At 38.2% G+C, this 57,671-nt stretch carries 47 protein-coding genes, 4 tRNA genes, 1 other RNA gene and 4 pseudogenes (2 of these 56 cut by a window edge); 41 read left to right on the top strand and 15 right to left on the bottom strand.

All coding sequences use genetic code 11. The annotated features are described in order from the left end of the window. The 15 genes from CE557_RS04635 to CE557_RS04705 all read left to right on the top strand — a co-directional run. Positions 1–410, top strand: partial view of a hypothetical protein gene (locus CE557_RS04635; RefSeq protein WP_162790020.1) — the 3' end only. Its footprint begins 412 nt before the window's first position; the window shows 410 of its 822 coding nt (coding positions 413–822); its start codon lies off the left edge, out of view; the stop codon is at positions 408–410. A 167-nt stretch (positions 411–577) separates the two neighbouring features. Further along, positions 578–658: transfer RNA gene (locus CE557_RS04640), tRNA-Tyr, on the top strand. A gap of 32 nt (positions 659–690) precedes the next feature. Beyond that, positions 691–763: transfer RNA gene (locus CE557_RS04645), tRNA-Gly, on the top strand. 16 nt (positions 764–779) lie between these two features. Continuing rightward, positions 780–854, top strand: a tRNA-Thr gene (locus CE557_RS04650). Positions 855–949: 95 nt separating this feature from the next. Next, positions 950–2,137 (top strand): elongation factor Tu, encoded by a 1,188-nt coding sequence (gene tuf, locus CE557_RS04655; RefSeq protein ID WP_114910403.1) that lies wholly within the window; start codon positions 950–952, stop codon positions 2,135–2,137. Positions 2,138–2,219: 82 nt separating this feature from the next. Next, a tRNA-Trp gene (locus CE557_RS04660) sits at positions 2,220–2,292 on the top strand. Positions 2,293–2,303: 11 nt separating this feature from the next. Beyond that, a complete protein-coding gene (secE, locus tag CE557_RS04665) occupies positions 2,304–2,495 on the top strand; it encodes a preprotein translocase subunit SecE (protein WP_114910404.1) in 192 nt (63 codons plus the stop codon). A gap of 161 nt (positions 2,496–2,656) precedes the next feature. Continuing rightward, positions 2,657–3,211 carry a transcription termination/antitermination protein NusG gene (gene nusG, locus CE557_RS04670; protein WP_114910405.1) on the top strand — a complete coding sequence of 185 codons (555 nt, stop codon included), beginning with the start codon at positions 2,657–2,659 and terminating at the stop codon, positions 3,209–3,211. 195 nt (positions 3,212–3,406) lie between these two features. Further along, positions 3,407–3,850 (top strand): 50S ribosomal protein L11, encoded by a 444-nt coding sequence (gene rplK / locus CE557_RS04675; protein WP_114910406.1) that lies wholly within the window; start codon positions 3,407–3,409, stop codon positions 3,848–3,850. A gap of 11 nt (positions 3,851–3,861) precedes the next feature. After that, complete coding sequence (rplA, locus tag CE557_RS04680) at positions 3,862–4,548, top strand: 50S ribosomal protein L1 (protein WP_114910407.1); 687 nt, start codon at positions 3,862–3,864, stop codon at positions 4,546–4,548. A 4-nt stretch (positions 4,549–4,552) separates the two neighbouring features. Further along, the gene (rplJ, locus tag CE557_RS04685; protein WP_114910408.1) at positions 4,553–5,092 is read left to right on the top strand and encodes a 50S ribosomal protein L10; all 540 of its coding nucleotides are present in this window, start codon (positions 4,553–4,555) and stop codon (positions 5,090–5,092) included. A gap of 195 nt (positions 5,093–5,287) precedes the next feature. Beyond that, positions 5,288–5,665, top strand: a complete 378-nt coding sequence (gene rplL, locus CE557_RS04690) for a 50S ribosomal protein L7/L12 (protein ID WP_114910409.1) — start codon at positions 5,288–5,290, stop codon at positions 5,663–5,665. A 51-nt stretch (positions 5,666–5,716) separates the two neighbouring features. Next, a complete protein-coding gene (rpoB, locus tag CE557_RS04695; protein ID WP_114910410.1) occupies positions 5,717–9,556 on the top strand; it encodes a DNA-directed RNA polymerase subunit beta in 3,840 nt (1,279 codons plus the stop codon). 45 nt (positions 9,557–9,601) lie between these two features. Beyond that, positions 9,602–13,897 (top strand): DNA-directed RNA polymerase subunit beta', encoded by a 4,296-nt coding sequence (gene rpoC, locus CE557_RS04700; protein ID WP_114910411.1) that lies wholly within the window; start codon positions 9,602–9,604, stop codon positions 13,895–13,897. A 315-nt stretch (positions 13,898–14,212) separates the two neighbouring features. Beyond that, positions 14,213–14,866: a transposase gene (locus CE557_RS04705; protein WP_223245896.1), complete on the top strand. Its 654-nt coding sequence runs from the start codon at positions 14,213–14,215 to the stop codon at positions 14,864–14,866. 202 nt (positions 14,867–15,068) lie between these two features. On the opposite strand, the gene lipA is transcribed toward CE557_RS04705, so the two are convergent. Beyond that, complete coding sequence (gene lipA, locus CE557_RS04710; RefSeq protein WP_114910412.1) at positions 15,069–15,932, bottom strand: lipoyl synthase; 864 nt, start codon at positions 15,930–15,932, stop codon at positions 15,069–15,071. Between the two features lie 223 nt (positions 15,933–16,155). Here lipA and abc-f point away from each other — a divergent pair, with 223 nt between their 5' ends. The 3 genes from abc-f to CE557_RS04730 all read left to right on the top strand — a co-directional run bounded on the left by abc-f (position 16,156) and on the right by CE557_RS04730 (position 21,460). Beyond that, entirely contained in the window at positions 16,156–17,766 is a 1,611-nt protein-coding gene (gene abc-f, locus CE557_RS04715; RefSeq protein WP_114910413.1) for a ribosomal protection-like ABC-F family protein, read from the top strand. 1,016 nt (positions 17,767–18,782) lie between these two features. Then, a complete protein-coding gene (locus CE557_RS04725) occupies positions 18,783–20,285 on the top strand; it encodes an ankyrin repeat domain-containing protein (protein WP_114910415.1) in 1,503 nt (500 codons plus the stop codon). A gap of 383 nt (positions 20,286–20,668) precedes the next feature. Continuing rightward, positions 20,669–21,460, top strand: coding sequence for a porin family protein (locus CE557_RS04730; RefSeq protein WP_114910416.1), 792 nt, complete (start codon positions 20,669–20,671; stop codon positions 21,458–21,460). Positions 21,461–21,789: 329 nt separating this feature from the next. On the opposite strand, the gene CE557_RS04735 is transcribed toward CE557_RS04730, so the two are convergent. The 4 genes from CE557_RS04735 to lepB form a co-directional block, all read right to left on the bottom strand. Continuing rightward, a complete protein-coding gene (locus CE557_RS04735) occupies positions 21,790–23,022 on the bottom strand; it encodes an ABC transporter permease (protein WP_114910417.1) in 1,233 nt (410 codons plus the stop codon). After that, positions 23,022–24,494 (bottom strand): proline--tRNA ligase, encoded by a 1,473-nt coding sequence (proS, locus tag CE557_RS04740; protein ID WP_114910418.1) that lies wholly within the window; start codon positions 24,492–24,494, stop codon positions 23,022–23,024. Before proS ends, CE557_RS04735 begins: the two co-directional genes overlap by 1 nt. 24 nt (positions 24,495–24,518) lie before the next feature. Continuing rightward, positions 24,519–24,910, bottom strand: an RNA gene (gene rnpB / locus CE557_RS04745) — RNase P RNA component class A. Between the two features lie 8 nt (positions 24,911–24,918). Further along, on the bottom strand, positions 24,919–26,022 hold the full coding sequence (gene lepB / locus CE557_RS04750) for a signal peptidase I (protein WP_114910419.1): 1,104 nt from the start codon (positions 26,020–26,022) through the stop codon (positions 24,919–24,921). Between the two features lie 241 nt (positions 26,023–26,263). Between lepB and CE557_RS04755 the strand changes: the two genes are divergently transcribed. The 3 genes from CE557_RS04755 to tsaD all read left to right on the top strand — a co-directional run bounded on the left by CE557_RS04755 (position 26,264) and on the right by tsaD (position 28,172). Then, positions 26,264–26,644 (top strand): hypothetical protein, encoded by a 381-nt coding sequence (locus tag CE557_RS04755; RefSeq protein WP_162790021.1) that lies wholly within the window; start codon positions 26,264–26,266, stop codon positions 26,642–26,644. A 122-nt stretch (positions 26,645–26,766) separates the two neighbouring features. Further along, the gene (locus tag CE557_RS05300) at positions 26,767–26,961 is read left to right on the top strand and encodes a C2H2-type zinc finger protein (protein WP_420888370.1); all 195 of its coding nucleotides are present in this window, start codon (positions 26,767–26,769) and stop codon (positions 26,959–26,961) included. A 167-nt stretch (positions 26,962–27,128) separates the two neighbouring features. Continuing rightward, on the top strand, positions 27,129–28,172 hold the full coding sequence (gene tsaD, locus CE557_RS04765; protein WP_223245897.1) for a tRNA (adenosine(37)-N6)-threonylcarbamoyltransferase complex transferase subunit TsaD: 1,044 nt from the start codon (positions 27,129–27,131) through the stop codon (positions 28,170–28,172). Positions 28,173–28,286: 114 nt separating this feature from the next. On the opposite strand, the gene CE557_RS04770 is transcribed toward tsaD, so the two are convergent. Together CE557_RS04770 and CE557_RS04775 are read right to left on the bottom strand one after the other, a co-directional pair. Then, positions 28,287–30,689: an FtsK/SpoIIIE family DNA translocase gene (locus CE557_RS04770; RefSeq protein ID WP_114910421.1), complete on the bottom strand. Its 2,403-nt coding sequence runs from the start codon at positions 30,687–30,689 to the stop codon at positions 28,287–28,289. A 57-nt stretch (positions 30,690–30,746) separates the two neighbouring features. Beyond that, positions 30,747–31,049, bottom strand: coding sequence for an iron-sulfur cluster assembly protein (locus tag CE557_RS04775; protein ID WP_114910422.1), 303 nt, complete (start codon positions 31,047–31,049; stop codon positions 30,747–30,749). Positions 31,050–31,417: 368 nt separating this feature from the next. On the opposite strand from CE557_RS04775, the gene CE557_RS04780 reads away from it, so the two are divergent. The 13 genes and pseudogenes from CE557_RS04780 to CE557_RS04840 all read left to right on the top strand — a co-directional run bounded on the left by CE557_RS04780 (position 31,418) and on the right by CE557_RS04840 (position 42,126). Next, positions 31,418–31,759: a hypothetical protein gene (locus CE557_RS04780; protein WP_162790022.1), complete on the top strand. Its 342-nt coding sequence runs from the start codon at positions 31,418–31,420 to the stop codon at positions 31,757–31,759. Positions 31,760–31,990: 231 nt separating this feature from the next. Continuing rightward, positions 31,991–32,248 carry a hypothetical protein gene (locus tag CE557_RS04785; RefSeq protein ID WP_114910424.1) on the top strand — a complete coding sequence of 86 codons (258 nt, stop codon included), beginning with the start codon at positions 31,991–31,993 and terminating at the stop codon, positions 32,246–32,248. Between the two features lie 187 nt (positions 32,249–32,435). Then, positions 32,436–32,984, top strand: coding sequence for a PD-(D/E)XK nuclease domain-containing protein (locus CE557_RS04790; RefSeq protein ID WP_114910425.1), 549 nt, complete (start codon positions 32,436–32,438; stop codon positions 32,982–32,984). A 208-nt stretch (positions 32,985–33,192) separates the two neighbouring features. Beyond that, positions 33,193–34,418 (top strand): annotated as a pseudogene (locus CE557_RS04795) (IS256 family transposase). A 197-nt stretch (positions 34,419–34,615) separates the two neighbouring features. Continuing rightward, positions 34,616–34,855 (top strand): DUF4134 domain-containing protein, encoded by a 240-nt coding sequence (locus tag CE557_RS04800; protein ID WP_114910426.1) that lies wholly within the window; start codon positions 34,616–34,618, stop codon positions 34,853–34,855. A gap of 23 nt (positions 34,856–34,878) precedes the next feature. Continuing rightward, positions 34,879–35,202: a hypothetical protein gene (locus CE557_RS04805; RefSeq protein WP_114910427.1), complete on the top strand. Its 324-nt coding sequence runs from the start codon at positions 34,879–34,881 to the stop codon at positions 35,200–35,202. Further along, positions 35,180–37,633, top strand: a complete 2,454-nt coding sequence (locus CE557_RS04810) for a VirB4 family type IV secretion system protein (RefSeq protein ID WP_114910428.1) — start codon at positions 35,180–35,182, stop codon at positions 37,631–37,633. Before CE557_RS04805 ends, CE557_RS04810 begins: the two co-directional genes overlap by 23 nt. Further along, a complete protein-coding gene (locus CE557_RS04815; RefSeq protein WP_223245898.1) occupies positions 37,584–38,429 on the top strand; it encodes a hypothetical protein in 846 nt (281 codons plus the stop codon). The genes CE557_RS04810 and CE557_RS04815 overlap by 50 nt, the downstream gene beginning before the upstream one ends. Positions 38,430–38,512: 83 nt before the next feature. Beyond that, on the top strand, positions 38,513–39,175 hold the full coding sequence (locus tag CE557_RS04820) for a hypothetical protein (protein WP_191239811.1): 663 nt from the start codon (positions 38,513–38,515) through the stop codon (positions 39,173–39,175). Then, entirely contained in the window at positions 39,162–39,962 is an 801-nt protein-coding gene (locus CE557_RS04825; RefSeq protein ID WP_114910430.1) for a hypothetical protein, read from the top strand. Before CE557_RS04820 ends, CE557_RS04825 begins: the two co-directional genes overlap by 14 nt. Positions 39,963–39,967: 5 nt before the next feature. Further along, positions 39,968–40,843, top strand: coding sequence for a conjugative transposon protein TraM (traM, locus tag CE557_RS04830; RefSeq protein WP_114910431.1), 876 nt, complete (start codon positions 39,968–39,970; stop codon positions 40,841–40,843). Beyond that, entirely contained in the window at positions 40,840–41,754 is a 915-nt protein-coding gene (locus tag CE557_RS04835) for a hypothetical protein (protein ID WP_114910432.1), read from the top strand. Before traM ends, CE557_RS04835 begins: the two co-directional genes overlap by 4 nt. 6 nt (positions 41,755–41,760) lie before the next feature. Continuing rightward, entirely contained in the window at positions 41,761–42,126 is a 366-nt protein-coding gene (locus CE557_RS04840; protein WP_162790023.1) for a hypothetical protein, read from the top strand. A gap of 6 nt (positions 42,127–42,132) precedes the next feature. On the opposite strand, the gene CE557_RS04845 is transcribed toward CE557_RS04840, so the two are convergent. Next, entirely contained in the window at positions 42,133–43,020 is an 888-nt protein-coding gene (locus tag CE557_RS04845; RefSeq protein WP_223245899.1) for an Rpn family recombination-promoting nuclease/putative transposase, read from the bottom strand. 523 nt (positions 43,021–43,543) lie between these two features. Here CE557_RS04845 and CE557_RS04850 point away from each other — a divergent pair. From CE557_RS04850 to CE557_RS04860, 3 genes and pseudogenes are all read left to right on the top strand, one after another. Further along, complete coding sequence (locus CE557_RS04850) at positions 43,544–44,089, top strand: ParA family protein (protein ID WP_114910434.1); 546 nt, start codon at positions 43,544–43,546, stop codon at positions 44,087–44,089. A 55-nt stretch (positions 44,090–44,144) separates the two neighbouring features. Next, the gene (locus CE557_RS04855; protein WP_114910435.1) at positions 44,145–44,396 is read left to right on the top strand and encodes a hypothetical protein; all 252 of its coding nucleotides are present in this window, start codon (positions 44,145–44,147) and stop codon (positions 44,394–44,396) included. Positions 44,397–44,491: 95 nt separating this feature from the next. Further along, a pseudogene (locus tag CE557_RS04860) lies at positions 44,492–44,761 on the top strand (IS481 family transposase); the annotation flags it as partial. Here CE557_RS04860 and CE557_RS04865 read toward each other — a convergent pair. Continuing rightward, positions 44,744–47,737 (bottom strand): Tn3 family transposase, encoded by a 2,994-nt coding sequence (locus CE557_RS04865; RefSeq protein ID WP_114910436.1) that lies wholly within the window; start codon positions 47,735–47,737, stop codon positions 44,744–44,746. The pseudogene CE557_RS04860 and the gene CE557_RS04865 overlap by 18 nt on opposite strands. Positions 47,738–47,922: 185 nt before the next feature. On the opposite strand from CE557_RS04865, the gene CE557_RS04870 reads away from it, so the two are divergent. Beyond that, positions 47,923–48,285, top strand: coding sequence for a recombinase family protein (locus CE557_RS04870; RefSeq protein WP_255410642.1), 363 nt, complete (start codon positions 47,923–47,925; stop codon positions 48,283–48,285). Between the two features lie 872 nt (positions 48,286–49,157). Continuing rightward, a pseudogene (locus tag CE557_RS04880) lies at positions 49,158–49,679 on the top strand (integrase core domain-containing protein); the annotation flags it as partial. Between the two features lie 232 nt (positions 49,680–49,911). Here the strand turns inward: CE557_RS04880 and CE557_RS04885 are convergent. Continuing rightward, positions 49,912–50,853 (bottom strand): hypothetical protein, encoded by a 942-nt coding sequence (locus CE557_RS04885; RefSeq protein ID WP_114910437.1) that lies wholly within the window; start codon positions 50,851–50,853, stop codon positions 49,912–49,914. 71 nt (positions 50,854–50,924) lie between these two features. Beyond that, complete coding sequence (locus CE557_RS04890; RefSeq protein WP_162790024.1) at positions 50,925–51,620, bottom strand: SMI1/KNR4 family protein; 696 nt, start codon at positions 51,618–51,620, stop codon at positions 50,925–50,927. A gap of 403 nt (positions 51,621–52,023) precedes the next feature. Here CE557_RS04890 and CE557_RS04895 point away from each other — a divergent pair. After that, positions 52,024–53,249 (top strand): annotated as a pseudogene (locus CE557_RS04895) (IS256 family transposase). Here CE557_RS04895 and CE557_RS04900 read toward each other — a convergent pair. Continuing rightward, entirely contained in the window at positions 53,230–53,727 is a 498-nt protein-coding gene (locus CE557_RS04900; RefSeq protein WP_114910439.1) for an ABC transporter transmembrane domain-containing protein, read from the bottom strand. The pseudogene CE557_RS04895 and the gene CE557_RS04900 sit on opposite strands and share 20 nt — an antisense overlap. 349 nt (positions 53,728–54,076) lie before the next feature. Between CE557_RS04900 and CE557_RS04905 the strand changes: the two genes are divergently transcribed. Next, positions 54,077–54,481 (top strand): VOC family protein, encoded by a 405-nt coding sequence (locus CE557_RS04905; RefSeq protein ID WP_114910440.1) that lies wholly within the window; start codon positions 54,077–54,079, stop codon positions 54,479–54,481. A gap of 18 nt (positions 54,482–54,499) precedes the next feature. Here CE557_RS04905 and CE557_RS04910 read toward each other — a convergent pair whose 3' ends face one another. The 3 genes from CE557_RS04910 to bioA form a co-directional block, all read right to left on the bottom strand. Then, entirely contained in the window at positions 54,500–55,726 is a 1,227-nt protein-coding gene (locus CE557_RS04910) for an IS256 family transposase (RefSeq protein ID WP_162790027.1), read from the bottom strand. A gap of 299 nt (positions 55,727–56,025) precedes the next feature. Beyond that, a complete protein-coding gene (locus CE557_RS04915) occupies positions 56,026–56,571 on the bottom strand; it encodes an integrase core domain-containing protein (RefSeq protein WP_223245901.1) in 546 nt (181 codons plus the stop codon). Positions 56,572–56,930: 359 nt separating this feature from the next. Continuing rightward, positions 56,931–57,671, bottom strand: partial view of an adenosylmethionine--8-amino-7-oxononanoate transaminase gene (gene bioA / locus CE557_RS04920; RefSeq protein WP_114910441.1) — the 3' portion only. It continues 543 nt past the right edge of the window; only the last 741 of its 1,284 coding nucleotides appear in the window; its start codon lies off the right edge, out of view; the stop codon is at positions 56,931–56,933.

Genomic DNA, 57,671 nt, shown 5'->3' on the forward strand with positions numbered 1-57,671 from the left:
AATCGCGTACAGTGTGTGAAGCAATGGAGCATGAGCAAGGTAAGACTATATTGGGTGCTGCACTTAATATTCCTTTTATTGATTTGTTGTTGAGATTACGGTTTAATAGTGTTTTAGATGACCCTAAGGCAGGGTTTCATACTTGGTTGGGGGTTAAGCTTGGTTTGCGTCGACGTGCTTCGATGTTGATCGATTATAAAGAATATAGTGATTCAGGGACTTCTTCGGTTGAGCATGCTTATTTTAATTTAAAGCATTATGCTTGGGGTTTCCAAGCTGGCATTGGGTATAGCCGATTTGGCCTAACAGGTGGGTTTCACTTAACGCCTCTTTTTGAGAAAAATCAGGGTCCTGATCATGCCGATTCGCTTAGGCCTTTTTCTTTCGGTATCTATGTAGATCTCATATAGCCTAGCTTAGGCGTGGTGCTGTATGGGTTGCTTTATAATATTGAAAATAGAGTTTTTTGTGCCTAGAATTTATTTCTATTGTAGGAGAGGAATATTTTTTGTAGATTTGCTTGACCTGTTTGGTTGGTAACTATATTATATTTTCTCTATACTTTTTTACTGCAATTGGGGAGATGCCAGAGCGGCCAATTGGGGCGGACTGTAAATCCGTTGCGTAAGCTTCGAAGGTTCGAATCCTTCTCTCCCCACTAGTTAGCAGGGCGGGTACGGATATAATCAAGCGGGAGTAGCTCAGTTGGTAGAGCGGCAGCCTTCCAAGCTTCAGGTCGCGAGTTCGATCCTCGTCTCCCGCTCTTTGGTTTCTATAGGGCCGGTGTAGCTCAGTGGTAGAGTGCTTCCTTGGTAAGGAAGAGGTCACGGGTTCAAGTCCCGTCATTGGCTCCATTTTGGAATAGGGCTGAGGAGGTTGGTTTGTAGGTAGATCCAAAAAATATTGGATAAATGCGTTATTTTATTGAAAATCTAAAGAATTATAAACTATGGCAAAGGAGACATTTAATCGGTTAAAACCCCATGTGAACATTGGTACCATTGGGCACGTTGACCATGGCAAAACCACCCTGACGGCTGCTATTACTACTGTTTTATCTAAAGAAGGGTTGGCAGAAAAAAAAGATTTTTCAGCTATTGATGCGGCTCCAGAGGAAAAAGAACGGGGTATTACCATTAATACTGCGCACGTAGAATACCAAACTAAAAATAGGCATTATGCCCATGTGGATTGTCCAGGCCATAAGGATTATGTTAAAAATATGATTACGGGTGCTGCGCAAATGGATGGTGCTGTTCTCTTAGTAGCGGCTACAGATGGTGCGATGCCTCAAACCAGGGAGCATATTCTTTTGGCTAGTCAAATTGGCGTGCCGCGTATTGTCGTATTTTTGAATAAAGTGGATCTGGTAGAAGATCCTGAAATGCTGGAATTGGTAGAGTTAGAGATTAGAGAGCTCTTGAATACCTATAAATTTGATGGCGATAATACCCCTATTATTCGTGGTTCTGCGTTGGGTGCGTTGAATGGAGAGCCGGAGTGGGAAGCTAAAGTAGGGGAGTTGATGGAGGCAGTAGATACGTATATTCCGCTTCCGGTGCGTTTGGTAGATCAAGATTTCTTAATGCCTGTAGAAGGGGTATGTACCATTACAGGTCGTGGAACCGTTGTAACTGGTAGAATTGAAAAAGGTGTGATTACAACAAGTAGTCCTGTTGAAATTATTGGTATGGGGGCAGAAAAGTTGACTTCTACAGTTACGGGCGTTGAAATGTTCCGCAAAAACTTGGATAGGGGCGAGGCTGGTGACAATGTTGGGCTGCTGTTGCGTGGGGTTGATAAGTCTTCTATTCAACGTGGTATGGTGATTTGCAAGCCAGGCAGCGTGAAACCGCATAGTAGGTTTAAAGCTGAGGTATATGTATTAACCAAACAAGAAGGAGGGCGTCATACTCCATTCTTTAACAAGTATAGGCCTCAGTGTTACTTTAGGACAACAGATGTTACGGGTGAAGTAAAACTGCCTGAAGGCGTTGAAATGGTTATGCCAGGTGATAATGTGAACCTAGAAATTACACTTATCCATAGCATTGCTATGGAAGTAGGGTTGCGGTTTGCAATTCGTGAAGGCGGTAGGACGGTTGGTGCTGGAAGGGTGACTGGGATTATTGAATAATTCATTTGCCTGGTTGCTAGTTGCCTGTTTAGCCTAGTAAGAGCTGGTTTCGTTTTGCTTGTAATTTCATGGTATAAACAATACGGGTGTAGCTCAACTGGTAGAGTGGTGGTCTCCAAAACCATAGGCTGGGAGTTCGAGTCTCTCCACCCGTGCATCAAATAATATGTCAAAAGCAAAGATATTTATACAGAATCTGATACAGGAAGTAAGGTATAAGATTACTTGGCCTCCCTACCATAGGTTGCAAAATAGTGCGGTGCTTGTACTTGTAGCCTCCTTTATATTTGCGCTTCTTATTGGGCTCATGGATTGGTCTTTAAAAAAAGCTTTTGTCTGGTTTTATAATGCTTTTTAAACAATGGACCTCTTTCATAGCCTATTTGTGATGCGCAATTTTTGGGAGCAGCGTAGTCGCGAACCGGAGAATGCTACATGTATTTGAGGAGTATAGATCAGCTTCGGCACCAAAATTGCCATTAGAAATAGATTATGAAAGGGATCAAATGGACGAGTTGAATGAATGCGTTAGAATGGTATGTGCTTAAAGTAGTTGCTAAGCAAGAAGAAAAAATAAAGGCTAATCTGCACGCAGAGCTTGTAAAAAATAATTTACAGTCTGTTGTTGGTGAGCTATTCATACCTTATGAAAAGGTATATGAAATACGTGCTGGGAAAAAATATGTAAAAAATAGACATTTGTTTCCTGGATATATTTTCTTGCAAGCAGATTTATCCAATGGGCTTCTGGTACAGTTGCTAAAAAGTATAACAGGTGCTTTAGGTTTCTTAGGGGTTAGAGGGTGGCGTGGTACACCTGTTCCATTGAATCAGGCGGAAGTAGACCGTATTATAGGTAAAACCAAGAATCTTGAGCCTAGCGATCTAAAGTTGCATGCTATTTTTGCGCTAGGGGAGGTAGTTGAAATCATAGATGGCCCTTTTTCCGGTTTTTCCGGCAAGGTGCAAGAGATTTTTGAAGAAAAGAAAACGCTCAATGTGGTGGTTAAAATTTTTGATGAGCGGAGTACGCCTGTAGAGTTAAGTTACACGCAGGTTAAAAAGACTTTTTAATAGACTATGTTGGCAATGCGCCTTCTGTTGGTCATTTGTACGTTGATCCGGTGCTTATATCCTCACGTATAGCGCTTACGTTATGGTTTTGTGCATCGTTTTGTCTGCAAGTCCTTCCGCATAAGCGCGTTGCGCAAGCAATCTAGTCGCGGGGGGCGCATCTGCGCCAATGATTTTTATAAAATGCATATAGTTATGTCTAAGCCAGTTTTAGGTTATGTAAGGTTACGGGTTAAGGGCGGTTCAGCCAATCCATCTCCACCAGTAGGTCCAGCATTGGGTAGTAAGGGTATCAATATCATGGAGTTCTGTAAGCAGTTTAATGCTAGAACAAAGGATCAACAAGGAGAAATTGTACCGGTCATCATTACCGTTTATCAAGATAAGTCTTTTGACTTCATTATTAAAACATCCCCTGCTGTTGTTTCTATTATGAAACTTGCGGGCATCACAAAAGGTTCCCCTGAATCCAATAGGCGTAAGGTGGCCACGATTAACTGGGAGCAGATTAAGCAAATTGCAATGGATAAACTTCCAGATTTAAATACCTTAAATGTAGATGCCGCCATGCGCATGATCGCTGGAACAGCAAGAAGTATGGGTGTTACGATACAAGGTGCTGCCCCTTGGGTTAAATAAAAGATAGGAAAATGGCCATTCAAAAAAGAGATAAACGTACGGTTGCTTCCAAAGAAGCCTATAATTTAAACGAGGCTGTTCAGCTGGTGCAAAAAAATACTTTTACAAAGTTTGATGCCTCCATGGATGTTGCCGTTCGTTTGGGTGTGGATCCTAAAAAATCTGATCAAATGGTCAGAGGAACGGTATTGCTGCCACATGGAACGGGTAAATCTTGCAGAATTTTAGTGCTCTGTACAGCTGATAAAGAGCAGGAAGCCAAACAGGCTGGCGCTGACTATGTAGGGTTAGATGACTATATAGAAAAGATAGCCGCGGGGTGGACGGATGTAGATGTGATTATTACTATGCCAACCGTTATGATTAAACTGGGCAAGTTGGGTAAAATATTAGGCCCGCGTGGTCTAATGCCTAATCCTAAAGTTGGTACCGTAACCATGGATGTGGCTAAGATGGTCCAAGAGGTTAAGAGCGGAAAGGTCAGCTTTAAGGTGGATAAGTATGGCATTGTACATAGTAGTGTAGGTCGTGTATCTTTCTCCCAAGAAAAGATCGTCGAGAATGTGATGGAGCTGTTACGAGCAATTGTTAAGTTAAAGCCTGCTTCCTCAAAAGGGCTTTATGTAAATAGTATTAGCCTTTCTAGCACGATGAGTAGAGGCGTTTTCGTAGATAGGAGCATTGCCGTTGGGCTTTAGAAAAATGAAACGAGAAGAAAAATTACAGGTTATTGAAGGTCTAGTGGAAAAATTTTCCACTTTTGACTGTTTTTATGTGATAAACGCTATGGGTCTCACCGTGGAGCAGGTAAACAAGTTTAGAAAAAATTGTGCGGACCAAAATATAGTTTATCAAGTAGCTAAGAATACATTGATCCAGAAGGCGCTGGAACGATCTGAAAAATGTGCCGCCTATGCGGGCACTTTTTCAAGTGTACTGAAAGGGTTTTCTGGTATTTTGTTTAGCCGTGACAGTGGGCGTGCTCCCGGAAAAATGTTAAAAGCTTTTTTGGAAGCTGAAAAATTAAGTTTTCCGGTGTTGAAAGGTGCGGCTATTCATGGTGATCTATTTATTGGCGCGACACACTTAGATGCATTGAGTAACCTAAAATCCAAAGAGGAGATTTTGGGCGATATCATGGCGCTTTTGAAAGCACCTATCTTAAATGTTGTGGCAGCGATTCAATCTGGAGAAAGACGTTTAATGGGCGTAGTAGAAACTTTATCGAAAGCATCCGCTTAACAAGCGTACTACTTTCGTAGCCCGCTTATGCGGAGGAGCTTGTAGGCGACACGGCGCATAAAACGCAGCCTACGAGCTATACGTGGGGGTGTAACACCGGATCAACGTGCAAATGACCAGTAGCGTCTCGAAAGACGTCTAAGGAGCGTTACTGTATTTTTATATCTATCTAAATTGTATAAACCTTTATAAATTATGGCCGAGTTAAAAGTTTTAGCCGAACAACTTATTAAGTTAACGATTAAAGAGGCAAACGAGCTATCTGATATTTTGAAAAATGACTATGGTATTGAGCCTGCTGCTGCCGCTCCTATGATGATGGCAGCAGGTCCTGCTGCTACAGTTGAAGCAGCACCAGCAAAAACAACCTTTGATGTGGTTGTAAAATCAGGAGGTGCTGCTAAGCTAGCAGTGGTTAAATTGGTAAAAGAAATCACAGGGTTGACTCTGAAAGAAGCGAAGGAGTTTGTGGATGGTGTGCCAGGTACGATGAAGGAAAACCTTCCTAAGGAAGAAGCAGAGACGATAAAAAGAAAGTTAGAAGAGGCTGGTGCAGAGGTTGAGTTAAAGTAACCTGGTCACACCTTTGTGAAGAAAAAACCATCTAGTAAACAAAATTGCCATATGCCTTCTGCTGATACCCCTGCAAACTATACTGATTTGCTTGAAATCCAGTTAAAGTCGTTTAGGGACTTTTTTCAACTGGGTGTTAGTCCAGAGAATAGAATCAATGAAGGGCTCTATAAGGTTTTTATGGAGCATTTTCCTATTGAAGACGCTAAGCGGAACTATATCCTGGAGTTTATTGATTACAATTTAGAGCTTCCCCAATATACGCCTCGGGAATGTATTGAGCGTGGGTTGACCTATGATGTTCCTTTGAAAGCAAAATTACGCTTATTGCAAAATGATGAGCATACTGGAAAGTATGAAGGTGTGGAACAAGAGGTTTTTTTGGGTAATGTACCCTATATGACCGATCAGGGTTCCTTTATTTTAAGTGGTGTGGAGCGTGTAGTGGTTTCTCAGGTGCATAAGTCTTCTGGTATTTTCTTTTTTCAGAATAAACACATTAGTGGGTCAAATGTTTACGCTGCTAAAGTGGTGCCTGCCAAGGGGGTTTGGATTGAATTTTCGGTTGACATCAATTCGGTGATGTATATCTACCTAGATAGGAAAAAGAAGATTCCCATTACCACCATGTTGCGTGCCATTGGTTATAGTAGCGATAAAGATATTTTAGATATCTTTGGCCTTGCCGATGAGGTAAAGGCCACTAGAGCCGTGCTGGAAAAACAGATGGGTCGTAAGTTGGCTGCTCGGGTTTTAAAAAGCTGTGAGGAGTGTTATGTGGATGAAGAAACTGGTGAAGAATATCTACGTACCACCCATCAAGTCCTTGTAGAGCGCAATACGGTATTGGATGAAGCCGTTATAGAGGTGATCTTATCTGCTGAAGTTGCTTCTATTATTTTGCATAAATCAGAAGCAGTATATGCGGATTACCACCTGGTTTATAATTCCTTTGGGAAAGATACGACCAATGATACCAAGGAGGCCATAGAGCAAATTTACCGTCAGTTGCGTAATGCGGAGGCACCGGATGAGCAAACTGCGCGTGAAGTAGTAGAAAGCCTTTTTTTTAGCAGTAAGCGGTACACCCTGGGTGAGGTAGGTCGTTATAGGATCAATAAAAAATTAAACCTGGACATTCCAATCAAGACTTGTGTCTTGACACAAGAAGATATTGTACAAATTATTCATTACCTCATCAAAGTGGTCAATGGTAAAGCAGAAGTAGATGATATTGATCACTTAAGCAATCGCCGGGTTCGTTCGGTTGGCGAGCAACTTTTTACCCAATTTGGCGTAGGATTCTCTCGGTTGGCTAGAACCATTCGGGAACGCATTAATATTAGAGACAATGAGCTGTTTAAGCCAGCAGATCTTATTAACGCACGTACCCTTTCTTCTGTCATCAATTCTTTCTTTGGCATTAATCCACTGTCTCAGTTGATTGATCAAGTCAATCCACTCGCAGAGATTACCCATAAGCGCCGTGTATCTGCGTTAGGACCTGGGGGACTTTCTAGGGACCGGGCCGGTTTTGAGGTCCGTGACGTGCACTATTCCCATTATGGCAGGCTGTGTACCATTGAAACACCAGAGGGTATGAACATTGGTTTGATTTCCTCTCTCTGCATGTATGCACGTGTCAACAGTATGGGTTTTATTGAAACACCTTATCGCCGGGTAGCGGATGGTAAAGTAGATCTAAGCGGTGACATCTGTTACCTTAATGCAGCAGAAGAAGAGCATGGCAATTTTGCTCCGGCTAATATAAGGATGGATCGAGATGGCGTTATGCTAGATAACCGTGTAAAGGTCCGCAATGGAGATGAATATCCGTTGGTAAAACCAGAGCAGGTTAATTATATGGATGTTTCCAGTAGCCAGATTGCTTCAGTGGCTGCTTCTTTGATTCCATTTTTGGAGCACAATGACGCCAGTCGTGCATTGATGGGTTCTAACATGCAACGTCAGGCCGTTCCTTTGATTCGCCCAGATGTACCCATTGTATGCACCGGTGTAGAAAAAAGAGTAGCAAAAGAGTTTAGGGGTTTGCCTACTGCAGAAGGTAGTGGTATGGTTACTTATGTAGATAGTAGAAAAGTTGTGGTGGAATATGACCGCTCAGCAGAAGAAGCGCTCGTTGCATTTGATGAAGCTTCGGTGACCTATTCCATGGATAAGTTTAGAGGTACCAATCGAAGTACTTGCATTAACTTATCGCCCATTGTTGCTAAAGGAAGTCGGGTAGAAAAAGGTCAGGTGCTCTGTGAAGGTTATGCGACTAAAAATGCCGAGTTGGCATTAGGTAAGAATTTAAAAGTAGCCTTCTTGTCTTGGAAGGGATATACCTTTGAAGATGGTATTGTCATTTCTGAACGTATTGTGCGGGATGATGTCTTTACCTCTATTCATATCAAGGAATTTATTCTGGAGGTAAAAGATACCAAGTTTGGTGCAGAAGAGTTGACCAATGAAATTCCAAATGTAAGTGAAGAAGCGATTGCCAAGTTGGATCTGGATGGTATTGTAAAGGTAGGTACAGAAGTCAAAGAAGGCGATATATTAATTGGTAAAATTACCCCAAAAGGAGAGATAGATGTTACCCCAGAAGCCAGGCTTTTGAAAGCTATTTTTGGTGATAAAGCAGGCGATGTTAAGAATACCTCTTTGCGCGTTCCATCTGGTATGGAAGGTATTGTCATCGATACGAAAATTTTCTCTAGCCCCGAAAGGAGTAAGGAAAGTAAAGAAAAAATCAAAAAAGAACTAGAATTATTAAAAAGGGCACATACCAAGCATTTGCTCAAACTACGAGATATAGCCATTAAAAAGTTATCCATTGTGTTAGATGACATCGTTACTAGTGGTATTTATCACCAATTTGGCGATGAGATTATAGCAGAGGGTACCAAACTCACCTCCTTATTAATTGCTGAAAAGCTTTTTCCTTCTAAAAACATCTATCGTGATGAATCCCTGTACAATGTGCCTGCAGAAGCCAATTTACTTGGGGATCTTGTATGGAGTAATTGGACAGCTGATCCATCTAAAAATGAGCTGGTGCAGCGTATTGCAAGTAACTATGTTAAAAAGTGTGTGGCCTCTATTGTACGTTTTAAACGTGACCGATTTACACTAGAAGCAGGTGATGGGCTACCCAAGGGGGTGGTAAAAGTAGCGAAGGTCTATATTGCAGAAAAAAGAAAGCTTAAGGTGGGTGATAAGATGTCCGGAAGGCATGGTAATAAAGGCATTGTTTGTAAAATAGTGCCTCAAGAAGATATGCCTTTCTTAGCAGACGGTACACCGGTAGACGTTGTATTGAGTCCATTGGGCTTACCTTCGCGTATGAACTTAGGTCAGTTATATGAAACCGTATTAGGATGGGCCGGTGATCAGTTAGGTAAACGGTATATCAATCCTATTTTTGAGGGGATGAGCTTAGATCAGATTTCCAGTGAGTTAGATCAAGCTGGCTTACCTACTTTTGGTAAAACAACCGTTTATGATGGTGGAACGGGTATGCCATTTAGTCAAAAAGTTACCGTTGGCGTGGTCTACCTACTCAAGTTGGCCCATTTGGTAGACGATAAAATGCATGCACGTTCTACAGGGCCTTATTCTTTGATTACCCAGCAACCATTAGGTGGTAAAGCCCAATTTGGTGGACAAAGATTTGGTGAAATGGAGGTATGGGCATTGGAAGCCTATGGCGCTGCTTATACATTACAAGAAATGCTCAATACCAAATCAGATGATGTAGTCGGAAGATCTAAAGCCTATGAAGCCATTGTGAAAGGTAATAATATTCCAAAGCCCAATTTATCCGAATCATTTAATGTATTGATTCATGAGCTAAGAGGCCTAGGGCTTGAAATTACACTTGTATGATAGTAGTCAGTTTGACATTCCATATTTAACATCGCTTTTAACCGTATGAAGTTTAAAAGAAATAGGGCACAATCCACTCAATTTTCTGGCATTATTGCTAGTCTTTCCTCTCCAGAGGTTATTTTGTCGCGTTCATCAGGGGAAGTGACCCTACCAGAAACCATTAACTATAGAACACATAAACCCGAAACGAAAGGGTTGTTTTGTGAGCGTATATTTGGCCCTGTAAAAGATTGGGAATGTCATTGTGGCAAATACAAAGGCATTCGCTATAAAGGCATTGTATGTGATCGATGTGGCGTTGAGATTACAGAAAAAAAGCAACGTAGGCAACGGGTGGGCCACATTGAGTTGGTAGTTCCGGTCACCCATATCTGGTATTTTAGAGTCCTCCCTAGTAAGATTAGCTATTTGCTTGGTATACCTACTAAAAAAGTAGAACAAATTGTATACTACGAGCGTTATGTAGTGATTCAGCCTGGTATCAAAAAAGATGAGGGGGTAGCCGCTATGGATCTGTTATCTGAGGATGAGTACCTTAATATTTTAGATCAGCTGCCTCCAGAAAACCAATTGTTGAGTAACTCAGATCCTAATAAGTTTATTGCCCTAATTGGTTCAGAAGCGATTGAAGCGGTGCTCAAGGGGCTTGACTTAGAAAAGCTTTCCGTTGATTTGCGCGAACAGCTGTTGACCGATGCCTCACAGCAGCGCCGCATTGAAGTTGTCAAAAGGCTAAAAATTGTAGAAGGCTTTAGGGATGTCCATAAAAAAGTAGAAAACCGTCCAGAGTGGATGGTGATGCGTATCTTGCCAGTCATTCCTCCTGAGTTACGTCCTCTTTTTTCATTAGGCGGTGGTAAATTTGCTACTTCTGATTTAAATGATCTCTATAGAAGGGTGATTATTAGAAACAACAGACTCAAGCGGTTATTGGACATTAAGGCTCCTCAGATTATTATACGCAATGAAATGCGTATGTTGCAGGAAGCCGTTGATTCTTTATTTGATAATTCCCGTAAAGTAAATTCTGTTGCTTCAGAGGGCATTCGACCATTAAAGTCCCTTTCAGATATGTTAAAAGGGAAGCAGGGTCGTTTTAGGCAGAATTTGCTTGGTAAGCGTGTGGATTATTCCGGCAGGTCGGTTATTGTGGTAGGGCCTGAGTTGCGCTTGCATGAGTGTGGGCTACCTAAAGAGATGGCCGTTGAGTTATTTATGCCTTTTATCATACGCAGGCTTATAGAGCGTGGCGTAGCAGAAACTGTAAAAGTTGCCAAAAGATTAATAGAGGAAAAAGACCCTGTTATTTGGGATGTATTAGAGAATGTATTGAAAGGCCATCCTATATTGTTGAACCGTGCACCTACCCTTCATCGATTGGGTATCCAAGCTTTTCAACCTAAATTAATTGAAGGTAAAGCCATTCAATTGCATCCTTTGGTTTGTACTGCTTTCAATGCCGACTTTGATGGAGATCAAATGGCCGTCCATGTTCCCCTTGGACAGGAAGCCATTGCCGAAGCTTCATTGCTGATGCTGGCATCCTATAATGTATTGAATCCTTCCAATGGTATTCCTATTACCATTCCCTCCCGTGACATGATTTTAGGCTTGCATTACCTCACCAAAGGAAGGCGTAGTAGGTCCAGTGATGTGGTATTAGGAGAGGGTATGTCTTTTTATGCACCTGAGGAGGTATTGATGGCTTTGGCCCATGAAAAGGTTTCAAAGCATGCTTATATTAAGCTACGTTTGTCTATTGCGCATGCAGATGGCAGCGTTGCCTATCGTTTCATAGAGACTACGGTTGGCAGAGTACTCTTCAACGAATATTGCCCAGCCGGCATGGCCTTTGTCAATGAGACCCTTAATGTGCGCAACATGCAGCGTATTGTAACCGACATGTACAGTCAATTTGGTACAGTCGTTACCGTTGCGTTTTTAGATAACATTAAAGCTTTAGGCTTTAACACTGCATTCAAGGCAGGGATGACTATTGGTCTTGATGATGTAAAGATACCGGCTAATAAAAATGAACTCATTGCCCAAGCTACTGCAGAAGTGGAATCTATTTGGGGTAATTATATGTTGGGTTTGATCACCGATAATGAAAGATATAATCAAGTAATTGATGTGTGGACCAGAACCAATACCCGTATTACCAATCAGCTCATGGAACAGTTAGAGCAAGATCAAGATGCTTTTAACTCCGTTTATATGATGATGATTTCTGGTGCAAGGGGGTCCCGTGAGCAGGTACGTCAGTTAGGCGGTATGAAAGGCTTAATTGGTAGGCCTCAAAAAAGTACCCAAGGCGCAGTAGGAGAAATTATTGAACACCCTATTATTTCTAATTTTCAAGAGGGGTTGAATGTGATTGAGTATTTTATTGCTACGCATGGTGCCAGAAAGGGTTTGGCGGATACCGCTTTAAAAACAGCGGATGCAGGTTATCTAACGAGAAGGTTGGTCGATGTAGCACAAGACTTAACTGTTGTGGAAGAGGATTGTGGTACCCTTAAAGGCATTCATGTAACCGCTGTGAAAGTAGAGAATAGGGTGGTTGAATCACTTTCAGAACGTATTCTCGGGCGTGTAGTAGTCGAAGATATTTTGGATCCCCAAACAGGCATTTTGCTCGTTGCACGTGGCAACGGCATTGATGAACAAATGGCTGCGCGCATAGAAGCAGCTGGTCTAGAAGGCGTCTTGGTACGTTCTGTCTTGACCTGTGATTTACCGCAAGGGGTTTGTGTAAAATGTTATGGGCGCAACTTAGCTACAGGCAATATGGTATCTGTGGGCGAGGCAGTTGGGGTCATTGCGGCACAATCTATTGGGCAGCCTGGTACACAGCTTACCATGAGAACCTTCCACGTCGGAGGTATTGCGTCTAATGTGACCGTTGATGCGAAGGTTAAAGCCAAGTATGCAGGGGTTGTCAACTTTGAAGACCTAATGGTGACCAGTTATATAGATGCAAATGGAATGGGCGTGGAAGTTGTTATGAGCCGCTCTTCGGAGCTACAAATTTTGGATGCAGATACAAGAAAAGTCTTGACCAGTACCCATTTACCCTATGGTTCACATCTTAAAGTCAAAAACAATCAAATGGTAAGCTATGATCAAGAGCTTTACCATTGGGATCCTTATAATGTGGTATTATTGGCTACCCAGGATGGCGTCGTGAACTTCCTAGGCCTTGAAGAAGGGATTACCTATCAAGAAGAATTTGATGAACAAACCGGCCGGAAAGCAAAGGTCATGATTGAGTCTAGGGATAAAACCAAACATCCAAGTGTAGTCTTATGTGATGAGGCAGGTGTAACCATTGCTTCGTATACCCTTCCTGTGAAAGCGCAGTTAGCCGTAGAAGTAGGGGACAAGGTCCATAAAGGAGAGGTGCTTGCTCGGGTGCCTCGTATCATCAATCAATCTCGAGACATTACAGGTGGTTTACCTCGTGTAGTGGAGCTTTTTGAGGCTAGAAAGCCTGCCAATACAGCTTTTATTAGTGAGTTAAGTGGCGTGGTAACCTATGGGGGTATTAAAAGAGGCAATAGAGAAATTTTTATTGAGTCTAAAGAAGGCATACAGGTCAAGTATATGATCCCATTGTCTAAGCATATCTTGGTCCAAGACAACGACTATGTAAAAGTAGGGGAGGTGATTACAGATGGTGCGGTAGCTGCTGCTGATCTTTTGGTTACAAAAGGTCCACTGGTTGCACAGGAATACATTATGAATGAGCTACAAAACGTATATCGTTTACAAGGTGAGAAAATCAATAATAAACATATTGAAATCATCATTAAACAGATGATGCGTAAGGTAGAGGTACTGGATCCAGGCGATACGACCCTATTGCATGGGCAGGTGATTGATAAGGTTAAGTTCTTTGAAGAGAATGATAGGGTTCGTGATCAATCTATTGTGCTCAAGCCTGGTGATTCTACATTATTTAAGCAAGGGCAATTTATCTCCTCTAGTAGGTTGCAACAAGAGAATGATAAACTAAAGCAGCAGGGGTTGGTGGCTGTTGAAGCCAAACCAGTAGAATTGGCCGTTGCGCAACCAAAACTGCAAGGTATTACCCAAATCTCCTTGGCTACAGAAAGTTTCTTATCTGCAGCTTCTTTCCAAGAAACAGCTAAGGTGTTGAGTGATGCAGGTATTAGTGCCAAGTATGATAGGCTAAAAGGATTGAAAGAAAATATTATTGTAGGTCATTTGATTCCTGCTGGAACGGGTATGCGCCGTTACGAAAAGTTGGTTGTCAACTCTAAAAGCGAATATGAGGCTTTGGTAGCTGCTAAAGCGGGTGCAACAGCGGGGTAGGTACGTAGTGATAGATATAAAAAAAGCATCTGTTCACGATATTGGTTAATAATGCATTTTATCCCCAAATTAGTCAATGTAGGAGCTTATCGGGTGCGATACAGATGGACGTAATGCAGACGAAGAAGACGATCCGTGCGCCGTATGAGGGAAAACCTCACGTACGGTGCGACGAGGGGGTGCTGGAAACGGGAAAGAGAGATTGGGTTATTTAGGCACGAAATCGGAAACGATGGACACGGATAAACCTGGTCCTATACTTCACCGCGCCAGTGCTCTACTCTACCCAAACTTATTGCTTTATATGGTGCTAAGATGGAACCTAAATCCTACCAAATGCCTGTAGCAAGTATTCAAGCCTTAAAGCAACAAAAAACACTTCTTGCACAGTTGAAGAAACAACTTACGATGTCTTATAATTTGTTAGAATCTTTTAGTGTGTTGCCTAAAACAGATGCTGTAACCTTAAAAGTGATCAATCAAAATATAGCTTCTTTAGAAGAACAAATAGCATTCTTAGAGCAAGAAATGCTTACTATTACACAGGAACGCTGTAAAGAACTCTACACACAGATCAGTTCTATTCAAGGTATTGGGGATAGAACCACTATGGAGCTTATCGTTGGCACTGGTGGCGGTCACCATTTTGAAAGTGCTAAGCAGTTCTCTAAATACATTGGGCTAGCGCCTACTTATGAACATTCAGGCTCATCGGTAAGAAAAAAAGGCCATATTAATCGTCATGGCAACCCGGGATTGCGTTCTTTGCTCTATATAGCTTCTTGGTCAGCTATACGCTTTAATAAGTCCTGTAAGGACTTTTATGAGCGGTTAAAAGCAAGGGGTAAGCCTAGTAAAGTGGCACTGATTGCAGTAGCTAACAAGCTTATTAGACAAGTATTTGCTATTATGCGCGACAATACTTTTTATGTAGATGGCCATGTATCTAAACTAAAAGTCAGCCCTTAGCCTGCCTAAACAGGAAAGATAATAGTTGATTATTTGATTATGAATATAAATTAAAAATATAACAGTTATGATGTGGATTTATGGATAACTTTATCAAGTTATCCATAAATCCACATCTCAATCAAAATAAACCTTAAAAATGAAATATTTTTCTAACAAAAAATTTGCTTATTAACATAGTGCGTGAACAGATACCAGATACTTATACATGTCGTTCTGCATGGTAGGACGAGCGTACAAGTGGCCCAGACTCCACGTAAGCAAATCCACGCTTGAGTCCCTCTTCTTTAAAATGGGCAAATTTGTCTGGATGTACGAAAGCAGCCACTTCAAGATGTTGCTTGGTAGGTTGTAAATATTGCCCCAGCGTTAAGACATCCAAGTCATGCGCCCGTAGGTCATCCATCACCTGATAGACCTCCGCATCTGTTTCACCTAATCCGAGCATAATACCCGATTTAGATCGTTTCCCATATGCTTTAATCCGTTTAAGTTGCTCTAGGCTTCGGGCATATTTAGCCTGCGGGCGTACTTTTTTATAGAGCCTTTCTACCGTTTCCATATTGTGTGAGACTACCTCTTGACCCGCACTAATCATCCTTTCTAGTGCCCACCAAATCCCCTTCACATCTGGAATTAACGTTTCTATAGTGGTAGTAGGATTCAAAGCCTTGATTTCCTTAACCGTTTGGTACCAAATCTCTGCGCCACAATCCTTTAGTTCATCTCTATTTACCGAGGTAATTACCGCATGTTTCACCCCCATCAGATGAATCGCTTGTGCGACCCGTTTGGGTTCATCCTTATCATACGCAGTAGGTCTTCCAGTAGCTACTGCACAAAAGCCACAACTGCGCGTGCAAATATTCCCCAATATCATAAAAGTAGCCGTACCTGCTCCCCAACATTCACCCATATTCGGACAATTTCCGCTGGTGCAAATGGTATGTAGTTTGTGTTGATCTACAATAGCACGTACCGCTCTATAGTGCTTACCTATTGGTAATTTAACCCGCAACCAATCTGGACGTTGGGGGGGGGGCATCGGTAAGGTGGTTTCTTTCATACGAGTGGTTTATAGCTTAGAAAGCCCAATATATCAAAAACTGCTACAATATTTACCTTTCCTCTCTAAGTTAAGGCTTAGGCCACATAAATATCTATGTAATCATCATGTTATAATAGTGAAAATTATCTTATATTTGGAGCTTATGCCATAGAACGGTTTGCATACCATTTCCTGCGGTGTGGTCCCTAGCTATACCCTCGAAAAAAGCCAATAAAATTCCATGATTGTAATCAACGACCTTACCTATCATTTGGGCAAGCGCACTTTATATGATGCAGCTTCATTGCATATTAAACCCAAAGATAAGATTGGCCTAATAGGCCCTAATGGAGCAGGAAAATCTACTTTATTAAAGATTATTACCGGTGACCTCACGCCAGATAGTGGCAAAGTAACCCGAAGGAAAGAATGTTCTATTGGCTTTTTGAACCAAGACTTGCTTTCCTATCAATCTCAGGACAGCATTCGGAATGTAGCCATGGAAGCCTTCCGAGAAGCCTTGGCAACGCAAAAAAAGATTGAAGCTTTGTGTCAACAAATGGAGGTCAATTATTCCGATGATTTGCTAACGCAGTTATCGAACCTGCAAGAAACATTTGAGCGGATAGGCGGGTATGATATGCAGTCCAGAACTGAGGCGATGTTAGAGGGGATGGGTTTTACTACGAAAGATTTGGATCGTTCCCTGTCTGAATTTTCAGGAGGGTGGCGCATGCGGGTTATGTTTGCCAAGCTCCTTTTGCAGCAGCCTGCTTTGTTGATATTGGATGAGCCCACCAACCACTTGGATTTGGTTTCCATTAAATGGGTAGAAGCCTATTTAAAAAACTACGATAGTGCTTTTATAGTCGTCTCCCACGATAGAAGTTTTTTAGATGGTACGACCACTAAAATTGTAGAGATTACGGATAAAAAATTTACCATTTATGTAGGCAACTACAGTGACTACGAAATACAAAAATCCGAAAGGAGTGTGTTACAGGAAAATGCCTATGCCAATCAACAAAAACAGCTCAAACACGCACAAGAATTTATTGATCGTTTTAGAGCTAAGGCTAGTAAAGCCAAGCTCGTTCAGTCTAGGATTAAGGCATTAGATAAAGTAGAGAAAATAGAGGCCCCTTCTGCGCAGCGCAAAACCATCAAGTTCCAGTTTTCCATCAAACAAAATCCCAGTAAGATTGTTGCTGTGATAGAAAAAATCAATAAATCCTATGGTCCCGTATCGATTCTAAAAGATGCCACTGTAGCAATCAACCGGGGTGATAAAATTGCTTTAATCGGTGCCAATGGCCGTGGTAAAACCACCCTATTGCGTATCATAGCCGAGCATGAGGCCGCTGAGCAGCAGCAAAGAAGTTTGGGTAATAATGTCGAGATGGCTTTTTATGCCCAACATCAGTTAGAAGCCTTAAATTTACAACATACCATTATAGAGGCCTTGCGTGCCCATAGCAGCAGTAGTGGAGCCGAACGTACCGAGCAAGCGTTGCGTACCATAGCTGGGATGTTTCTTTTCACCAAAGATGATGTATTTAAAAAAATAGAGGTGCTCTCCGGTGGTGAAAAAGCACGTGTGGCCTTAGCTACTGTACTACTCTCTCAAGCCAACTTTCTATTACTCGACGAACCCACCAACCATTTAGATATTCAGTCTATTGATACACTTGGGCAAGCCCTACAGCAATATGAAGGCACCTGCTTGTTTGTATCCCATGACCGTAATTTTATCCAACAAGTGGCCAATAAGATTTGGTATATCGAAAACAAAAAAGTAAAGGTATTTCCCGGCAGTTACGAAGAATTTAAAGAAGTGGTCAATTTAAGTTAGATGGAATATCCATCTGCTTTGTGTTTGGTAAACTACGTTGTTGTCCTTGAAGTATTGTTGTATGTGTTTAGCCAATGGCGTCAACTTAAGGAATATCTATTCTAACACAGCGATAGAAATGGCTAATGTGTATACGCCGCTGCTCATGGCCGCCAATAAAAAGTTGGTACGCAGTAAAAGTAATGAAACGAACTATTGTTCAGCGGGAAAAACAGAGTTCGCCCACTGCGTGGGCTTCAAACAAGAGCTGTTTTTCTAATCCGTTGAACAATAGTTCGTCAGAAAAATACCAGTTTACTGAAGCGCCAAGTTTTTTTATCGGCGGCCATAAGCCCTTTAAATTGACGCAATGGAAGCAAACGCCAATTAAAATAATTTTTTATTTAAAAATCAATAATATACAAGCCTTAAGTTGACGCCATTGCGCTGAACACATACAGTAGTATTGCCTATCGCTTTTTCAAGTTCTTTGGTGCTAACTATTTTTTTTCACAGCTAGTGCTATGGACCATAAACCTGATTTTATAAAGCCCTTTTTGACCCAGCCTCTGCCGCCAGCGGGTTCATGAACTAGGATGGCAAGGTAGTGCAAACTGAAACTAATCATACCCATACAGATATCCTAAATAAGGATTTTCTACCCATCTAAGGACCACTTGTGTATCAGTAATACTATTATATGACTGATAATGAGATGATATATAATCAAACGAATCTACGAAAAAGTTGTCTAGTTCCATAGCTATAGGCGCAGCCTGAATCCATGCTAAGCATTACCAAGGAATCGAATCAGATAGCTGGAATAAAGCGTCTTGAGGATGAAACAAACTAGGTAAACGCTGCTCAAAAAGCTTTCACCAATTATGATAATTATCTTTTTAAATTGTATCCCTATTTTTTAAACTTTTATATAAAAAACTAAAAAATTGATTAAATTATTTAGTAAATATAATCATTTTTACTATTATATACAAGTGAATAAGTAATAATTCAGGAACGACTAAATAAGTAAATCAATGTTCTGTAAAAGCAATTTATATAGGTTTAAGCAACTGGTCCATATGATAGGGCTTAGTGGTTGCTCTTTATTATCTTTTGGTTGTAATCCCCTCAACACTATCGTGCCATGGGATCGCCCATCTTTAAAAACTTATTGTTTAGCAAAGTTTAATCCGAGATATGGGTATTATCAGCTACAATCAGATTATGCATTATCTCAGTTTATAGAATCGTTTTCTGTTCCTTTGGTTGATGGTCAGCACGCTGGGGAAGCATTAAAGCAATATCGTAATGTAGAAGCTTTCTTTAGGAAAAGTCCATTCCTTGTAATGCGTATGCATTATCCTAAAATTGTTGAACAATTAAATAGTGATGAGCTTAAGTATTTCTATGTAATACAAAGCGATAATGATATTAGTAAAAAAATTAAAACAGGCACATTAGATATTGATTGGATTAAGCGTGAAATCAAGCGTATGCAAGCAACTAAGATTCGGCATATCCCATCTATAGTCCCTGATTTATGCACCATTATGGTGAATAAATATGCTCGGCAATGTTTGTTTCAACTAGACTATAAGCGTCTTGAGGATGAACCTTGGTTATCTTTATTCGAAAGCAGTATCTTCGCTAATCCTTGGGGTGCACTCTCTACAGTAGGTGATATTCATCTAGTTGAGTCAGTTCTAAACCATTGTATGGGGCAGTTAGATTGGTACAGGAGCCGTATTGAAAAGTATAGTTCTGAGGGAAATTCGGGGTCTTATAGTAGGGCTAAAGATGACTATGACGCATATGCTAAACAACTTGGCGCAGCGCTGATACGTTTCTTGTGCATGGCTATGAATAATTATAATCATAGGGGACAAATCATTAAGCTTGTACTGGAGCAGGTTGGTTATTTAGATGATATGAACAGGCATCTTGATATCTATGCAGCGCAATCATGGTCTATGATTGCTTTGGATGAAGTATTAGCAAAAGGACAGTACGGTAATGATCCTGCCTATCTATCACTAGTTAGTCTATTATTGCGGCGTGTTGATGTCAATATGCAAGATGCGAATGGTAAGACGGCTTTACATAAGGTAAGTGCCATGCCCTATTTTGTGCGTAGTAGTAATACGAGTCCTTATGGTCCTGGTAAAGGTAGAATGAGATTTTTACTCAGGTATGGGGCTAATCCAAACATACAAGACTTTGATGGATGTACTCCATTGCATATCCTGGTGAAGACAGCTGATTTATCAGAATCTTGTATTGAATTATTGTTAAGGCATAAATGTAATCCAAATATACAGGACAACAATGGGGATACTGCTTTGCATCTAGCAGTATCTTGTGATAGACCATCGTCGCTAGCCTATTTGTGTCGTATACCGGCTAGGGTAGATATAAAAAATAACAAAGGAGAAACTCCTTTGGATGTAGCGAAAAGTAGAGGTGTGAGAAAATTAATTGAGCTACTCAATACCTATATTGCTTATTTAAGTCAAATACAGTTGGTAGTTGCCCGTTAAGGGGCCATTATAAACTATTCAACTCAGTCAAGTATAAGTTAGTATAAGTGCATTCATGTCTACTATAGTATAGTAAGTTATTTATCACTAGTGTAAATAACATTTGATAGCGATCTTTTCTCGTGTCTCTGCAGGACACTGTTGTAGCAAGGCAGTTTTATTTTTACTTATTTCTTAATAAGAAAGTAAGCAAAAACCTAGTGGCTTGAACAAATAGGATTTCCCTTAAGCCTCCACCATTGATTGAACCCTTAGGGCCTGATAGATATGGATCAGTGGTTGGTATATAGGAATTTATTTTGTTTATTTATCCCTTATTGTCAGTTACAGGCTTAATATAATCGCGTAACATTTAACCATTCAATCAATAACTTTAATCTAAAATGAATCTTTTTAAAAAAAGTATCGCCTTTTTAACCGCTTTGTCCTTTATGCCATCACCAAAAGTTGCCGCAGAGGAATTGCACTATGGTATAAGAATAGGAGGCGCTAACTCTTTTATGATCCTTCCGCGTTTACAAGAGATTAATAAAGAACTCCAAAACTCAGTATCAGATCAATCCCAAGGCCAAGCTAAGTTAGAATGTGGTAAGTGGAACCCTTGGTTTGCGGCTGCCCTATACATGGAGTATGCCTTTAACGATCATATAGGATTAGGTATGGAGGTACTCTATAGTAGATTTGATTGTTTAATGGAACACCAAAATCTTTCTGAAACAGAAAAGTGTAATATCAGTACCCTGAAATGCACTCATACCATTGGGCTGCCTGTGCTCTTTACATGGTACTGGACTGCTTTGATCTGCCCAGATTTCAAAAAAAATTATTTCCTTGGTCGTCTTTTCGTAGGGCTGCACAGTTTTTATCTTGTTAAGTGTGATATAAAACGAGAGATGATGGTTAACGGTGAAAAAACCTCAAGACCAATACTCTTTAACGGTGAAGAATTTGTAACTACTGATAGTTTTGTAGACGAACCTTTTAATGAAGGCGAGAAAAGACTTAAATATGGCTTTATATATGGCACCTCTTTAGAGTTTCCTAGTGGTTTGCTCCTTGAAATAAAAGGTATGGCGCCTTATAACTTCTGCAATGTAGAGTCTAAAAAGAATAGGCCTAATGTACACGCCTTCCATCTTTCTGTTGGCTATAATTTTGCTAAGCTATACGCTTAATACCTGGCGTTCCCTTTGTATCTATTCAATTCACTGGTTTTTTACGTTAAAAGCAAACCGCCCCTGAAAAAAGTCGCGTTTTAGAAAGTGTCATCTGACAGATGATTAAGAAAAACAGATTCCTTTCAAGCCCCCACAGGGGGCGGTTTCTGTTTTTCCATCTGTAAATGTCACTTTCAGCGACTTTTTACCGAGGGCTTGATTTTTGTACACTTTTTAATCAAGATATAAGTGGAATAAAATTCATTATGAACCAGTAACATGAACAGATACCCCCCCCTTTTTTTTATAAGCATTTAGGATGGCTTTGATTCGGGATGCTAGAGAACTTACCCCTCCTGTAACGCCTCTATAAGCTTTTTCTGCCTCAACAGCTGTATCGCAAGGTATAACGCAGCAGAGAGGCTACCGAGTATCAGTAGGTTCGGGATTACAAGAACCGTCCAATGGATATAAACAGGCACATAACGCATGTAATAGAGTGCTGGTTCAAGTGTAACATATTTATAGTGCGCTTGTAAAAAACCAGATCCTATACCTATGATGTTGCCATATATCATACCCAAACAGAGGGTCCGTAAACTATTATAGAGCAAAATCGCATCTACCTGCCCATCATAGGCGCCCAAGACTTTCAACACCCCCACCATATAACTACGCTCCATAAGTTGGATCATAACGGTAGCTACCATCGTGCATCCTGCTACCAATAGTATAAAAACAATAAAAATAGTTGTATTCTTTTGAATAATAGCTAGCCAATCATACAAACTACTATACTTCTGTTGGGTGCTTATCAGGCGCAAGTCGTCATCTATACGGCCTAAAATAGCCGTTCGCAATGCTTTTGTAGGGGACACATGGTCCTTTAAAAAGATGGCATAGCCATTGACGGTTTCTGAAGCCCAATTGTTTAACCGCTGCATCAGACGCCTATCACAAAAAGCCAAATGCTCATCTATTGCACTTAAATAGGTGCGATAGAGGCCCACCACTTTTAACTTCCGGTAGCGTGCGTTGGGATCTACCGTATGGACCACTACGCTATCGCCTAGCTTAAGCGCATGCTTTTGGGCCAGATGATGGCTAATACACCATTCATTTTGATGCTTACTTTGGGTGAGATCAGGTAATCTACCTGCGATGAGATAGTCTGCCAATGTTGTAGGATCGATACCCTTGCATAAGACGCCCGTTACACCTGCCCTTGTATGGATCAGCATAGGCTTTTGGATAAATGGGATGACGCTTTCAATGGCATCAGGTAAATCAGCCATTAAACGACACACTTGTGCAGCATCTACAGATGTAGGTGCATGGGGGTGCTGGACACCACTATATTTGGTAATTTCAAAGTCTCCAGTAAAAGCAGTTAGTTTTTTTTTAATTGCTTTTTGAAAGCCCAACATCACCATTGCGGCAATCAATATAGTAGCGGTGCCTATCGTAATGCTTAACGTTACAATGGTATCTATGGAAGCAGAAAAAGCCCCCCTATTTCGTTTCCGTACTCGGTTGGCCATAAAGGCAATCCAAGAAATGGTCTGAAAAGAGCACATCATCAATAGGCCTGCGCAAAAACAACACGTCTTTGGGAGGGTTTGCCTGAATAGATACAATAGCCAGCTGTTGTATCTTCATCTAATGGGATGCAACGGATCGTCGCCTTGGTTTCTGCTTTAATTTTTGCTTCTGTTTCGGTAGTCCCATCCCAATGGGCCAGTAAAAAGCCCCCTTGCGTAGCCATCAGCTTTTTAAAGGTAGTATAATCATCCACCAGCAGGGTGCGTTTTTGCTGTAAGGAAAGCGCCCGTTCGTAGATATGCCTCTGAATCATTTCCAACCAATCTGTAACTTGTTGGGTCAAATTGCCTATAGGAATGGTGCATTTCTCTTTGGTATCCCTACGTGCCAATTCTACTGTATGGTTTTGTAAATCATTAGGTCCTAAGGCTACACGAATCGGCACCCCCTTTTCTTCATATTCCGCAAACTTATACCCTGGCTTACGGGTATCTCTCTCGTCTAGCTTGACGCGCACCCCTTGACTATTTAATTGTTTTTGCAAAGCAGCTAATTGGGCTACTACTGCCGCACGTTCATGCTCTGTTTTATAAATCGGCACCATGACTACCTGTATAGGGGCAATTTTAGGCGGTAATACCAAGCCATTGTCATCCGAATGGATCATAATCAATGCGCCCATTAACCGTGTAGTAATGCCCCAGGAAGTACCCCATACATAGTCACGTATACCCGCCTGATTGGTAAAAGTTACCTCAAAGGCTTTGGCAAACCGTTGCCCTAGGTAATGCGCGGTACCAGCTTGTAGTGCTTTCCCATCCTGCATCAGCGCTTCAATGGTATAGGTTGTTTCCGCGCCAGCAAAGCGCTCGTTTTCTGTTTTAATCCCTTTTATCAAAGGGATTGCCATATAGTCTCTAATGATGCATTCATACAAATGCAACATTTGTAAAGCCTCTTTTTCAGCCTCTTCCTGCGTAGCATGGGCTGTGTGGCCCTCTTGCCATAAAAACTCTGTGGTACGTAGAAAGAGCCTTGTACGCATCTCCCAGCGTACTACATTGCACCACTGATTCAGTAATATGGGAAGATCCCTATAGGATTGAATCCAGTTTTTGTAGGTGCTCCATATAACCGCCTCTGAAGTAGGACGTACAATAAGTTCCTCCTCTAACTTAGCCGCAGGGTCGACCACCACACCTTGGCCATCTTCGGCCATCTTTAAACGATAATGGGTTACAACCGCACATTCTTTGGCAAAGCCTGCTACATGGCTCGCCTCCTTGCTCAGGTAAGATTTTGGAATCAATAGAGGGAAATAACCATTTACATGGCCTGTCTCCTTAAAAGCCCTATCAAAAATCGTTTGTAACCTTTCCCAAATGGCATAACCATAAGGCTTAATAACCATACAACCCCGTACAGAAGCATTTTCTGCCAGACCTGCACGGACGACTAATGCATTATACCAAGCGGAAAAATCAGATGCTCTTGTAGGTACAGAGGTCATATTTAAAAAATATATGGATCAATAAAGAAAAACAAGCCTATAAGCCGGGTTCTGTAGTGCGCTACCGCGCACTGCTTGCCATTTATCTGGAGTTATAATCACTTATAACTTCTAGCGGCCCACCCACATGTCTTAAAAACGAACGAGCAGCCCATTACGCTATTGCGTAGACATGCCTATTTGGCCTTGCAATCCCTAAGGTTTACCCTGCCCCTATGGTCACCCATAGAGCGGTGAGCTCTTACCTCACCTTTTCACCCTTACCCTCTTTATTGAATTGAAGAGAGCGGTCTGTTTTCTGTGGCACTTGCTGTCATATGGAAGATATGCCTTCCTGTTAGGAAGTAGGGTGCTCTGCATTGCCCGGACTTTCCTCTTTAACCTTTAATGGCCAAAGCGACAAGCCAGCTTGTTTTTCTAGTCTCTAATTTACGGTGTGGAGTAACCTATTCCAACGGATACCGCTAAAAAACGATTGATTCCTATCTGAAGACAACAATACCATCACCGCCTTACCCACGATATGATCTTCTGGAATAAACCCAATGAATCTAGAGTCACCAGATTGGTCTCGATTGTCTCCCATTGCAAAATAATAATTCTTACAAAACGTATAGTGCGCTACCTCCTGACCATCTATCCAACATGCAGTTTTCGTAAACCGAATATTTTTTTTCCCTTCAAATCTTTGTATGGTAGGACCATACAATAGAATATTTTGTGCATCCATTTGCAGCACCATGCCTTTATTTGGCACCCGAAGGGGACCAAAATTATCCTTGGTCCACCCTAAAGTAGGGCTAAAGGGATAGACACTGGACCGTAGGTCCCCTTCCTCTTCTACTGGGTTTACGGATTGAATACAAGTAGGCAAGATTGTAGTAAGTTGTTTCACTTTTTCTGGTGTAGTATATATCGTATAGCCTTCACGTCCCGGAATTGTAGTGCGTATAGGATTTTTAATGTCATTTTTTTCAAAAAAAGCAGCGGTTAAAATCCGCTTGGTTTTCATAAAATAGCAATATTGCGTTCTATCCGCTGAATCTGCTGGTTCCTCGTTAACATAAAGTTGTTTATGTCTTATATGCACTAAGTCACCAGGCAGTGCGATGCAACGTTTGATCCAATACGCGCGTAAGTCAGGAGGCTCATGACCTACCGGGGTATTAAAAACAATAATATCATTGCGCTTTACCTTACTCAATCCAGGCAAACGATAAGTAGGCAATTGAATCCAGTCAAGGTAAGAAGGAATCTTTGTACCTGGAATGGTTTGATGGGTAATTGGAAGTTGCAATGGCGTAGCGGGTGTCCGGGCACCATAGTGGATCTTACTGACCAATACAAAATCTCCAGTTAAAAGTGTAGGCTCCATAGAGCCAGAAGGGATCACGTATAGCCCAATCACCATCCAACGAATTAAGGCAGCTGCCATAGCGGCAAAAAAAACAGAACCTACCCAATCCCGAATGGCACCTATAGCTGAACCCATTCCATCCTGTTTTTTAGCTGAAAAAGAAGTCTTCATTCGTACGCTTCGTTATAATAATAGCTTCTATAGTTGGTTAGGATGCAATATAATACACTATTGGGAATTTTGCCAAAAAAAGCTACTTAAACCCAACATCAATCTATACAAAAGGTAGTTGATGTCTATTGTTTGATGATGACTTGGAATAGCTATACTGGTTGTGTGTTATACCAATAGGTTGTTTGAATCAAAAATTTATTGTATAATACTTAAATATAAATTTTAAGCAATAGGTTTTATGTTCTTTTTTTTCTATCTGTTTTTGGTACGTTGTATATACGGCTGTAGTACTATGGTTAGGTTGAACAACAACGATACTATGTCGGTGGAGGTAGGTTGTGGTGCTAGTGCAATGCGTGAGGCAACTATATCGCATATAGGCGATCCGGGGGGCTCTGGTTCTATGCTTGAAGATCCAATAGGGTGTCCACCAGACTTGGCAGCGGTAGACCTGTCCTCAATCGTTTACGAAGTTACCATTGATTCATCTGGTCAATATCTGGTTGGATGTTTAGAATATATAGTTGGCGATACGGCGCTACCTGATCCAGCTCAATCGACTCAAGAGGGAGTGGCCGAATTAGGCATGTCCTATTCACATCATCAGCAATATGATTAATAGATAACCCTATTAATGATGCAACGAGCGGTGGAGCCATAACAGATCAAGGTGGACTGCTTGAGTTTGATGTTGCAAGCCAACCCAACGCTTTAGGTATTGTTTCAATAAGGCATCAAGGTATAAAAAAAGAAAAAAACCCTTACAAATGTGATATATGTGGTAAAGGTTTTGGCTATAAAACTTCTTTAGATGCACACCATAACAAACATACAAGATTAATACAGTACAAATGTGATATATGTGGTAAAACATTAAAGAATCAATCTGGTTTAAAAAGACATAAAAAGAGAAACCACACAGGAGAAAAATCGTAGGAATGTGCTACCTGTAGTAAATATTTTGTTACGCAATTCGAGTTGAGTGCTTATCAAAATGGCAGAAGCAAAATGGGAAAATCTGTCTTTCCTCAGCTGTGTCTAAATATTGTGTGAAGTATGCGAAATCCCTAAATTGCATGGGTGCTACATTCAGGTTGTATTGCATGCATCGTATACAAAAAAACCAGGCCATATCTGTTCAAATGAACCATCCATTAATCATTTTAGGTATTGAATCCTCTTGCGACGAAACTGCTGCTGCTGTAATCCGTGGTGGCAAGATAGTTAGCAATGTAGTCATGAGTCAGTTGATGCATCAAAAATATGGTGGTGTGGTTCCAGAACTCGCAGCAAGGGCACATGAAACCAATATGATTCCTGTGGTAACCGCTGCCCTTGAAGCGGCCGCCATACAAAAGTGTGCATTAGATGCCGTTGGGTTTACACAAGGTCCAGGGTTATTGGGTCCACTTTTAGTAGGCAGCTGTTTTGCCAAATCATTCGCTTTTTCGCTGGGTATACCGCTTATAGCTGTCCATCATATTCAAGCACATGTATGGGCTAATTTTATTGATGATCCTAAACCCACGTTCCCTTTTCTCTGTTTGACCGTTAGTGGGGGGCATACACAAATTATCTTAGTGCAAGATTATTGCTCTATGGAGGTTTTAGGCGAGACCCAAGATGATGCTGTAGGAGAGGCCTTTGATAAGATAGCCAGTTTAATGGGGCTAGGCTATCCAGGTGGCCCTTTAATAGATCACTATGCCCAAGGAGGTAATTCCCAAGCGTTTGCTTTTCCAGCTACCCATATACCCGGGTTTGATTTTTCATTTAGCGGGATCAAAACCGCTTTTGCGCTGTTTATTCGCAAGCAGACACCTGAATTTCTGTTGGCCCATCGGGCCGATATCTGTGCCAGCATTCAAGCTGTTCTGGTGCGTATGTTATTGGATAAATTCACCAAGGCGGCTCAAAAGAGTGGTATTACCACCGTTGCATTAGCTGGAGGGGTAGCTGCCAATAGCTATTTGCGACAGCAACTCAAGGCGTTGGCAGAGCAACACCACTGGCATGTTTTTATACCCGCTATGCCCTACTGTACAGATAATGCTGCTATGGTAGCTATGACGGCTTATTATAAATATCAGTTGAATGAATTTACTGATTTGACTGTTAAGTCGTTGCCTAGGTATCCAATTGGGTAAGGCGTTTGTATGTGTTCAGTGCAGTGGTTTTTTTGCGTCAAAAAAAACGCCCCTGTAAAAAGTCGCGGTGTAGAAAGTGGCATTTTACATCATCTTCTTGGTTGGTCTGTGGTTTTAGCCTTTTTGCTGCAATCTCTCTAAGATTTCATTTAAACCAGCTTCATCTGACACCAATACATCTCTTGCTTTACTTCCTTCAAAGGGCCCTACAATGCCTGCTGCTTCCAATTGATCTATAAGCCTACCAGAACGGTTATAGCCCAGCTTCAGTTTGCGTTGAATCAGGGAAGTACTGCCTTGTTGATGCAATACAATCAGTCTTGCTGCTTCTTCAAATAAGGGATCGGTTGATTGCAGATCTACTGTTGTGCTCTCCTCTTTGTCTTCCTCATCATAAGTAGGTAATAGGTAGGCAGATGGGTAGCCTTGTTGTGCCCCAATATAGCTACAGACCCGTTCCACTTCTGCAGTATCTAAAAAGGGCGTTTGTAACCGAATGATATCAGAGTTCATAGAGAGCAACATATCCCCATTACCGACCAATTGCTCCGCACCACTGGCATCTAAAATTGTTCTAGAATCAATGCGTGAACTTACTTTGTAGGAGATTCTAACCGGAAAGTTGGCCTTGATAATCCCTGTAATCACATTTACAGAAGGCCGCTGTGTAGCCAATACGAGATGGATGCCAATGGCACGTGCCAATTGGGCCAGTCGTGCAATGGGTACTTCTATTTCCTTGCCTGCTGTCATCATCATATCGGCAAATTCATCTATCACCAATACAATATAGGGTAAAAACCGATGACCTTCTTGAGGATTCAATATTCTTTTTATAAACTTCTCATTGTATTCTTTAATATTTCGCGTACCGGCTTCCTTTAATAATTCGTAGCGGTGGTCCATTTCAATGCATAGGGAGTTCAGGGTATGGATGACTTTTTTGGTTTCTGTAATAATGGGTTCTTCGCTGATGGGTAGCTTCGCTAGAAAGTGACGTTCTAATCTATTGTATAATGAAAGTTCTACCTTTTTAGGATCTACCAATACCAGTTTTAATTGGGAAGGATGCTTTTTATAAATCAAAGAGGTCAGAAGCACATTGAGCCCTACCGATTTGCCTTGCCCGGTAGCACCTGCAATGAGTAGATGCGGCATGCGGCCTAGATCTGCGATAAACAACTCGTTTGAGATGCTTTTACCCAATACAATAGGTAAATCCATCTTTCCTTTTAAAAACTTTTCAGAGGCGAGTACCTCCTGAAGCGGTACGACCTCTCTATTTTTATTGGGTACTTCAATGCCAATCGTCCCTTTGCCTGGTATGGGCGCAATGATGCGGATGCCTAGTGCTGCCAGGTTTAGGGCAATGTCATCTTCTAGGTTTTTGATCTTAGAAATTTTTACGCCTGCTTCGGGTACGATTTCATAGAGGGTAACCGTAGGGCCAATTGTAGCTTTGATCTTGGCTATATTGATTTTAAAGTTTTGTAAGGTTTGTACAATATTGTTTTTATTGATTGCCAATTCCTCCTGTGTGACTGATAGCTGTGCTTGATCATACCGTTCCAATAGGTCTAAAGCGGGATATTTGTAGGTAGATAGGTCTAAAGTTGGGTCGTAGTTTTCGCTTCGAATAGGATGTAAAGGCATGGGCTTGGGAGGTGCAGGGGGGGCTGCTGGGGGCAAATTTTGGACCTGGGGAGCCACTACTTCAAAGTCTACATTGTTTGTAGCTGCTATAGCAGGTGGTGTGTGGGTATGATGGACATCTGTGGTGGTTGCGTTATGATTCGTTTTTTTTTTACTAGACACTTCCCCACTTTCTGCGTCCAATGGTTCCCTAGCCATTTCCTGATCAACCCAGCATGCCGCATCTTTTTTTACCTGTTTGCCTGCAAATAGGCGTATGGTCGGTAAAGAGGTAATATTAAAACATACGACTGCAAAGATGATCAAAGTAGTACAAAGCAAGATAAATGTACCATAACCCAATAATGCTTTAAACAAGGTACCAAGCGCATAGCCAACGCCTCCCAGCTGGTTGGTCAGCAGCGTAGCGGTCGGGTAGAGGGTGGCTAGATAGCCCAGTAAAACATTAGACCATAATACAAGAAAAATGGAGGCCATCATCACTTTTAATAGGGAAAGGTTCGGCCAAATTTTTTGTGTAACCATTTTGAGACCGATTAAAAATAGGCCAGGTAAAAAGATAAAAGCAGTAATGCCCCACCACATATGTACACAATAATAGCTTACAAAAGCGCCTGTAAAACCCAACCAGTTGCAGATGGCCATACCAGATGCTTTGATCCCTAATGTGCGTGCAGCTTCAATAATGGCCTGATCTTTATGGCTATGCATAAGATGGGAGCAGAAGGCACATGCTAGAAAAATACTGATCCCCTGTAGCAAAAATCCAATGGTTATTTTGGTACGTTGATCCAATATCAATGGGTTAGGTGCCACTGTTTTTTTAGGCGTATCTGGCTGAGCTTTATAATTATTTGGGGCCATTGCATCAATATAAAAAAGATAAAGAATGTCAAGTAGATGCGGTTAAGCAAGCTAAATTTAAGCAAATCCCAATTCTAATTTAGCTGCTTGAGACATTCGGTCTATCGTATAAGGTGGTTCAAAGGTAATATGCACGTTTACTTCATTCACCTCTTCTATAGCTTTCACTTTTTCTTCTACTTGGCTAGGTATAACGTCTGCTGCTGGGCAATTAGGGGAAGTAAGCGTCATTAAGATTTCAATATTATTGAGTGGTAAAATGGTAATGTCATAGATAAGCCCTAGTTCATAGATATCTACCGGTATTTCTGGGTCATAAACTTGCTTAATGGCTTCTATGACCTGTTCTTTTTGAATCATAGTTGGTTGCTTTGAGTGGTGAATTGGTTGCAATATAACCAAAAATAAACCTATCAACTTAAGGTCATTGCAATAAGGAACAAAAAAATGGCCTATGCGAGTTTTAAATGGGTTTGCTTGCTCCCATTAAGTTATCGTCTGAACAGATAAGTTGCTTTAACTAAAACATTCTTTAATCTAAACGGCTTATAGCAATCATTAGCTATTGCTTTTTTATAAACAATAAGCTAATATATAAAATTGATAATATTTTAAAATTATGGTTTAAGTTTCTGTTAAATGGGAACAGATTTTAGTTTCTATGCTCTATACTTATTAGCATAATAGCAATAGAGCGCAGCCATTATAACTTAATAATGATTACGATTATGGTAAAATTCAATTATACAATAACAGCGCAGCAAGGCAAGAGAAAATGCCCTATTAAACAGATAATCACCATGTTGTGTGGTAGTCTTATACTATTGATAACAATAGGTTGTCATAGCCTCAACAAGGGATATGGCGCTGGCACATGTTTTGTATTCGGATCCAGAGATATATTAAATTATATATCTGTAAGAAAGAAGATGTTCAACCCTATACTACAGCTATCGGTTGTTACCTTAGAACGGATATTCAAACAAAAACAAGAACAAGCAATCAAACGAATGATCAAACGAAGAATCAAACTAGAAATCGAACAAAACATCAAACAAAAGCTCAAATAAAAAATCAAACAGATATTCCCTTTTTCTAGGAGCAATAGATATGGTATAACGTTAAAAAATTGTCATAGCAAGATAGGAAAACGATTACTCAAGAATGGTGCAAACAGTAATGACTTATTTTACGAGGTAATAGATAAGATAGCTTCTGGATATGGTCCTAAAGGTTATGACTTTAAGCCTAAGTGGAGCGAGTGTAAAAATAAAAAGGCTCGGTGCTATAGTAGTACTGATATGCTTCATATACTAGACTATTTATTAAAAAATAACTTAGTAGATCCGGACCGCCATGATAAGAATGGGGAGCTACCACTTGCAAAATTAATCTCTAATGCGTTCTTCTACGCTATGCAGGGCAATTATAGTAATGACTACTTTTTAAATGGAGCTGATTGCTGTCTAGATGCTTTTTTCTTGCTTGTACACTATGGTGCAAATGCTAAGTTACAGTCTGGAGAAATTAAGAAATCACTAATGAATACAGTTAAATAGCATTCCTTTAATGCTATGGTGCAGGTTCTACGCTCAAGGATGAAAAAAGCTATTATCTTGTTATCTTACCCTAGATCCTAATGGATTTAAAGAGGACATACGAGAAGATAAAAACGCAACGGACTACTATTTAAAGTTTCCCAATGAAGAGGTAAGATCTGCTTTAAAGTCAACCTTAATTAAGATTATGGACGAAGTCCAGGAGGAAACAGGTAAACAATATAGCACTTCGATTCTTAATACTTTAAGAAATAAAAAGTGGTCTGTCTTTCTTAACTATATTCGAAGTGATTGCTTAGCTAAAGCAGGCTATCGTTTTCTAGATAAAACAGAGAGGAGTTTTCAAAGGGCTTTATATTTATTTCTAAATGGTGTTTTTCATGCAACGCATGATATGCAGACTAGTGCTGAATCCGACAGTGGCATAGGCCGCACAGATATCGTTATGGAGGACCATAGAAACGACCAAAGAGCTGTCTATATCTTTGAGTTAAAAATAGATAGACCAGCGCTGGAGGCTTTAACACAAATACACAGTAAAGATTACAGTATTAAATATGGTTCATGTAGTGAAAAAATCCTGATAGGGATAACCTGTGATGCTGCAAAACTTAATATAACAGAGGCAATTGTTCAAGTACATCAAAAAGATGAGCAAGATAATTTTAGAGAAGTTGTTTATACACACTTTACAGTTGACCAGTCTGGTTATTTTAAAGAGGTAATAAACCAATAGCCAATCATATTAAGAACGTCAATTCGGGATTAGATCATATTTTTAATATGCTAATCAGCATTAAAATAATTTAATGGATTAACGAGTAAATATGAATAGAAAATATCTAGGAAGTAATTTGGGGAAGTGTTCGATTAACTGTGTCAAGTCTGCAAAAAGTTATAATTTAAATAATTAAACATTTAAGGTTTTAGACATGGAAGAACATATGCAGAATGACTACGTTGGTTTAGTAGATTACAAATTTCTGGAGGCAAATATTTTGTCCTCTATCCGTTTAGGTAAGCCATTGACAGGCAAAGGTGGGGCATTAACCCCTCTGATAAAAAGCTTCTAGAGGCGAGTCTAGAAGGTGAGATGGCCCATCATTTGTCTAGTGAGAGGATAGTAAATAATCGAAGGAATGGTAAAAGTTGTAAAACTTTTCGTACAAGCTCTGGTTCCTTTGACTTGGTAACCCCTAGAGATAGAACAGGTAGTTTCGATCCACAAATAGTTAAAAAGCGTCAAACAAATCTTCATCCTGAACTGGAAACCAAGATTTTAAGCATGTTTTCTAGTGGTATGAGCTATAAGTCTATAGCCGCTCATATTGAAGAAATCTATGATCATAAAGTATCAGCTGCTGAAATATCGGCTATTACAGATAGCTTATTGCCAGTAATAAATGAATGGCGTAACCGTCCTCTTCAATCGGTCTACCCCATAGTTTTTATGGATGGTATGTTTTTTAAGGTTAAAGAAGATGGGAAATGTGTAAGTAAATGTCTGTATACCTTATTAGGCATAGATCAAGAGGGTAAAAAAGAAGTGTTAGGCTTCTATTTATCTGAAAGTGAGGGAGCTAATTTCTGGTTAGGTGTACTCAACGAGCTTAAGGCAAGGGGTGTAGAAGATATCCTTATTGCCTGTGTTGATGGACTAAAAAGCTTCCCTGCAGCCATTAATAACGCTTTTCCCAATGCACAGGTGCAGGTCTGTGTAGTACACCAGATACGCAATTCCATCAAGTATGTAGCTAGCAAAGATGTAAAACGTTTTTTAACTGATTTAAAGCAAGTATATCAAGCTTCAAATAAGGAAGTTGCAGAACATTATCTATTGGAATTAGAAGAAAAATGGGGAGAAAAGTATCCAATGGTTATCAAATCTTGGCAAAACAACTGGGAGCATTTGTCTGGTTACTTTAAATATTCAGATCCTGTCAGAAGGCTAATTTATACGACCAATCCAATAGAAAGCCTCCATAGACAAATTAGACAGTTTACCAAAACAAAAGGGGCATTTACCAGTGTCAATGCTTTGTATAAATCAGTATATTGCGCTATCAAGAAGATGGAGGATAAATGGACTATGCCGCTCAGAAACTGGGCACTGACCATATCTCAGATAGACATCTTTTTTCCTGGAAGAGTCAAATCTGAGTTGACGTGAAGCCCGAAACTGACACAGTTAATTGAACACTTCCTAACCTTAGAGACAATGGTTTTATAGATTAATTTTATCCTTTTTACCATAAATATCTCACTATAAGTTTATAAAAATAGATAAAATATTTTCTTTCCCATTGGCTTGTTTTTCAGTTAAAAAAACCTTAAGAAGTAAGGGTATACCATTAAAATACCATTAAAATGATATTACTGGACATCACGGGCGCCCTTGAAGGTTGGATCACAAGCGGTTACCAGTTGTTAACTTTGGTAGCCAAATTACTAGGCGTAGTAGGCGCGTTTAGACTAGCCTATCTATACAATGTGGGTAGAGACAGAGGTATGATCTTTCATGAATTGTTACACTGGATAGGTGCCATTGTCTTCTTTTCATCAGTTGGTCCTTTGTATGATATGATTGCCAATTTTTTTAAACTCTAAATCAGATAAAAACATAATCTTCCATGCAAAAATTAGTCAATAGCCCCTATTTAAAAGAGAAAGGCGTTTTAGGTCCGTTTTCTTTACCAGAAGCCTTAGTGGCGCTAGGCATTTGTTGCCTGACCTATATGGTCTCTTGTTACTGTGAAGACTTTTTGCACTACAATCGTATGTGGACCATCTCTTTAACAAGCCTAATGATTATTATCTCTTTTTTGATAAAAATATTTCTAAAACATAGTAATCCTACCTGGCTATCAAGTCTTTTCGCTTATCATTTTTTGCATGTACCGATAGATATTTTTAGGATAAAATTTAAGATCAATGCTTTTCTCAAAAAAAGATAAGAAAGAAGACCTACATAGAGTCTTACCTTTTGTAGATTTTCACAATGATATGGCCATATCTGCAGATGGGACTATTTCTGTACCCTTTAAAGCTACTTTAGCCTTTCAGGAACAGTATACCGAGCAACAGTATATAGATTGGACGCATATGCTATCTAATAGCATGAAAGAATTGCCCTGTAACAGCCTTGTGCAACAAGTAGATATATACTACCCAGATCAATGGCATAATCCATCTGTAGATAGTAACGAGCTTGATTTTTTTAAACAAAAACAATTCAGTCATACAGAAGGTTGCCCTATACTCTGCCATGAATCCTATATCATACTTTCCTTTCCTGGATTGTATAAGGAATATACACCAATATCTACTTTTTATTCTAGAGATGAGACAAAAAGTTTTATCAAAAACCCATTTATTAATTTAGAAAAGCGATTAATAATAGCCAAGAAAGATGCAGCCCAATTTCGTCAAAGTGTATCTACCCATCTTCCCTTAAACACTCTTACGTCTGGTGAATTTTCCCGTTTGGTACATAGATGTTTATCCTTAAACTTTAAAGATCCTGAAGGTACCTTATATGGTGGTTTATTAAAAGACAAAGCATATCTACAGTTGGCTGGTAGAAAAGCGCAAGTAATTTCTTTAATGGAAAGTGCTGCTGAGCCTAGTTATACCGTTCTGGATAGATTTGGCCACAATGGAGGAGTGTGCGCTCCTTTAACAGAAGGCCTTGGACGAAGCATAAATTTTCCGCATGTTATTTCTAGAGTCATTCGCATGATCGACTCTGAATCTTTCTTAAAAAACCATTTCAACGCATTTGCTTGGAGTGAAGCCACTAAACTCGATGAACGTAAGCTACAAAACATCAGACATATACGCAGTGAAATGGCTGATTTCGAACAAACACTTCGCGAGAGAAACGAACCAATTGTTTATTTATCTTTTTTAGTGATACCATTTGGTATGACTGATTTATCAACCCTAAATGAATACAGTTCTCAGGTACTAGCTGCTTTTTCTGGGATAGGCATGAGGGGTTACTTAGAAACCATTGATACGGCTAATCTATTTTTTGCCGCTTTACCAGGCAATGGCAATCAGGTATATAGGCGTCTACCGATTCCCCTACTAACAGCGGTGGCCCATATGAATAGTACCACTCCCTTCACAGGTTATCAAGAAGGTGTGTTTCTAGCGAATAGATATAGAGAACCGATCTATTTGAACCCATTTAATACCGATTTAGACAACCAAAATGCCTTTATTTTCGGCCCTTCTGGATCTGGTAAATCCTTCTTTAATGGCAAAATGATTAAAGATCGATTTCAAGCAGGCCATATAGTGATTGTCATTGACAGTGGTGGCACCTATCGCCATTTGTTCAGTGCGCTAGGAGGCAAATATATTGAACTCAGTTCAGAAAAATCTTTAGGCTTAAATCCTTTTTTATTCCCAGCTGATGAATCAGGCAGATACCTGCCAGATAGTAGTAAAATTATATTTCTAGTTCAACTGATTGGCAAAATGTGGAAGGGAGATTTGAATGAAAATCCCATGAGTGAAGTAGAAAAATCTTTACTCTCTCAGTGGATTAGTGATTATTATAGAGATTTACCAAAAGCGGTCATCCCTACTTTAACGGGCTTTTATGACTATTTACAAACATTGGTAGCAGCTAATGGACAAGCTATTCTTGATCTTAAAAAGGAACAGTTGTTCCCTTTTCAAGAATTTTTTATTGTGTTAAAGCCATTTGCGAATGGTATCTACAAAAATCATTTTAATGCTTTAGAGCAAGACTATCTATTAGACCATAGGTTGGTCTGTTTTGAGTTAGAAGCCATTAAACAGAATAGCAAACTTTATCCATTGGTAGTACAAATTCTATTTGAATTTGCTTTTGAGATGGTATCTAAACATCCAGATGCCATCAAGTTTATAGATATAGAAGAAGGTTGGACCACCTTAGATGATGCCTCTAGAGAGCATATAGAAGCTTTTTACCGAAAAGGCAGAAAAACCAAAACCTCTATTCGAATCATCACCCAAGACATCGGGGAAATCAAATCATCTAAGATCGCTAGTGCCATTAAAAACAATGCAGCTACCTTTATCCTGTTATACAATGAAAAATCCTCCAGCAGAGAAGAAATAGGTACTTTCTTAGGTATGAATGCGTTAGACATGCAAAAGTATGCCAGTCTGCGTCGTAAAAACGGTCCAGGTGGTTTTAGGGAAATCTTTATTAAAGAGATGAGCCAGAGTCACGTGTGGCTATTAGAACCCTCTCTTTGGGAACATGCCATGTTTACTTCTCATCCATCAGAAAGAAACCAAATCGCTTCATTTACTAAAAAACATGGAAATATAGAAGATGGCATTGCAGAATGGGTATACCATACGAAACAAAAATATTATGTCTAGTCATTTTCAAGGTATTCTATCCTCATCAGCTAATCTAGCTGCACAAAACCTAATGGTGGATGTTACCATTACCAAGATGATTGGAGTAGCTAAGTTGTTACTATTGCCTTTCTTATTGATCCGTTTAATCGTCTACTATTTTCAGTATCATTTAAGTAGTGCTGAGTTATTAAAATCATGTTATACCAGTCTGTTAACACTGACTGTTACCTTTATACTTCTTCAATTCTACTTGGATATTTTTCATATACTAGACAAGTTAACTGCTTTAATTATGAAGGGGTTTGATTGGCATGATTTAATTAAACCTGATAGTTTAAAAGAATATCCTGAGATAGGTATATGGGAGTTGATTAAAAATTGCTTTTCGAATGTAACTACTAAGGTGTTAAAATCCATAGCTGGCATCATAGGTTTAACCACTACTATATTCCGTCATCAAGCGATCCTATTTACTTTACAGGTCGGTCCTTTGGCCATTTCCGCTAGCCTCTTACCAGGCAATTTTAGCGGAATAATTATTTATTGGCTCAATATGCTGATTTCCTTTTTAATGTGGGGGGTAACCATTGATTTGCTAGACTATTCACTGATTTCTTTAGAGTTTAATAATGTAGATGGGATAGGTGCTGCCATAGCTACTTGCTTGATGTATGCTATGGTAGGTCCGCTTACCTCCTTATATATAGGCAATACGATAGGGAACAGCCTTTTTGCAATAGGAGAAGCAAGGACGAGTCAGTTTATGACTTATGGAGTTAGTAGTTTACAAAAGTTGAGAAAACAAAATGAATAGTGACTAGACAATACATTAATCCTTACTTCGTAAGGTCTGTGTGGGCAAGCTAATGGGAAAGAATACTATAAACACAATACAATATGTTAGATAATAAAGATTATCAGTCATCAACTGTTCAATCGATTCATAAGCTAAACAGCTATCATTACGGGAATATCATTAACCTACTACGATTTTTAGTTGTTTTTCTTTTGGTATCCTTAGGTGGTTTATCTGCTTTTTTAGGCTATTTGGTATTTAAACAGAACAGAAGTGATTTGGTCTATTTTGCTACCCTTGAAGGGACCCATGTGGGTATAAGAAAAGAGAATCCAACTAATAACAGCAGAGAATCGTTTGAAGTAGAAAATTTTTCCATGCGTTTTATACAAGATGGTTTTGCCCATAGCGAAAACAATTATCAGGAAAATATTGAAAGAGCCTTGACCGTCATGAATAATGCTTCTAGAGTTACCTTAAAAAAACTCTTTTCTGATGATAGTTTGTTTCAAGTATACAAGGAGTCTAATGGCGTAACAACAGTTACTGTTAAACGCATAGTTACTGATACAGCATCTTATCCATACAAGGCAGAAGTCTACTTTCAAACAGATTTAAAGTTTTTAACGGGCCAAGGAAAAGTAAAAACCCATAGCTACCATCAAGGGATTGCATTAGAAATGCAACCAACGTCTAGATGTAGTAAAAATCCCTATGGCTTAATGATCACCGATCTAACCTTTTTAAATCATGAAGCACAGTAGCCTGTTACTATTTTTGATCTTTTATTTTCCTGTTTTTGCATTGAATATTAAAGTATCTGACCAATATCCCACTTTACTCGAATTTAGTGGTACCATTGAGAAGATTTCTTTTGGTAATGGAGACCAAGAATATGTCTCCAAAGAAGAAGGTAGGTTCTTAGAAGTAAAAGCCAAGCGTCCTGGGACCAGTAAGACTACCGTTACTGTTTTTTATCTAGTCAATGAAGGGAAAAAGAATGAAAAGATAGATGTCTTCTATGGAACCGTTAGTTATGATGCTGGGATACAACCAATGTATGATCTTACCCATCATAAAGTGAAACAAATAGAAGAACTAGAAAAGTGGGATACCGATGAACCATTAACTGAATCCTTAATAGAAGCTATAGAATACGTATCCCAGGATCAACCAAATATCAAACGTTTTCATCAAACCAAACAAAAAGTGAGTTGTTTTTTGAGCAATGCCATTAGCACAGGAGAAGAGATTGTTTTAAAATTTGTATTAAAAAATAGCTCTCCCTACAACTATAAAGTAGGAAGCGTATACTTTTTAGGTAATAACAAAGACAAAACTGCTATTCCTATTAAACTCAAACCTAAGCGTATGGTAGTAGTCCCAGGAGAGATCGTACCGATGACTTTCGTTATTAAACATAAGGTAGAAAAATCAGGTATCGTCGTTCGTTTTGAAGAGAAAAAAGGACGTAGAGATTTAAGTTTGACCTTACCTAATAGATTGTTACTGAGTATACCATGTTTGGTTAAAGAATCTAAAGAAGTGTAGTTCCTATGGACAAGAAGCAATTAGGTTTTGGATTCGCTGGATTGTTGGTTATTGCTTGGGTGGTGCTCAGAGATGTTCGCAAAACAAAAAGTTGGTATAATTTTTTTGTGGCCCCTCCACCTAAACCTTGTAAGCTACTCGAAAAAGCAGAACCCTTGTCGATTACGAAAGAAACCAATCAAAGAATGAAGAATCGCTTTCAATCAGAGCAGGTACGCTGTTCTTTGTTTGAAGATATGGCTAAAAATATCAGTAAAGATGTATCAACAGTTGAACCAGAGTCTGCTGCATCAAAATCGGTTAAAGAAGCCGAACCAGTTACCATTAAACCTAAAAAGGTAATTCAAAAAGTTCAAAAGATAGTTTCTTCTCCAAAACAGGAAAAAAACTACTTTCCAGTAGCCTTTGAAAGAAAAGGGAGAAAAAGGAATATTAAGGTAAAAAACAGCTTTGCTGCAGGCTATGTCTACGGCACACAGGAGCTCAAACATGGCAGAAGTATTAAAATACGTGTCAAAGAAGCTTTTGCTTACAAAGGTCAAGAAATACCAAAAGGCGCATTTTTATATGGAATTGTTGCTTTTGGAAAGGAAAGAATTCTAGCTAAATTAGAAACAGCTGAATTTGGTAAAAATGTGATTTCAGTGGCTATTGGTTTGTATGACTCAGACTATATGATTGGATTATTGGTAGAGAATTTGCATCCTTTTATTGATCAGGCGCAAAACAAATTGCTCAGTAGAGCAGCTAGTAGTGGCAATAATTCTTGGATCAGGGAGATCAGCGGGGTGGTAGTAGATGGTATAAAATCTGCTAAAAATGAGCAAAAAATCACAATAGAAAATAGAAGAAAGGTATTCCTTAAACCAATAGAAAAATGAATAAGTGTAAAAAATATGGTCTGGTCTCTTTATGCCTGTTCATTCCTATTACCTCTTCAGCAAGTATAGGATCTTCTATCAAATCAGGATTAAACAAAATCCTACCTAATGGATTAAAAAAGTGGATACCTGGTCTATCTCCAGAAGAAAAAACAGCTCAGTTAATGGAAGAACAAGTAGGTACTTCTAATAACGTTCTAGCACAAATGAAAGATGCGGCTGATAGTATGAGAAAACTAAAAGAGCGTGTAGAACAAGCTAATTCTATTAAAAATCAAAGTAAATCATTATTTAAAGATCTCGCTGAAGCTAAATATGGTAAAGTAGCGCTAGGTATATCTGAGAAAATCAGTGGTATTAGTTTAAATCCTAGTGATTATATTCCTAGTTTAGATTGTACTAAAGATCTTAAAAGAAATTGTTCTTTTTCGTACTATAGAGAAAAAGCGCTATTAGGTAGAGTAGATGCTTTTACCAGTAGAAGTAGTAATTTCATGGGTACCAAACCTCCAAAAAGTTTAAACAGGCTTTGCTCAGATATTCAAATGGAATTGCGTCTATCAGATCAAATTAAAATAGCTGCTAAAGAGGCCAATAACAGACTGATTCCAGTCTATAAAGAACAGATCAAAAATCTAGAGATTCAAAATAAAAAGATAGATAAAACTCTATCCAACCCTAATTTTTATAAAAATGATCCAGTAAAATACTTTCAACTAGAAAGCATTAAAAACAAAAATATCTTAGATATGGGAGAACTGGTAGAGCGGATCAATAGACTTCAAGTGGCATCGGAAGAGGTTTCTAAAAAAGATAAAGAAGCTATTGCAGAGTTATATAGTGCAAAGTTAAACAATGATCTAATACAGCATATCGTCAAAAGTAAAATAAAAAGAAATAGTAATTTTTAAATGAAGATGAGAGAAAAATACAAACTAGAAGCAATCAAAGAATTTGCAGAAAATCCTTTCATAAACTACAGGTCAGAGGTAGAATTGGATGAGTTTTTCATAGATGAACTGTCAAATAAATCTAAGAATATCATCAAGTATTTAATGTTCAAACATTCATTTAAAGAAGAAAAATTCTTATTTAAGCTAAATGAGTTTAATAGGTTTATGATATATATCAATATGGAATATCCCTGTGATGGTATAGTAGAACTATGCGCTAAAAAGGTATTAGCTAAAACCAAAGATCCAGATCTATATTGGGTGAATAATGATTTCTTTAGAACTGGAATCTTTCAACCAAAATACATAGAAGATGATGGTTGTAAGTAAAGATGCCTAGACAAGTTCCTGGATACGAGATGGAGACAAACCAGTAAGAGCAATAATATCCTCTATAGGGTAGCCACGCAAAATCATAGATTTGGCGATAGAAAAGGCTTTCTCAGCTTCTCCTTCTAGTTTTCCCTCTAGCTTGCCTTTTTCTTGCCCTATTCGGATACCTTCTTGTCTCCCTTTTTTAATACCTTTTTTCTCTCCTTCTTGCCTTAATTTTTCAGCTACTGACATGGCGATTTCCTTTAATTTTGGGTTAGATTTTTTAATCGTTTCTAACAAATCTGGCTGGTCATCCACCTGTAAAATATACAAAAAAGCTTGATCAGCATATCCAATATAATCTTTTTCTAGGAGATCTACAATTAATCTCATATGATCAGTAAACCACTGATGAAAAGAACGATAAATTCCTTGTTTAAGTACCATGGCTGCAAAAGCAGCCTTTTTATAGCTAAGCAGTTCATCTTCAGATGTACTATATAGATCAACCAGATGAAAACGGTCAAACATACAAGACTTAGCTAGTTCAGGATCCGAGAACATAGATAATAAACTATTTGAACCCTTATATGGTTTATTGCCGTTATATATACAGTTATTTAGGATAACTGGAAGAGACACATTTCCATTCTCTTTTAAATGTTGGCGTATTAGTTGAACGTTGTATTCTAGGAACCTTAGTGGCATATATGGATCTTCTGTAGACTGGTGTTCGGTAAGTACATATAAGTACCCTTCTTTCCCATTTATACTGGTTTTGAATACTAAATCAGATTCTCCTCTTCTACCCACTGGATCCACAAAGCTCTTATTAGTCAATTCTAAATTTTCTTGATCTATTTTGATAAATAGATCGGAAGGCAGATTGGCAGATAGAAAATCTAGCATTGCTTCCTTGCTTCCTTATTGCAAAAAGTGTTCTTAAAGACCGTATCATGAGGCTTATCCGATCCTTCTTTTTTATCCTTTCCCTTGTTTTTTTTCTCACTCATGTGATCAATACATTACGAAAAATAAATGGCATTAAAAATATAAACTCTCCTAATAGTAATTAGAAAAAATAAAGCACTATGCTTGATCTAATAAAGATTCTATATATCAGATCCATATAATACAATATTACGTATAATTACTCCTATATGGTAGGCTATTTTTATCTGATTTTATCATGCCCTATCTGTAAAATTAAAAATAGAAAACAAAATAAATAACGTTAGGACTCTTGTATTACTAATATAGTATATATTTTATATATACAAAAGATATACTATATTAGTAATATGTAATTGATTCGATGTTAGGTATCTATTGAATGGTTGGATATCTATAAAAGATTATAAGTTTTAATAGTAAGAAAGTAGACTTTACATATATCTTTTATATATATAAAAGATATACTATATATTATTGTATGCAAATTTTAGTGGCAAATATAAAAGGTGGGTGTGGAAAAAGCACATTAGTGTCTGCACTAGCAGATTTATTAGACGCTGATATTATTGATCATGATAACCAAGGCACAATACGCGTAAGCTCGTCCTTTACTGGTTTACGTGTCCCAGTAACCTATGAAAAAATAACAAAGAAAATCGTTCTTCACGATACACCACCTTATAATACAGGTAACTTGAAGAGCTTAATACAAGAGGCAGATTTAATACTGATTCCATGTAAACTTATGTACCCAGATTTACTTGCATTAAGAGCGCTTTCGGATAAACTAAAGAAACTTAACATGACACAAAAAGGTGTAATTGTTTTTAATGAAATTCGTAAACCACATAATAATACTTATAAAGAAGTTAAAGCGCTTTATGAATCTAATTATTCAGAAATAAAAAAAGCGAAAACAGAGCTTTCTAATTTAATTAGCTTTAGTAGAGTACTATCTGAACCGATTACTGGTAAGGCATTAGAACAGATTAAATCATTAATTAGTGAATTAAATATATACTAAAGATATATTTAATTAAAATACCATTGCATTAGATATAATCTATCTATTTTTATATATGAGCTCAAATAACCCATTTCAAAATATAAATCAAAAACAGGCTTCTATTTCATTGCAAGAGCATTGTGAACAAGCTATAGTACGGAAAAAAATAGGAAGACCACTTAGACCTAACATGGGCAAATATCTTATAAAAATGGATAAAGGATTACATGCTAAATTATCTAAATATGCAGAAGAATTAGGGATTAATAATTCATTTATCATTTCTAAAGCATTAAAAGAATTTTTCTCAAAACATTGTATTTAGGGGAATTCTACGAAAACGGAAAATAAAGCACGCTAAGAGTATAGTTTCCCGAAAAAATTGGGCAAAAAAAACAATAACTTCTCTAGTTCGCTTTCAATATAAAAAAACGTCTTAAAGCTTTAGAAGCTAAAATGGCTCAAGATGGGCTTGTGCTGACTGAATCGCAGCTAGCAGCCCTAGAAAAACGTAGAAACGAACAAGAAGCCTATGGAGAAATAGATACAGAACACCCTGGTTACTTAGGTTGTCAAGATACCTATTATGTGGGTAACTTTAAAGGTATAGGTAAAGTGTATACTCAAGTGTTTATAGACAGTTATTCTAGGGGTCGCCTTGGATATGGGAAATTATTGTACGTTAAGACTGTTTTTGTAGTTTTGTATGTTAGCCGGTCGTAGAGGTCGGAACTTACCTGATTTTAGTTTTCGCTTTCTTGTCCAGATATAATCTCCTGTCAAATTGATATGCTCCCATCCTAATGGAGATAGATGTGATAACAATTGATCATTGATTTTTATTCCCTGTTTTTTTAGAGAGTCTACAGCTCTTTCGATGTAGACCGTATTCCATAGTGTGATGGCAGCTGTGAGCAGTGTTAGTCCACTGGCACGGTAGCTCTGATTTTCCAGACTTCTGTCCCTGATTTCACCCAACCTGTGCATAAAGACCGCACGGGCAAGGGCATTACGGGATTCTCCTTTATTCAGCCCTTTTTGTACACGTCGGCGCAATGCTGGATCTCGAAACCAGTTCAGCATGAATAATGTTCTTTCTATTCTCCCGATTTCTCTGAGAGCTTTTGCCAGACCGTTCTGTTTTGGATAACTGGCCAACTTCTTGAGCATTAGGGATGCAGTAACTGTCCCCTGGCTGATCGAGGTAGCTAGACGAAGCACATCATCCCAGTTTGATTCGATATCTTTCAGATTCAGGCTGTTTGCAGATATAATATACTGAAGTCCAGTGTATTGTTGAGCTTTGCCTTGAATGAAAAGTCGTTTGTCATGTAGATCTCGAATTCTTGGGCAGAATTCAAAACCAAGTAGGTGCATAATGGCAAATACATGATCGGTGAAACCAGATGTATCGGTATAGTGTTCCCGGATTTCTAGATCACTTTCGTGATACAGCAAGCCATCGAGTATATGAGTTGAATCCCTTACCCGGCTGATAACCCTGGTATAAAAAGGACTATATTGATCTGAGATATGGGTGTAAAACTGAACCCCCGGATCCTGACCATATTTAGGGTTTACCTGTCCAGCATAACGTCCTATGCTACCCACTTTAAAATTCTGACCGTCTGAGGATGATGTAGTACCCTGACCCCAGTATATAGCCATAGGTTGCTTTCCTTGTGCATTAACTAGTTCAGCAAGAGCAGCTGAATACGTTTCATCACGTATATACCAGGCCTGAATACCTTCCAGTGAAGATTTGGTCACTCCAGGACAGACATCTGCCATTTTACTAAGTCCTAGGTTGATTCCATCTGAAAGTATAGTGGTTAGAAGAAGTCGAGTATCAGGGCGAATCACTTCATTTTTGAGATGAGAAAAATGTTGAGTAAAATCCGTCCAGTCGTTTACTTCATCAAGTATTTCTGTAATTTTAGGATGAGACAGCATACTATAAACCAGAACTGCTAGCGGTGAAACCTCTGCAGGAACGCTATTATCCAATGGCGTGACCTTCACTCCTTTGTTAGATATTTCCACATCAGGTAAATTACCACTAACGGCCATATCATTTACCTCTTCGAGCCGCGATTTCAATAATTTTAGACGATTACCGATATATTCACTGTAATAAAAAAGGCCAGGAAGTGGTAACTCATGATTCTGAATCAACTTATCAAACTCATTTTTAGGAATGAGGTAATCGTCAAAATTTTTATATCGGCGAGAACCTTTTACCCAGATATCCCCTGAACGAAGCGCGCCTTTCAGTTCGTTAAGAGCGCAAAATTCATAGTACTGTCTATTTATTCCGGTGGGTGCAATAATCACTTTCCTCCAGCTTTCAGGAATAAAATCCAACGGTGCCATTGGTGGAACCTTTCGTAACTGTTTATGATACATTTCTCTGATGACTGTCAGAGCATCAGCTAGTGGCTGTGCAGCCGGAGCGGCATTCAGTTCCAATACAGACAACATTCTTGGAGCGTATTTACGTAACGTACTATATTTCTCAATAACAATATGCAGTGGATCAAAATTACTTTTTTTGGTCAAAAAACGGGTTTCTTCTAGACTGGTAATAAATTCTTGCCATGGGATAACATGTTCAATAGCAGTCCATGGATCTTCTCCGGATTCACGGGCTTCAGTTAATGCCTGACCAACAGCAATATACTGGTACAGTTTAGACTGGATAAGTTTACCTGTCTGCTGGAGTCGCTCTGCCTGAGTCCTTTTAGCCCGGCTGAACATACTGTTCAAGATACGCTCATGCAGATCGATGATCTCATCTGTAAGTGTAGCTCTGGCTTCTTCAATCACACATATCAGAATAGCGTATCGTCTGCTTGATGAGAACTTAGTCAAATCTCGGCTGCTCATATTCCGACCCTCACGGGCCAGTTTCAGTAACCGATTCTGATGAACTAAACGTCCGATCCCTACCGGTAAGTCCATTGCAACGATCGTATTCAGGCGTTCAATGTGCTGTAATACATTTTTTCCGTTAATGTTACCAGGAGGTTGAAGCATCCAAGCTAGACGTGAAAGATGATTATTTGATGCAATCAGAAGGTTGTCTAGAATAACTTTATGCTCTGGAATAAGCCGAGCATTCAGTTCCGAGAATACTATTTTATCACCAGCAGCCATGGCCTTTGAGCACGTTCGCTCCAGTACATCAATAGTGGGAATAATCACGCAATTCCGCTGTATATACTTTAGAAGTTCTTGTGCCAGCAGAATACCCTTGTCAGTGCGTGTTGCAAGTGGAATTAAATATGCAATGCAATCATTTTGAATTTGTTGTGTAAATTTTTTTAGTCCTAGATAGCGGTATATCTCTACTAAATGTTCCCTGCGAGTGGTGCCTCTTCCTAATGCGTAATCTTTCCAAAGTTCATTTGATAAACTAAGTCTGCTAGCGATATGCTTGAGTAAAAAATCGGAAAGTAGTGATTTTTTATCTGGGATAATCCCTATGTTCTTCAGATAACAAAGCAAGACAGAAAAACCGAACCTATTGGCTGGCTTGCGGTGCGTATTAATAAGCGCTAAATCCTGTTCGCTGAAATAAGTCATGCGGATCAACGTAAGTTCATCCTCAGGTAAAGCTAGTAATGATGCTCTTTCTGATTGAGAAAGAATTTGTCTCCTAGGCATATAGTTTGCATTAATAATTATTTTGTAGATTAATTTTCATTCAAATATTTGTCTCATAAGGGTATACCTCAATGAAATAGCAAAGATGTTATCCTATTCCATTAATGAAATAACTTATATGCGATAGATTCAATGACATAACCTAAATACGATAAATTCATGAGAATATGTTCATCAGAGCTTATTTGAGAGCTTCAACAGAAGATCAGTTTGTAGATCGAGCACAAGAAATGCTCGAGCAGTTTGTTCAGGAGAGAGGACACAAAATCGCTAGCTATTACCGAGAAAATATCAGTGGAACAAAATTGGATAGACCAGAATTAGGAAGATTACTCATGGATAGTCACCGGAATGATATCTTACTGGTCGAACAAATAGATCGGCTGACCCGTCTGAGCAATAGTGATTGGGTAATACTAAAAAAAAAGATTGAACACCATGAACTGAAAATTGTGAGTCTGGATATACCAACTTCATGGCAGGCTTTGTCTGACAAAGAAACATCACAAAACGATCCACTCACCTTTCGCACCAAAATCATGCTTTGATTTTAGTTAAAATATCTTATATTAGTTGGTTAAAGGTTTGTATGGTTCATAGCTCATTAAGCTAGCTTTTTAAAGTTGAACAAAGGAAAAATGATAGCATCATAATTACTAAAAAAAACGTTTATGAATGACTATCAATATTATATTTTTTATTTGTTCATTTAAATAATAGCTTATTAAGCACTTTATAAAGACCAAATCCACTATTCCATAATGGATGGCTGAAATGGTATCGACTAACTTAATGGGAAGTTCATTCCTATTACAAACTAAATCTAGAGATAGAGTTTATAGAAAAAATTCAAATCTATCTCATGATATAAATGCTTGCTGAAAACAATATTTAGAAATGTGCTGATAATCAGTAATAAATAATTATTAAAGTCTATATTTCTGGTGCGGAATGTGAGATCCAGTAACACGTACTGTGATTTCCGCCATCAATAATATGCTCATGGATCTAATGGCCGCAATGTCGTATAAGGATTGGCTGAGCCGTCAGCAACGACAGAAACAAGGAATTGAAAGAGCACATGAACAAGGTAAATATCGGGGAAAGCAGCCTGATCATGAGAGACACCAGAAAGTAGTCTACTATCGAAATGTGAAAAAACTAAGTATCTATGAAACCGCACAAGCTACCGGGTACAGCGCTTCGCAGGTATGCCGTATTCAACGATTGTACACTTTAAACAATTAAAAAAGTAATGCTAAGCACTTTTAGTAGATTGCTAGAAAATGGGGAAATTAATATCGAAAAAGTGTTGCTAAGCAGGTATATTTATACAATAACCTGGAAGAAAAGGAAGAACATCTTTAGTACAGAAAACAGCCTTAACGTACAATAATTCCCTATATCCAAGGCGACCCCTTCTAGAGTAGCTCATGCAAAACTTTACACTGATAAAACAACCCTAACAGCTGCCGACCTGTTAAATGATAGAATACTGCCTTTTTATCAAGATCAAAACATACCTATTTTACGTATACTAACAGATCGTGGTACTGAGTATAAGGGTAAAATAGAACATCATGCTTTTGAGTTGTTTTTAAGTATAGAAGGTATAGAAATAGAACATACCGTCACTAAAGCCTATTCACCACAAACCAATGGATTTTGTGAGCGTTTTAATAAAACAATGAAACAGGAATTCTTTGATACAGCTATGCGTAAAAAAATCTATACGGATCTCCATGACTTGCAACAGGACTTAGATAGTTGGTTAGATTACTACAATCAGGAGCGACCACATTCTGGAAAGTATTGTTATGGTAAAACACCTAGGAAAACTTGGGAGGATAGTAAAAAATTAGTCTTTGAAAAAAATAATCAAATCGCTTATCTTAACAACCTAACTGACACGTTTAACTTAACGGACAACTTTAATACTTAAATTTTTACTGCCTGTCAGATTAAATACTAACTACTACACCTTTATGTGATGGAACTATTGATATAAAAAAATCACTTCAGGTGAATTAATTTTTAACATCTTTTCCTTTCTAACTCAATTCGAGCCCGTTAGTCCAGTGCTAATCGAAAACCTATTGAGTAGTAAAATACTATAGATACACCGTTTTTGCTAGTCAATAGCATTCATAAAAATTAAAGATAAATGCATAGCTTTACCTGCGTGGTCTAACTACATTGTCTCTCATCATATCAGAACTCCAGTTTGTTTTCCAATATCCATTATTAGCGTTGTTATCATGTATGTGTTCATTTATAATTCCTGCTATAGGTGGTTGGAAAGGTCTTAGGCATAAACATTGATCTATACCTTGAGGATCATTCCGCATATCTATATAATCTTTCCTTGACCTCCAATAAGTACTAGCAGACACAACATTTCTATCAGTCTCTGTTCGAAATGTAATAAAAGGATCTAAATAATCTGTTTTTAAATCATGCAAAACTTTAGGAAGTTCTATCAAATATGAGTTGTCTTTAAGCAAATGATCAATGTTCAAAACAAAATTACGAGACCTTTCTTGATTACCATCAGCATAACAAACTTTCATATAAGGAGCTCTACCATTAGGTCTATTTTGATTATAAATTCTATCAAAATTTCTAGTAGGAATTTGATCAACTCCACAGAAATACTCACCCATCTGTACACAGTCTAAATAAAAGACTCCATATTCCCTTCCACTAATTGTTCTAACTTCATATTTCCATGGTTTAGGGCAGTCAAAATTTTGATATGCACCATTCCAAATATTTAAATTTGTATGATCCACTGACTTATTCAACCTAGCTCTTAAACTATTAAAAAATATATACCCGAGACCATTCTCCATGTTACTATTCTGATTTGGATCATATTGATTATTACCAACAGTTAGGAATCCTTTTAATATAGCATTATTCCAGTAAGGTTCTACTATATTACTATAACGAGTCTGATATTTAGCTATATTATGCCTCATTCTTTCTGAATCCGTGCTGATTGCGTCAAATGCATTATATCCTATTCTAGAATTACACGCAGAAAGTAACAGCAAAAAACAAGAAAAGATATACCAACTTAATTTATTACTAACTTTTAATTTCAATAAAAACATTGCTTAAATTTAAATTTCAACATAAATAACGTGATACATATAAAATGTACAAGATACTACCAATAAAACAGCTACTTTTTCTTTCTTCTCACCATATCCTCCTCAGACTCTTTAATTCCTTTATTTTCTCTCTTACAATATTCTATAAAATCAACCATATTACTAGTACGAATTGATTCTACTGTATTATTTCGAAGTACTCTATAAATTTTTAAAGGCCTCTCTTTATGCTGAGTAGGTTGAAGATCTATATAATAATACACCATGGCCTCATCCTCATCACCATCCTTATAATTATGCGCTTCGGAATGAGCAGCTATACATAAAGGTACATTAACTTGTTCTATTGCATCGCTACTACGTGGAAAAGAACAGTACATATCCATATACCTATCCACTTCACGTTGTGCTACTGGCTGTATCATCTCTTCAGATTGAGGAGTTTCAAAAGAAAAAATACGAAATGGATAACCTAGACCTAAACTTTCTAATCTAGAAGGATCATATTCAAGTAAAAAACTTTTATAACCATCAGGAAATTCATAACCTAACTCTATTTTAATCTTGTTATTAATCTGTCCTACAACGTTTACCCGTATTTGCCTTTCACTTGATACCTTACCAGATTTACTACTCTCACCAGGTTCTTTTTTGATTTCTTGTTTAACTGGTTTCTTGTTATCCATTCTATTCATATTCATACCATTACAAGCACCGATTCCCGTACAAGCAAATAAATTCAAAGTATATAATAGCCTTGTTTTCATAATTATATAAATTTTGTATTAAAAAACAGATATTCAAAACACAGATTAATTTTTAATATGTATTAATCTTAATTTGGATAAAGTGAGATTATTGACTCTTGGTTACTGCCCACCTTAGTATCAATATTTTCTAAGATTACAAACAGACTTTAAGTATACAAAATAATATCCAAAAAATCATTATATTCTGATATAATACCTCATATTTATCTACTATAGAATAGATAAAATCTACGAGATAACACTAAAAGTAATCCAAAAAAGTAGTTAACACACCCTGCATTGCAAATAAAGGGCTTAAGATTACGGCATAAATGGAAGTGTTCGATGAACTGTGTCAATTCCTAAAAGAGTTATAAATTAAATAATTAACGACTAAAGGTTTTTAGACATGGAAGAGCATATGAACAATGATTACGTTGGTTTAGTAGATTATAAAGATTTGGAGGAAAACATTTTGTCCTCTATCCGTTTAGGTAAGCCATTGACAGGCAAAGGTGGGGCATTAACCCCTCTGATAAAAAGCTTCTAGAGGCGAGTCTAGAAGGTGAGATGGCCCATCATTTGTCTAGTGAGAGGATAGTAAATAATCGAAGGAATGGTAAAAGTTGTAAAACTTTTCGTACAAGCTCTGGTTCCTTTGACTTGGTAACCCCTAGAGATAGAACAGGTAGTTTCGATCCACAAATAGTTAAAAAGCGTCAAACAAATCTTCATCCTGAACTGGAAACCAAGATTTTAAGCATGTTTTCTAGTGGTATGAGCTATAAGTCTATAGCCGCTCATATTGAAGAAATCTATGATCATAAAGTATCAGCTGCTGAAATATCGGCTATTACAGATAGCTTATTGCCAGTAATAAATGAATGGCGTAACCGTCCTCTTCAATCGGTCTACCCCATAGTTTTTATGGATGGTATGTTTTTTAAGGTTAAAGAAGATGGGAAATGTGTAAGTAAATGTCTGTATACCTTATTAGGCATAGATCAAGAGGGTAAAAAAGAAGTGTTAGGCTTCTATTTATCTGAAAGTGAGGGAGCTAATTTCTGGTTAGGTGTACTCAACGAGCTTAAGGCAAGGGGTGTAGAAGATATCCTTATTGCCTGTGTTGATGGACTAAAAAGCTTCCCTGCAGCCATTAATAACGCTTTTCCCAATGCACAGGTGCAGGTCTGTGTAGTACACCAGATACGCAATTCCATCAAGTATGTAGCTAGCAAAGATGTAAAACGTTTTTTAACTGATTTAAAGCAAGTATATCAAGCTTCAAATAAGGAAGTTGCAGAACATTATCTATTGGAATTAGAAGAAAAATGGGGAGAAAAGTATCCAATGGTTATCAAATCTTGGCAAAACAACTGGGAGCATTTGTCTGGTTACTTTAAATATTCAGATCCTGTCAGAAGGCTAATTTATACGACCAATCCAATAGAAAGCCTCCATAGACAAATTAGACAGTTTACCAAAACAAAAGGGGCATTTACCAGTGTCAATGCTTTGTATAAATCAGTATATTGCGCTATCAAGAAGATGGAGGATAAATGGACTATGCCGCTCAGAAACTGGGCACTGACCATATCTCAGATAGACATCTTTTTTCCTGGAAGAGTCAAATCTGAGTTGACGTGAAGCCCGAAACTGACACAGTTAATTGAACACTTCCTCTTAAAAAATTAGGTGTAATTCCACTTATAAGAAGCTCAATGCCATCTGCTAAATTAGTAATGTTTCTTGAGATTTTTCCTGATAAATTATCCTGATAAAACTGATGAGGTTTTCCCAGCACATGATCCATCATTTTTTCAATGATGTTATTAATAATAGCAGGCATAAATTTACAACGTATATAACCTACTCCTCTCCAAGTAAAATTATCCAATACGATAAAATTCAGAACAATCAAGCTTGATGATAATGTTAAAATTGAAATATCTCTATCCTGCACATGTGGCAGAAGATTAATGACGTTCTTAATCAGTATGCTGTTAAATGGTCCCCAAAGACCAGCAGCAACTGCAAGTAAGATATAAATAATAGCAATAGATTTATGTGGTCTTAAAAAATGGCAGATAAACTGAAAGAGTGTCTTGGGCAATAGATGTTGCATCTTAAAGCTTGATTTCGAGATTAGAGGATAAAAATTGCGTTAAACAACGCTCTCCTATCCTATGTGTTTTTATTTATATTTGAGTATTTAAATATGTCCATTAACAAATGAGTCGATTGTCGAGTTCGGTAGAAATTTTCTAAATTCACATATAATATCTATATAAGTTTCTCAATATGAGGACAAGATAAACCATTGAGTAAAATGTATTAGGCAATAAAATAGCGGGTGCAATATAATAAATTCCCTCATTATAATTGACCAATAATTCCCTTATGCAAGGGAGCAGTGTTACCGCTCTGATTGACCAATCAGGTGATAGTGAATTATAAAAATATAAATGCGTAATATGAGTACGACACTAGAGATTGCTATTTTTCTTTCTATGAATGGCATGGCACAAGAGGCCATATATTTCTACAAAAAGTATTTCAATGCACAAGAACTATTACTTGTGACTTACAAGGATATCGCAAAAAGAGACCCCTCAATACAAATTACCAATGAAAATGAAAATTATATTGCCCATTCTGTTCTATCAATTGGAAAAACCAAAGTAATGATTGCAGAAAACATAATGGACATTAATGAAAAATATAAAGTTGGTAATAATACATCATTATGTATTCAAAGTGCCGATTTAAAAGAAATTGCGTTTTTTTATAAAAGTTTAATTACTGATAATAGAGTTAGGGTTATAGTTCCATTATCTAAAAATGTGTTTAGCGAGGCATATGGGGAAGTGTTCAATTAACTGTGTCAGTTTCGGGCTTCACGTCAACTCAGATTTGACTCTTCCAGGAAAAAAGATGTCTATCTGAGATATGGTCAGTGCCCAGTTTCTGAGCGGCATAGTCCATTTATCCTCCATCTTCTTGATAGCGCAATATACTGATTTATACAAAGCATTGACACTGGTAAATGCCCCTTTTGTTTTGGTAAACTGTCTAATTTGTCTATGGAGGCTTTCTATTGGATTGGTCGTATAAATTAGCCTTCTGACAGGATCTGAATATTTAAAGTAACCAGACAAATGCTCCCAGTTGTTTTGCCAAGATTTGATAACCATTGGATACTTTTCTCCCCATTTTTCTTCTAATTCCAATAGATAATGTTCTGCAACTTCCTTATTTGAAGCTTGATATACTTGCTTTAAATCAGTTAAAAAACGTTTTACATCTTTGCTAGCTACATACTTGATGGAATTGCGTATCTGGTGTACTACACAGACCTGCACCTGTGCATTGGGAAAAGCGTTATTAATGGCTGCAGGGAAGCTTTTTAGTCCATCAACACAGGCAATAAGGATATCTTCTACACCCCTTGCCTTAAGCTCGTTGAGTACACCTAACCAGAAATTAGCTCCCTCACTTTCAGATAAATAGAAGCCTAACACTTCTTTTTTACCCTCTTGATCTATGCCTAATAAGGTATACAGACATTTACTTACACATTTCCCATCTTCTTTAACCTTAAAAAACATACCATCCATAAAAACTATGGGGTAGACCGATTGAAGAGGACGGTTACGCCATTCATTTATTACTGGCAATAAGCTATCTGTAATAGCCGATATTTCAGCAGCTGATACTTTATGATCATAGATTTCTTCAATATGAGCGGCTATAGACTTATAGCTCATACCACTAGAAAACATGCTTAAAATCTTGGTTTCCAGTTCAGGATGAAGATTTGTTTGACGCTTTTTAACTATTTGTGGATCGAAACTACCTGTTCTATCTCTAGGGGTTACCAAGTCAAAGGAACCAGAGCTTGTACGAAAAGTTTTACAACTTTTACCATTCCTTCGATTATTTACTATCCTCTCACTAGACAAATGATGGGCCATCTCACCTTCTAGACTCGCCTCTAGAAGCTTTTTTATCAGAGGGGTTAATGCCCCACCTTTGCCTGTCAATGGCTTACCTAAACGGATAGAGGACAAAATGTTTTCCTCCAAATCTTTATAATCTACTAAACCAACGTAATCATTGTTCATATGCTCTTCCATGTCTAAAAACCTTTAGTCGTTAATTATTTAATTTATAACTCTTTTAGGAATTGACACAGTTCATCGAACACTTCCTCCACATCTCAATCAAAATAAACCTTAACAACGAAATATTTTTATCACAAAAAATTTGCTTATTAACATAGTGCGTGTAAATATTATTTAGGTTGTATATTTCCTTAGATTTTAACGCTTAAACACAAAGACCCATTTATTAGGATAAATTTTTATAAATTTTGTTTCCTACTTTTTCCCATTTGCTAGCCCCCATTTTTTAAATACCTAAGCTAGACATTCATAGGTTTTTGATAATTAATGCTAGAATGAAATCTTTGATAATTATACTTGGTAATGTAACTGTTAATTCCCGCTTTTAGCGCTTTAATATTTTTAAAATCATTTATAATGATGCAATTATATTTTAGCGTTCTAAAAAATCTTTCCATCACAATATTATCAATACTTCTACCCCTGCCATTCATGGAGATTTTAATATTATGATTTTTTAATGGCTTTACTATGCCAGTTATAATAGCTGAATTGATTGTATATATATCGATAACCATATTCGGGGTGTTCCCTATAAACTGAATCTGTTTTTTTAAAAAATCTGAATTACAATTATATTTGTAATATATTAAAGAGCGATTTATCGATAATAACACACATTGTCTTGCCTTGGGTAAGTTGGGAAGCTTGGATCTGACAAGACTTTTCTTACTTAATAAATCCAAGCTCTTTAGCTTTCCCACTACCCAATCTCGCTCAACTGTAGCCTTGCCTAAGGCTTTAGCAAAGTTCATCATTTTGATGCTTAAGAGTCTGTATTTCATCCTTATAAACGCTAACAACTTTGGATGGATCAAAGGCTACTGAAGCATTTTCTAAAAACTGACGTTTCCAATTTTGAATAGTTTTACTAGTGACACCATACTTGGACGATAACTAAACTAGCGTTAAATCTTCTTTTAGTAAAGCTAATATTATTTTAGTCTTTTCTTCCGAACTAAAATTTCTAATCTTATTTCTGACCATTTGATAACTGTATTTTACACATGATTAAACTAAAATATACAGAAACAAATTATCATTTTTTTTGTCCGATTTTTTCAGTCCATTATACTTTATGTTCATTCAAGCCCGATGGTCCAACTAACTTTTGGATAGACTTTTACCTATTTTTTTTAGATTTTTATTTGGTATTGCAACGGCCTGGGTATATGGATTTAAGGATATTTCTAATTTTATCATAAGCCTCCTCGAGTTCGGAGGTGTTTGTTGAATAAGGTGGTAATAGATAAACAGAATTACCAAGAGGTCTGATTAAAAGTCCCTGTTCTAAGCATTTTCTTTTTAAGGTTTGTGCCTCATGAACATCAAACGCTGCTATTGTACCAGTGACACGTCTTTGTCTTGCTGGTAAATCTGCTAAGCCTTTTCTATGTGCATTATTGATTGCCTGAATGGATTCCATAGTACTTTGTTTAAGTAATAAGTCTAAGGAAGCAAGTGCTGCTGCACAACCTAAAGGATTGGCAGTATAAGAATGACCATGAGCAAAAGCTTTGTTGAATTTCTCGTCCAAAAACGCTGAATAAACTTTCTCAGTAGTAACTGTTAAAGCAAGCGGTAAAAAGCCTCCTGTTAATCCTTTAGCAAGACATAAAAAATCGGGTATAATTTTAACTTGTTCAAAAGAGAAGTAAGTACCAGTACGTCCAAAACCAGTCATTACCTCATCAAAAATTACCAAAATTTCATACCTACGTACTAAACTAACCACTTTTTTAACAAACTCTGGACGACACATTTTCATCCCGTTTGCTCCCTGTATTAAACGTTCTACAATTAATGCAGCAATTTTATCAGCACTATTATTTAAGTGGTGCTCTAGTGCTGTAAGTGCATAAGTTTCCTTATTCTGTATTTCTTC

The organism is Cardinium endosymbiont of Sogatella furcifera (assembly GCF_003351905.1).
Classification (GTDB): Bacteria; Bacteroidota; Bacteroidia; order Cytophagales; family Amoebophilaceae; genus Cardinium.

What these genes read in the sequence shown, in the direction of transcription:
- tuf (WP_114910403.1), top strand. Translation starts at nt 950, where the DNA reads ATGGCAAAGGAGACATTTAATCGGTTAAAACCCCATGTGAACATTGGT.
- CE557_RS04850 (WP_114910434.1), top strand. Translation starts at nt 43,544, where the DNA reads ATGCAAATTTTAGTGGCAAATATAAAAGGTGGGTGTGGAAAAAGCACA.
- CE557_RS04810 (WP_114910428.1), top strand. Translation starts at nt 35,180, where the DNA reads ATGCTTTTCTCAAAAAAAGATAAGAAAGAAGACCTACATAGAGTCTTA.
- rplJ (WP_114910408.1), top strand. Translation starts at nt 4,553, where the DNA reads ATGAAACGAGAAGAAAAATTACAGGTTATTGAAGGTCTAGTGGAAAAA.
- CE557_RS04705 (WP_223245896.1), top strand. Translation starts at nt 14,213, where the DNA reads ATGGAACCTAAATCCTACCAAATGCCTGTAGCAAGTATTCAAGCCTTA.
- proS (WP_114910418.1), bottom strand. Translation starts at nt 24,494, where the DNA reads ATGACCTCTGTACCTACAAGAGCATCTGATTTTTCCGCTTGGTATAAT.
- CE557_RS04800 (WP_114910426.1), top strand. Translation starts at nt 34,616, where the DNA reads ATGATATTACTGGACATCACGGGCGCCCTTGAAGGTTGGATCACAAGC.
- CE557_RS04805 (WP_114910427.1), top strand. Translation starts at nt 34,879, where the DNA reads ATGCAAAAATTAGTCAATAGCCCCTATTTAAAAGAGAAAGGCGTTTTA.
- rpoC (WP_114910411.1), top strand. Translation starts at nt 9,602, where the DNA reads ATGAAGTTTAAAAGAAATAGGGCACAATCCACTCAATTTTCTGGCATT.
- CE557_RS04835 (WP_114910432.1), top strand. Translation starts at nt 40,840, where the DNA reads ATGAATAAGTGTAAAAAATATGGTCTGGTCTCTTTATGCCTGTTCATT.
- CE557_RS04735 (WP_114910417.1), bottom strand. Translation starts at nt 23,022, where the DNA reads ATGATGTGCTCTTTTCAGACCATTTCTTGGATTGCCTTTATGGCCAAC.
- secE (WP_114910404.1), top strand. Translation starts at nt 2,304, where the DNA reads ATGTCAAAAGCAAAGATATTTATACAGAATCTGATACAGGAAGTAAGG.
- CE557_RS04755 (WP_162790021.1), top strand. Translation starts at nt 26,264, where the DNA reads ATGTTCTTTTTTTTCTATCTGTTTTTGGTACGTTGTATATACGGCTGT.
- CE557_RS04785 (WP_114910424.1), top strand. Translation starts at nt 31,991, where the DNA reads ATGCTTCATATACTAGACTATTTATTAAAAAATAACTTAGTAGATCCG.
- CE557_RS04910 (WP_162790027.1), bottom strand. Translation starts at nt 55,726, where the DNA reads ATGAACAATGATTACGTTGGTTTAGTAGATTATAAAGATTTGGAGGAA.
- rplK (WP_114910406.1), top strand. Translation starts at nt 3,407, where the DNA reads ATGTCTAAGCCAGTTTTAGGTTATGTAAGGTTACGGGTTAAGGGCGGT.
- abc-f (WP_114910413.1), top strand. Translation starts at nt 16,156, where the DNA reads ATGATTGTAATCAACGACCTTACCTATCATTTGGGCAAGCGCACTTTA.
- traM (WP_114910431.1), top strand. Translation starts at nt 39,968, where the DNA reads ATGGACAAGAAGCAATTAGGTTTTGGATTCGCTGGATTGTTGGTTATT.
- CE557_RS04865 (WP_114910436.1), bottom strand. Translation starts at nt 47,737, where the DNA reads ATGCCTAGGAGACAAATTCTTTCTCAATCAGAAAGAGCATCATTACTA.
- CE557_RS04780 (WP_162790022.1), top strand. Translation starts at nt 31,418, where the DNA reads ATGGTAAAATTCAATTATACAATAACAGCGCAGCAAGGCAAGAGAAAA.
- CE557_RS04775 (WP_114910422.1), bottom strand. Translation starts at nt 31,049, where the DNA reads ATGATTCAAAAAGAACAGGTCATAGAAGCCATTAAGCAAGTTTATGAC.
- CE557_RS04730 (WP_114910416.1), top strand. Translation starts at nt 20,669, where the DNA reads ATGAATCTTTTTAAAAAAAGTATCGCCTTTTTAACCGCTTTGTCCTTT.
- CE557_RS04885 (WP_114910437.1), bottom strand. Translation starts at nt 50,853, where the DNA reads ATGTTTTTATTGAAATTAAAAGTTAGTAATAAATTAAGTTGGTATATC.
- lepB (WP_114910419.1), bottom strand. Translation starts at nt 26,022, where the DNA reads ATGAAGACTTCTTTTTCAGCTAAAAAACAGGATGGAATGGGTTCAGCT.
- nusG (WP_114910405.1), top strand. Translation starts at nt 2,657, where the DNA reads ATGAATGCGTTAGAATGGTATGTGCTTAAAGTAGTTGCTAAGCAAGAA.
- CE557_RS04770 (WP_114910421.1), bottom strand. Translation starts at nt 30,689, where the DNA reads ATGGCCCCAAATAATTATAAAGCTCAGCCAGATACGCCTAAAAAAACA.
- CE557_RS04820 (WP_191239811.1), top strand. Translation starts at nt 38,513, where the DNA reads ATGTTAGATAATAAAGATTATCAGTCATCAACTGTTCAATCGATTCAT.
- rplL (WP_114910409.1), top strand. Translation starts at nt 5,288, where the DNA reads ATGGCCGAGTTAAAAGTTTTAGCCGAACAACTTATTAAGTTAACGATT.
- CE557_RS04855 (WP_114910435.1), top strand. Translation starts at nt 44,145, where the DNA reads ATGAGCTCAAATAACCCATTTCAAAATATAAATCAAAAACAGGCTTCT.
- CE557_RS04825 (WP_114910430.1), top strand. Translation starts at nt 39,162, where the DNA reads ATGAAGCACAGTAGCCTGTTACTATTTTTGATCTTTTATTTTCCTGTT.
- tsaD (WP_223245897.1), top strand. Translation starts at nt 27,129, where the DNA reads ATGCATCGTATACAAAAAAACCAGGCCATATCTGTTCAAATGAACCAT.
- CE557_RS04725 (WP_114910415.1), top strand. Translation starts at nt 18,783, where the DNA reads ATGTTCTGTAAAAGCAATTTATATAGGTTTAAGCAACTGGTCCATATG.
- CE557_RS04840 (WP_162790023.1), top strand. Translation starts at nt 41,761, where the DNA reads ATGAGAGAAAAATACAAACTAGAAGCAATCAAAGAATTTGCAGAAAAT.
- lipA (WP_114910412.1), bottom strand. Translation starts at nt 15,932, where the DNA reads ATGAAAGAAACCACCTTACCGATGCCCCCCCCCCAACGTCCAGATTGG.
- CE557_RS04845 (WP_223245899.1), bottom strand. Translation starts at nt 43,020, where the DNA reads ATGCTAGATTTTCTATCTGCCAATCTGCCTTCCGATCTATTTATCAAA.
- CE557_RS04905 (WP_114910440.1), top strand. Translation starts at nt 54,077, where the DNA reads ATGAGTACGACACTAGAGATTGCTATTTTTCTTTCTATGAATGGCATG.
- CE557_RS04915 (WP_223245901.1), bottom strand. Translation starts at nt 56,571, where the DNA reads ATGAAATACAGACTCTTAAGCATCAAAATGATGAACTTTGCTAAAGCC.
- CE557_RS04890 (WP_162790024.1), bottom strand. Translation starts at nt 51,620, where the DNA reads ATGAAAACAAGGCTATTATATACTTTGAATTTATTTGCTTGTACGGGA.
- rpoB (WP_114910410.1), top strand. Translation starts at nt 5,717, where the DNA reads ATGCCTTCTGCTGATACCCCTGCAAACTATACTGATTTGCTTGAAATC.
- rplA (WP_114910407.1), top strand. Translation starts at nt 3,862, where the DNA reads ATGGCCATTCAAAAAAGAGATAAACGTACGGTTGCTTCCAAAGAAGCC.
- CE557_RS04900 (WP_114910439.1), bottom strand. Translation starts at nt 53,727, where the DNA reads ATGCAACATCTATTGCCCAAGACACTCTTTCAGTTTATCTGCCATTTT.
- CE557_RS04790 (WP_114910425.1), top strand. Translation starts at nt 32,436, where the DNA reads ATGGACGAAGTCCAGGAGGAAACAGGTAAACAATATAGCACTTCGATT.
- CE557_RS04815 (WP_223245898.1), top strand. Translation starts at nt 37,584, where the DNA reads ATGGCATTGCAGAATGGGTATACCATACGAAACAAAAATATTATGTCT.